The 57,671-nt window shown below is 70.1% G+C and carries 46 protein-coding genes (2 of these 46 only partly in view); 28 read left to right on the top strand and 18 right to left on the bottom strand.

Translation table 11 applies throughout. The annotated features are described in order from the left end of the window. Positions 1–421: the 3' portion of a thiolase family protein gene (locus BLV57_RS25480; RefSeq protein ID WP_091292777.1), read on the top strand. 749 nt of this gene lie to the left of the window's left edge; only the last 421 of its 1,170 coding nucleotides appear in the window; its start codon lies beyond the left edge, outside the window; the stop codon is at positions 419–421. Then, positions 418–1,449 carry a 4Fe-4S binding protein gene (locus BLV57_RS25475; RefSeq protein ID WP_091292775.1) on the top strand — a complete coding sequence of 344 codons (1,032 nt, stop codon included), beginning with the start codon at positions 418–420 and terminating at the stop codon, positions 1,447–1,449. The genes BLV57_RS25480 and BLV57_RS25475 overlap by 4 nt, the downstream gene beginning before the upstream one ends. Before the next feature lie 54 nt (positions 1,450–1,503). Here the strand turns inward: BLV57_RS25475 and BLV57_RS25470 are convergent, their stop codons facing one another. Further along, the gene (locus tag BLV57_RS25470) at positions 1,504–4,101 is read right to left on the bottom strand and encodes a CHAT domain-containing protein (protein ID WP_091292774.1); all 2,598 of its coding nucleotides are present in this window, start codon (positions 4,099–4,101) and stop codon (positions 1,504–1,506) included. A gap of 23 nt (positions 4,102–4,124) precedes the next feature. Here BLV57_RS25470 and BLV57_RS25465 point away from each other — a divergent pair, with 23 nt between their 5' ends. Beyond that, positions 4,125–5,387, top strand: a complete 1,263-nt coding sequence (locus BLV57_RS25465) for a S8 family peptidase (RefSeq protein ID WP_091292772.1) — start codon at positions 4,125–4,127, stop codon at positions 5,385–5,387. A gap of 109 nt (positions 5,388–5,496) precedes the next feature. Here the strand turns inward: BLV57_RS25465 and BLV57_RS25460 are convergent, their stop codons facing one another. Further along, entirely contained in the window at positions 5,497–7,128 is a 1,632-nt protein-coding gene (locus BLV57_RS25460; RefSeq protein WP_425426039.1) for a peptide-N4-asparagine amidase, read from the bottom strand. Between the two features lie 123 nt (positions 7,129–7,251). On the opposite strand from BLV57_RS25460, the gene BLV57_RS25455 reads away from it, so the two are divergent. Then, on the top strand, positions 7,252–10,344 hold the full coding sequence (locus BLV57_RS25455; protein ID WP_091292769.1) for an ATP-binding protein: 3,093 nt from the start codon (positions 7,252–7,254) through the stop codon (positions 10,342–10,344). A gap of 25 nt (positions 10,345–10,369) precedes the next feature. On the opposite strand, the gene BLV57_RS25450 is transcribed toward BLV57_RS25455, so the two are convergent. From BLV57_RS25450 to BLV57_RS25425, 6 genes are all read right to left on the bottom strand, one after another. Next, positions 10,370–11,215, bottom strand: a complete 846-nt coding sequence (locus BLV57_RS25450) for an ABC transporter permease (protein ID WP_091292767.1) — start codon at positions 11,213–11,215, stop codon at positions 10,370–10,372. After that, positions 11,212–12,168 (bottom strand): ATP-binding cassette domain-containing protein, encoded by a 957-nt coding sequence (locus tag BLV57_RS25445; RefSeq protein WP_091292765.1) that lies wholly within the window; start codon positions 12,166–12,168, stop codon positions 11,212–11,214. The genes BLV57_RS25450 and BLV57_RS25445 overlap by 4 nt, the downstream gene beginning before the upstream one ends. An 11-nt stretch (positions 12,169–12,179) precedes the next feature. Continuing rightward, positions 12,180–12,713 (bottom strand): NADPH-dependent FMN reductase, encoded by a 534-nt coding sequence (locus BLV57_RS25440; RefSeq protein WP_218134888.1) that lies wholly within the window; start codon positions 12,711–12,713, stop codon positions 12,180–12,182. 180 nt (positions 12,714–12,893) lie between these two features. Then, positions 12,894–13,790, bottom strand: coding sequence for an ROK family protein (locus BLV57_RS25435; protein WP_091292762.1), 897 nt, complete (start codon positions 13,788–13,790; stop codon positions 12,894–12,896). Beyond that, positions 13,787–16,633 (bottom strand): glycosyl hydrolase 2 galactose-binding domain-containing protein, encoded by a 2,847-nt coding sequence (locus BLV57_RS25430; RefSeq protein WP_091292760.1) that lies wholly within the window; start codon positions 16,631–16,633, stop codon positions 13,787–13,789. The genes BLV57_RS25435 and BLV57_RS25430 overlap by 4 nt, the downstream gene beginning before the upstream one ends. Further along, positions 16,630–18,063, bottom strand: coding sequence for an APC family permease (locus tag BLV57_RS25425; protein ID WP_091292759.1), 1,434 nt, complete (start codon positions 18,061–18,063; stop codon positions 16,630–16,632). Before BLV57_RS25425 ends, BLV57_RS25430 begins: the two co-directional genes overlap by 4 nt. A 108-nt stretch (positions 18,064–18,171) precedes the next feature. Here BLV57_RS25425 and BLV57_RS25420 point away from each other — a divergent pair, with 108 nt between their 5' ends. The 3 genes from BLV57_RS25420 to BLV57_RS25415 all read left to right on the top strand — a co-directional run bounded on the left by BLV57_RS25420 (position 18,172) and on the right by BLV57_RS25415 (position 21,469). Further along, positions 18,172–19,371, top strand: coding sequence for an ROK family transcriptional regulator (locus BLV57_RS25420; protein ID WP_091292757.1), 1,200 nt, complete (start codon positions 18,172–18,174; stop codon positions 19,369–19,371). 112 nt (positions 19,372–19,483) lie between these two features. Then, complete coding sequence (locus BLV57_RS43415) at positions 19,484–19,654, top strand: hypothetical protein (RefSeq protein WP_176968802.1); 171 nt, start codon at positions 19,484–19,486, stop codon at positions 19,652–19,654. 12 nt (positions 19,655–19,666) lie between these two features. Continuing rightward, positions 19,667–21,469 carry an HEXXH motif domain-containing protein gene (locus BLV57_RS25415; protein ID WP_091292755.1) on the top strand — a complete coding sequence of 601 codons (1,803 nt, stop codon included), beginning with the start codon at positions 19,667–19,669 and terminating at the stop codon, positions 21,467–21,469. Between the two features lie 39 nt (positions 21,470–21,508). Here the strand turns inward: BLV57_RS25415 and fxsT are convergent, their stop codons facing one another. From fxsT to BLV57_RS25395, 4 genes are read right to left on the bottom strand one after another with little or no spacing between them, the layout of a single operon-like run. After that, positions 21,509–25,675: an FxSxx-COOH system tetratricopeptide repeat protein gene (gene fxsT, locus BLV57_RS25410; protein ID WP_091292754.1), complete on the bottom strand. Its 4,167-nt coding sequence runs from the start codon at positions 25,673–25,675 to the stop codon at positions 21,509–21,511. A gap of 3 nt (positions 25,676–25,678) precedes the next feature. After that, the gene (locus tag BLV57_RS25405; protein ID WP_091292752.1) at positions 25,679–26,701 is read right to left on the bottom strand and encodes an AAA family ATPase; all 1,023 of its coding nucleotides are present in this window, start codon (positions 26,699–26,701) and stop codon (positions 25,679–25,681) included. Beyond that, complete coding sequence (locus BLV57_RS25400) at positions 26,698–28,176, bottom strand: VMAP-C domain-containing protein (protein WP_143047147.1); 1,479 nt, start codon at positions 28,174–28,176, stop codon at positions 26,698–26,700. Before BLV57_RS25400 ends, BLV57_RS25405 begins: the two co-directional genes overlap by 4 nt. Positions 28,177–28,212: 36 nt before the next feature. Beyond that, the gene (locus BLV57_RS25395; protein WP_091292748.1) at positions 28,213–29,118 is read right to left on the bottom strand and encodes an effector-associated domain 2-containing protein; all 906 of its coding nucleotides are present in this window, start codon (positions 29,116–29,118) and stop codon (positions 28,213–28,215) included. A gap of 87 nt (positions 29,119–29,205) precedes the next feature. Here BLV57_RS25395 and BLV57_RS25390 point away from each other — a divergent pair, with 87 nt between their 5' ends. Next, positions 29,206–29,883 carry a Crp/Fnr family transcriptional regulator gene (locus tag BLV57_RS25390; protein ID WP_091292746.1) on the top strand — a complete coding sequence of 226 codons (678 nt, stop codon included), beginning with the start codon at positions 29,206–29,208 and terminating at the stop codon, positions 29,881–29,883. Positions 29,884–29,955: 72 nt separating this feature from the next. Beyond that, positions 29,956–30,195, top strand: coding sequence for a hypothetical protein (locus BLV57_RS25385; protein ID WP_091292745.1), 240 nt, complete (start codon positions 29,956–29,958; stop codon positions 30,193–30,195). 304 nt (positions 30,196–30,499) lie between these two features. On the opposite strand, the gene BLV57_RS25380 is transcribed toward BLV57_RS25385, so the two are convergent. Further along, the gene (locus BLV57_RS25380) at positions 30,500–32,995 is read right to left on the bottom strand and encodes a M14 family zinc carboxypeptidase (protein WP_245757511.1); all 2,496 of its coding nucleotides are present in this window, start codon (positions 32,993–32,995) and stop codon (positions 30,500–30,502) included. 133 nt (positions 32,996–33,128) lie between these two features. Here BLV57_RS25380 and BLV57_RS25375 point away from each other — a divergent pair, with 133 nt between their 5' ends. From BLV57_RS25375 to BLV57_RS25320, 13 genes are all read left to right on the top strand, one after another. Next, a complete protein-coding gene (locus BLV57_RS25375; protein WP_091292741.1) occupies positions 33,129–33,806 on the top strand; it encodes a DUF998 domain-containing protein in 678 nt (225 codons plus the stop codon). Between the two features lie 59 nt (positions 33,807–33,865). Continuing rightward, positions 33,866–34,627: a 3-oxoacyl-ACP reductase FabG gene (fabG, locus tag BLV57_RS25370; protein WP_091292739.1), complete on the top strand. Its 762-nt coding sequence runs from the start codon at positions 33,866–33,868 to the stop codon at positions 34,625–34,627. 4 nt (positions 34,628–34,631) lie between these two features. Next, on the top strand, positions 34,632–35,084 hold the full coding sequence (locus tag BLV57_RS25365) for a MaoC family dehydratase (RefSeq protein ID WP_091292737.1): 453 nt from the start codon (positions 34,632–34,634) through the stop codon (positions 35,082–35,084). An 89-nt stretch (positions 35,085–35,173) separates the two neighbouring features. Then, complete coding sequence (locus BLV57_RS25360; protein ID WP_091292736.1) at positions 35,174–36,196, top strand: phosphotransferase family protein; 1,023 nt, start codon at positions 35,174–35,176, stop codon at positions 36,194–36,196. Next, a complete protein-coding gene (locus BLV57_RS25355) occupies positions 36,197–37,420 on the top strand; it encodes an acyl-CoA dehydrogenase family protein (RefSeq protein WP_091292734.1) in 1,224 nt (407 codons plus the stop codon). Next, positions 37,417–38,610 carry an acyl-CoA dehydrogenase family protein gene (locus BLV57_RS25350; RefSeq protein ID WP_091292732.1) on the top strand — a complete coding sequence of 398 codons (1,194 nt, stop codon included), beginning with the start codon at positions 37,417–37,419 and terminating at the stop codon, positions 38,608–38,610. The genes BLV57_RS25355 and BLV57_RS25350 overlap by 4 nt, the downstream gene beginning before the upstream one ends. Beyond that, positions 38,607–39,713, top strand: a complete 1,107-nt coding sequence (locus BLV57_RS25345) for an acyl-CoA dehydrogenase family protein (RefSeq protein WP_091292731.1) — start codon at positions 38,607–38,609, stop codon at positions 39,711–39,713. The genes BLV57_RS25350 and BLV57_RS25345 overlap by 4 nt, the downstream gene beginning before the upstream one ends. A gap of 191 nt (positions 39,714–39,904) precedes the next feature. Beyond that, positions 39,905–40,012 carry a keywimysin-related RiPP gene (locus BLV57_RS42965; protein ID WP_143047146.1) on the top strand — a complete coding sequence of 36 codons (108 nt, stop codon included), beginning with the start codon at positions 39,905–39,907 and terminating at the stop codon, positions 40,010–40,012. 21 nt (positions 40,013–40,033) lie between these two features. Further along, entirely contained in the window at positions 40,034–41,878 is a 1,845-nt protein-coding gene (locus BLV57_RS25340; RefSeq protein WP_091292729.1) for a lasso peptide isopeptide bond-forming cyclase, read from the top strand. Next, positions 41,875–42,135 carry a lasso peptide biosynthesis PqqD family chaperone gene (locus BLV57_RS25335; RefSeq protein ID WP_091292727.1) on the top strand — a complete coding sequence of 87 codons (261 nt, stop codon included), beginning with the start codon at positions 41,875–41,877 and terminating at the stop codon, positions 42,133–42,135. Before BLV57_RS25340 ends, BLV57_RS25335 begins: the two co-directional genes overlap by 4 nt. Next, entirely contained in the window at positions 42,132–42,560 is a 429-nt protein-coding gene (locus BLV57_RS25330) for a lasso peptide biosynthesis B2 protein (RefSeq protein WP_091292725.1), read from the top strand. The genes BLV57_RS25335 and BLV57_RS25330 overlap by 4 nt, the downstream gene beginning before the upstream one ends. Further along, positions 42,557–44,323, top strand: a complete 1,767-nt coding sequence (locus BLV57_RS25325; RefSeq protein WP_091292723.1) for an ABC transporter ATP-binding protein — start codon at positions 42,557–42,559, stop codon at positions 44,321–44,323. The genes BLV57_RS25330 and BLV57_RS25325 overlap by 4 nt, the downstream gene beginning before the upstream one ends. 117 nt (positions 44,324–44,440) lie before the next feature. Further along, positions 44,441–45,106, top strand: coding sequence for a helix-turn-helix transcriptional regulator (locus BLV57_RS25320; RefSeq protein WP_176968801.1), 666 nt, complete (start codon positions 44,441–44,443; stop codon positions 45,104–45,106). A 122-nt stretch (positions 45,107–45,228) separates the two neighbouring features. On the opposite strand, the gene BLV57_RS25315 is transcribed toward BLV57_RS25320, so the two are convergent. Next, on the bottom strand, positions 45,229–46,473 hold the full coding sequence (locus BLV57_RS25315; RefSeq protein ID WP_091292719.1) for an SGNH/GDSL hydrolase family protein: 1,245 nt from the start codon (positions 46,471–46,473) through the stop codon (positions 45,229–45,231). A 72-nt stretch (positions 46,474–46,545) separates the two neighbouring features. Here BLV57_RS25315 and BLV57_RS25310 point away from each other — a divergent pair, with 72 nt between their 5' ends. Together BLV57_RS25310 and BLV57_RS25305 are read left to right on the top strand one after the other, a co-directional pair. After that, the gene (locus tag BLV57_RS25310; RefSeq protein ID WP_091292717.1) at positions 46,546–47,523 is read left to right on the top strand and encodes a helix-turn-helix transcriptional regulator; all 978 of its coding nucleotides are present in this window, start codon (positions 46,546–46,548) and stop codon (positions 47,521–47,523) included. Between the two features lie 91 nt (positions 47,524–47,614). Next, on the top strand, positions 47,615–49,192 hold the full coding sequence (locus tag BLV57_RS25305; protein ID WP_091292715.1) for a hypothetical protein: 1,578 nt from the start codon (positions 47,615–47,617) through the stop codon (positions 49,190–49,192). Here BLV57_RS25305 and BLV57_RS25300 read toward each other — a convergent pair. The 3 genes from BLV57_RS25300 to BLV57_RS25290 form a co-directional block, all read right to left on the bottom strand. After that, positions 49,173–51,146 carry an NB-ARC domain-containing protein gene (locus BLV57_RS25300; RefSeq protein WP_091292713.1) on the bottom strand — a complete coding sequence of 658 codons (1,974 nt, stop codon included), beginning with the start codon at positions 51,144–51,146 and terminating at the stop codon, positions 49,173–49,175. The two genes, BLV57_RS25305 and BLV57_RS25300, sit on opposite strands and share 20 nt — an antisense overlap. Positions 51,147–51,256: 110 nt before the next feature. Then, positions 51,257–51,907 carry a C39 family peptidase gene (locus BLV57_RS25295; RefSeq protein WP_091292711.1) on the bottom strand — a complete coding sequence of 217 codons (651 nt, stop codon included), beginning with the start codon at positions 51,905–51,907 and terminating at the stop codon, positions 51,257–51,259. 29 nt (positions 51,908–51,936) lie between these two features. Beyond that, complete coding sequence (locus BLV57_RS25290; RefSeq protein WP_091292709.1) at positions 51,937–52,320, bottom strand: hypothetical protein; 384 nt, start codon at positions 52,318–52,320, stop codon at positions 51,937–51,939. Between the two features lie 184 nt (positions 52,321–52,504). Here BLV57_RS25290 and BLV57_RS25285 point away from each other — a divergent pair, with 184 nt between their 5' ends. Further along, on the top strand, positions 52,505–53,356 hold the full coding sequence (locus BLV57_RS25285) for a class A beta-lactamase-related serine hydrolase (RefSeq protein WP_245757510.1): 852 nt from the start codon (positions 52,505–52,507) through the stop codon (positions 53,354–53,356). On the opposite strand, the gene BLV57_RS25280 is transcribed toward BLV57_RS25285, so the two are convergent. Next, a complete protein-coding gene (locus BLV57_RS25280; RefSeq protein WP_176968800.1) occupies positions 53,338–54,333 on the bottom strand; it encodes an ArsR/SmtB family transcription factor in 996 nt (331 codons plus the stop codon). The two genes, BLV57_RS25285 and BLV57_RS25280, sit on opposite strands and share 19 nt — an antisense overlap. Positions 54,334–54,592: 259 nt before the next feature. Here BLV57_RS25280 and BLV57_RS25275 point away from each other — a divergent pair, with 259 nt between their 5' ends. The 3 genes in view from BLV57_RS25275 to BLV57_RS25265 are tightly spaced (at most 49 nt apart) and all read left to right on the top strand, a layout consistent with a single transcriptional unit that may run on beyond the window. After that, on the top strand, positions 54,593–56,056 hold the full coding sequence (locus BLV57_RS25275; protein WP_091292706.1) for a purine-cytosine permease family protein: 1,464 nt from the start codon (positions 54,593–54,595) through the stop codon (positions 56,054–56,056). 49 nt (positions 56,057–56,105) lie between these two features. Further along, positions 56,106–57,407 carry an MFS transporter gene (locus BLV57_RS25270; protein WP_091292704.1) on the top strand — a complete coding sequence of 434 codons (1,302 nt, stop codon included), beginning with the start codon at positions 56,106–56,108 and terminating at the stop codon, positions 57,405–57,407. Positions 57,408–57,455: 48 nt separating this feature from the next. Further along, a protein-coding gene (locus tag BLV57_RS25265; RefSeq protein WP_091292702.1) for a GNAT family N-acetyltransferase crosses the window boundary here: on the top strand, positions 57,456–57,671 show its beginning. The gene runs 309 nt beyond the window's last position; the window shows 216 of its 525 coding nt (coding positions 1–216); it begins with the start codon at positions 57,456–57,458; its stop codon lies beyond the right edge, outside the window.

Genomic DNA, 57,671 nt, shown 5'->3' with positions numbered 1-57,671 from the left:
GTCGGCCATGCTGATCACGTCCAGCGAGACGGCCGCGAAGCTGGGCCTGCGCCCGCGTGCGAGGCTGCACAGTTTCGCCGTCACCGGCTCGGACCCGCTGCTCATGCTGACCGGCGTCATCCCGGCGACCGAGCGCGTGCTGCGCAACGCGGGCCTCACGCTGGCGGACATCGACCTGTTCGAGGTCAACGAGGCGTTCGCGAGCGTGGTGCTGGCCTGGCTGCAGGAGACCGGCGCCGACCCGGCGAAGGTCAACGTCAACGGCGGCGCCATCGCGCTCGGCCACCCGCTCGGCGCGAGCGGGACCCGCCTGATGGGCACCCTGCTGGCCGCGATGCAGCAGCGCGGCGCGCGCTACGGCCTGCAGACCATGTGCGAAGGCGGCGGCCAGGCCAACGCGACCATCCTGGAACTGCTGTGACCCTGCCCAAGAAGCTCGCCGACCACCCGTCGGTTCGCGCGGTCCAGGCCAAACCGGCCGAGAAGCCGTCTCCGGTGATCGACGCGGCCTGGCTGCGTGAACTCTGCCTGGCGGCGGGCGCTGACGACGCGGCGGCCGTCCCGCTCGACCATCCGGACCTGGCGAGCGAGCGGCCGCACGTACTCGGCGCGCTGCCCGGCACGCGGTCGCTGATCTCGCTCGTGGTCCGGATGAACCGCGACAACGTCCGCACGCCCGCGCGCAGCGTCGCGAACCAGGAGTTCCACCGCAGCGGCGAGATCATCAACGAGGCCGCGCGCACGATCGTGCGCGCGCTGCAGGACGCGGGCTACCGCGCGCTGAACCCGTCGGCCACCTTCCCGATGGAGATGGACCGGTGGCCAGGGCGCATCTGGGTGGTCGCGCACAAACCGGTCGCGGTGGCGGCGGGCCTCGGCGCGATGGGCATCCACCGCAACGTGATCCACCCGAAGTTCGGCAACTTCATCCTGCTGGCGACGCTCCTGGTCGACGCGGAGGTCAGCTCCTACGGGGCCGAGCTGGACTACAACCCGTGCCTGGAATGCAAATTGTGCGTCGCCGCCTGCCCGATCGGCGCGATCTCGAAGGACGGCGCCTTCGACTTCGCCGCCTGCTCGACGCACAACTACCGCGAGTTCATGGGCGGCTTCACCGACTGGGCCCAAACGATCGCGGACAGCTCCGACGCGGCCGAGTTCCGTTCGCGGGTCACGGATTCGGAGAACGCCTCGATGTGGCAGAGCCTGTCGTTCAAGCCGAACTACAAGGCCGCGTACTGCATGGCGGTGTGCCCGGCGGGCGAGGACGTGCTGTCGCCGTATCTGGAGGACCGCAAGGAGTTCATGGCGACCGTGCTGAAACCCTTGCAGGACAAGGTGGAGACGCTCTACGTCACCCCCGGGTCGCCCGCGAAGGAGCACGCCGAACGCAGGTTCCCCCACAAGCCCGTGAAGGTGGTCGACTCCGGCATCAGGCGACCGGGATAAAGCGGGCTTTATCCCGGACGCTTTTCCCGGGATAAAGCCCGCTTTATCCCGGTCTCACCCAGCGCCCAACGCTATGAACGACAAGCCAGTCACCGTCACCAGCTGATCGTCGCGCAGCGCGTGCCGGGCCGCGTTCAGCGCGCCCGCGAGCGAGGCGCCCCGGCGCAGGTGGCGGTGCGTCTCGACCATCAGCGGGACGACGGCGGCGTCGTTGACCGGGACCACGCTCGCGATGATCCCGGCCGTGCCGAGCGGGACCAGGCTGCTGGTCAGCCCGAGCAGCTCGTCGGCGCCGGTGGTGGCGAGCCGCCCGGAATCGCAGCTGGAGAGCACGAGCCGGTGCGGCGCGCGGCGGAGGCGTTCGAAGTCGTGCACGGTCAGCGGGCCGTCGTCCATCCGCAGCGAGGAGAACATCGGGCTGTCCGCGCGGAACGTGCCGTGTGCCGCGATGTGCGCGAGCCAGGCGCCGTCGAGCGCGCCGAGCACCCGGCCGGCGGTGGCCGCGCCCTGCCCGAGTTCGACGACGTGGTCGTACTCCTTGGCGAGCGCGGGCACCTCGGCTCCCCCGGTCTCCAGGCCGGGGCCGCGCACCAGCACGACGTCACGGCGGCGCGGCGCGGCGGCGTTCCTGGCGCGCAGCCAGACGCTCGCGGACGGCGCGACGCTCAGCTCGCGGTGCCGCAGCGCGGGCAGCACCGCCCACGGGATCGCGTGCAGCGCGGCGGGCGGCACCACGATCACCGGGCCGTCGCCGAGGTGGCCTGCCGCGTCGCCGAGCAGCAGCCGTTCGAGGCGCTCGCCGGTGAACTCGACCATGCCGAGCGACGGATCCACGCGCCGCGTCGTGCGGTTGGCGCCCAGTGTTTTCAGGCCGAGGCGGGCGAAATCGGCCTCACGACCGGCTTCGGCGACCGGGCCCGCCGCGAACCGGCGCACCTCGCCCGCGCCGCAGACCAGCACGTGCAGCTCGCCGTCGACGTCGACGATCTCGAGCAGCCGCGCCGGGCCGAGCGCGTCGAGCAGCGCGTGCACGTCGAGGCGGTTCCCGTCGAACTCGCCGCCGCCCTGGGTCCGCAACACCCTCGCGCGGATCGAGTTCTCCAGCCGCCGCTGTTCCCGGCGGGAGGCGGCCGTGGCCAGGCTGCTGACCTCGCGCAACGCGGTCAGCTCGGACTGCAGCGCCGGATCGTCCGGCGGCGCGACCCTCGGCACCGCCAGCGCGGCCGCCCGCCAGCGCTCGCTCCACACGAGCAGGCTGCGCGGCGGATGCGCGCGCAGGACGTACCGCTGCGCCATCGCGGCGAGCTCGGCGCCGTGGGCGGTCGCGTGCGCGCGCAGTTCCGAGGCGCCGAGGGTGAGCCGGTAGCCGTCGACCAGGTCGAGCCCGGTCCGGCAGGCGCTGAGCATCCGGCGGGCGTCGCCCGCGGCCTCCGCGCGCAGTGCCTCGGCGAGCCAACCCTCCACACGCGACAGTGCCGGGCCGCTGCGGCGGGCCGGGGTGACGGCCGCGAAATGCCGCTCGGCCACCGCCCGCTTGTTCCTGGCCAGCGCAATCCGGCCTGCCAGCAGATGCGCGCGCAACGCCTGCTCGGATCCCAGGTCCGCCAACGCCTTCGCGGTCAGTTCGGCCTGGCGCAGCAGGCCGCCGCTCACCTCGCCGCTCTCGAACCGGGCCTGGAGCACCAGTAGCCGAGCGCCCGCCCGCCACCACGGCCGCTGCTGCGCGCCGAACATGCGATAGGCCGTGCGCGCCTGCTCGGCCGCGGCCTCGGGGTCACCGGCGGCGAGCGCGGCCGTCGCGGCGGCGAGCAGCAGTTCGGCCTTCTTGGTGGCCTGGCCGCGGATCTCGTCGATCACCTTGATCGCCGAGACGGCCTCGTCGAGCGCGTCACGCGGCAGCCCGGCGGCGAGCAGCACCGAGCAGCGGTCGAGGCTGAGATCGGGCACGGGCGTTTCGAGCCGCGCGTACTGCCTGGCTGCCTCGTCGAAGAAGGACAACGCGAGCGGCGGGTTGCCCGACCGGGACGCCACCAGCCCGCGATTGTGCTGGGCGAACGCCGATTCCAGCTCCTGGCCCGCCTCCGCGAGCAGCCGGGCGGCGGCGCCGATGTCGGCGTCCGCGCGCTCGGTGGCGCCGAGCGCGAGCTGCGCGAACGCCCGGGTGGTCAGCGCGCGGGCCGCCCAGATCGGGTCGCCGTCGAGCAGCGCGATAGCCGGGCGCAGGTCGTCCATCGCCTCGCGCGGGCGTCCCAGCAGGTGCAGCGCGACACCCCGGCGGACGAGCACCCGCCCGGCCAAACCGGGACCGGCGAGCCGGACGGCCTCGCCGAGCGCGTCGAGCCCCTGCTTGGTGCGCCCGGCGTAGACGAGCGTCGCGCCCAGGGTCGCGAGCACGTCGGCCTCGCGGTCGGGGTCGCCGCGCGCGAGCCGCAACGCGATGCGGAGCTGCCCGATCGACTCGGCGATGTCCCCGAAATCACGCAGGACGATGCCGATCACCTGGCGGCAGACGGAGGCGTCCGCCCGGCCCGGCGAGGCGGCGAGCAGCGCGCGGGCGCGGGTCAGCGCCTCGCGCGGGCGCGACGCGGCGAGGGTCAGCAGCTCGGCTGGTCCGTTCGGCGCAGGCCCGGCGGTTCCGCCTTCCCCCGTCACATCAAGGATGGTAAACCGGGCCGGTGTCTTCCGAGGAGAAACCGCGGCCGCGCCGCACCAGGCTCGAAGCACAGATCGAGCTGATACTGGCGAAACTCAGCGACCCCGAGCGCAATCGGCGGGTCGGCGCGGCGCCGTCGGACTGGCGGGAGAAGGACGAAATCGAGTACCTGTACCACGAAGAGCACTGCCTGGTGCGCGACGAGGATCTGGCCAGGCTGCAGGCGATCGTGGGCGGCGAACCCGTCGACCACATGATGAACGGCGTCACGCTGCTGTGGGTCGAGGGCTCGGATGTGCCCGAAATGATGCGGGAGGTCGACGCGCGGCTCGGCGTCGGCGTCGCGACACCGAATCACGTACTGTCGATCACTCCCGTGCATTGCTGTCCGGCCACGGAGCCGGAAGTCACCGCTGCATGTAAGCCCGATCCCGGTGTCTGCCCCGGCGACGCGGGTGACGGCATCGTCGTGTCCGTTGTGGACACCGGGCTGCTGGCTTCCGCGCCCGCCGAGCATGCTTGGCTTTCCGGTGTCACCGGTGACATCGAGAACCCGTTCGGTCCCGGCAACCTGATCCAGCCGTACGCGGGGCACGGCACGTTCATCGCGGGCGTGGTCCGCTGCATGGCGCCGCGTTCGACGGTGATCGTCGAAGCCGGGCTGCGCAACGCGGGCGCGCAGTTCGAGTCGGAGATCGTCAAGGGACTCGACGCCACCCTGAACGAGATGCCCGACGTCATCAGCCTGTCCGCGGGCGGCCGGACGCGCGACAACCTGCCGCTGCTCGGCTTCGAGGTCTTCTACCAGAACCGGCTGCGGCACTACAAAGGCGTCGTCCTCGTCGCGGCGGCGGGCAACGACGGCGACCGCGGCCCGTTCTGGCCCGCGGCCTTCCCGTGGGCGGTCTCGGTCGGCGCGCTCTCGGCCAACTGGCGCACCCGCGCGTCCTTCAGCGACTTCGGCGGCTGGGTCGACGTCTACGCGCCGGGCGAGCAGCTCGTCAACGCCTACGCCACCGGCACCTTCGTCTGCGAAGAACCCCCGCACGCCGGCGAACGCCGCGAGTTCACCGGCCTGGCCCGCTGGAGCGGCACCTCGTTCTCGACCCCACTGGTCGCCGGCCTGATCGCGGCCCGGATGTCCCGCACCGGTGAGAACGGCCGCCAGGCCGCCGACGCCCTCCTCGCCGCCGCCCGCGCGGCCGCGCTCCCCGGGGTCGGCCCGGTCCTCCTCCCCTGCGCCGACGGCGAACCCCCCGCCCACCCCCACCACTGCTGCCATTAGCCCCGGATGGAGCCGAACCCCGAAAGTGGCTTTCGTCAGGTGTTATCTGACAAAAGTGGCTTTCGGGGCATGGGATCTGACGAAAGCCACTTTCGGGGTATCACGAGCCTCAGAGGTGCCAGTTGGCTGTGATGAGGCCGTGGTTGGAGGCGAGGTAGTGGAACCAGGGGCGGCCCAGGTCGTCGGTGCCCGCGAAGCGGGTGCGCGAGTGCCCGTCCGACGCGGTCTGGACGCCGTTGGTGCGCGCCGACATGCCCCACGAGTTCAACCACTCGTCGGCGTGGCCGACCGTCCGCCAGTGCCGTCCGTCGCCTGCCTCGTCGGTCAGGCGCTGGGTCATGTCGACCGCGCCGGACAGCTCGAAGTTCTGGTCGTCGACGTACTTCGCGGCCGAGGTGTCCACGGTGATCGGGTACGACCAGGAGTGCCGGGAGGCCTGCGTTTTCCCGTTCACGGTGGCCGAGGACGTCTGCCGCCCGGAGTCCGTCTGGACCACGTGCTGGACGAGGCCGTTGCCGGTGACGTCGTCGCTGTTGCGGTAGGACCGGGTCCGCTCGACCCGCGTCCACACCCGGCCGGCCGAGGTGTCGACGTACCCCGCGGTCACGTCGCGCCGGTCCGCGGTCACGGTCGCGTTGACGCCGCCGGAGATGTCCCGCACGACCGTCTTCTGCGCCGCGACCGGCACGACCTCGGACGAGGTCAGCTCACCCTTGGTTTGCGTCAAACCCTTGTCGGTGTACAGGAACAGCGTCGGCACCACGTGCCAGTTCCCGCCGATGTTGGTGACCGAGAACGACAGGTCGTGCGTCTTGCCGTCGACGAGCCGTCCCACGAACGGCGTCACGTCGACGGTCTCTGGCCGCATGCTGAACGTGTCGATGGCGACCAGCGGCCGCCACAGCGTCGGCACGATCCCGCCCGAGTAGATGTGCGGGAACGTGTGCACCCCGGCCACCGGCGTCCCGTCCAGCGCCGCGGTCGCCTCGCGGAACGGGCCATGGCCGCACAGACCGGCCGACGGGTACTTCGCGGAGACTTCGTCGGGCACGTCGTCGAACCACTGCTCGTCGCAGGCGCCGCCTTCGAGGGTGACCTCCAGCGAAGCGCGGACGATGTTGCGCGGCAGGTCCTTCAGCGGGAAGTGCACGGTGCCCTGCGCGGGCGTGGCCTCCTGCGAGGCGAACCCGGCGACGTGGTCCGGCACCTCGGGCGCGGGGTGCTTCCGGTCGGCCTGGTAGTAGGTGAGCGTGACCGTCTGCAGGTAGTTACCGGTGTAGACGTCGGTCTGGTAGTTGATGATCCCGCCGCGGAACGGCTGCGGCGTGCGCAGCAGCGCGCTGTAGTTCGTGAGGTCCTTGTCGAACTTGTAGGTGATCGCGCGCCTGCCCTCGCCGCTGGGCTCCTCGGTGGTGCCCCAGTAGACCTCGGTGTCGCCGATCTTCAGGTCGCCGAACCGGTCGTACTGGCGGCCTTGGACGGTGATCGTCTGATCCAGCACGACTTTCGCCCACGGGCCGGGGCACGCGGGCGGCGGCGTCAGCGTGCCGGAGAACAGCTGGTTCGACCGGTCCGGCGCGTTGGATGGGAACCGATCGGCGAGGGTGACCTTGCAGCTCGGGGTGTCCGGCCGGGAGACCGCGGGTGCCGGTGTCACCGGATCGTCGGTGTCGCCTTCGATGAACCCCGCGAAGGCGGGCGTGACCGCCACGAACAACGCCAGCAAAGCCGTGAGCAACACCGACAGAACCCGCACGAAACGCCCCTTCGTCCTGGGTGATCACCGGTTTTCGAGCCTAGTGCGCGCGGCATGCGACGAACGTCGGTCGTCGGAACTGTCGGTGCGGTCTGGGAGTATTCGGACATGACCGGCGCACTGATCGGACGAGACCACCCCGCGGGCGTGCTCCGCGGGGAGATCGGCCGTGCCGCCGAAAGCCACGGCGGGCTCGTGCTGGTCACCGGCGAGGCGGGCATCGGCAAGACCACGCTCGTCACCGGCGCCGTCGAGGAGGCGCGCAGGCTGGGCGCGCTCGTGCTCGGCGGCACCTGCTGGGATTCCGGCAGCGCGCCGGGGTATTGGCCGTGGGTGCAGGTGATCCGCGCGCTGAAACGGGCCGCGACGCCGGAGGAATGGGCCGCGGTGGACACCGGTCCGCTGGCCGCGCTGCTCGGCGAGGGCGGCGAGGCGGTCGAAGGCTTCGAGCTGTACGACGCGGTGACCACGGCGCTCGTGTCGGTGTCGCAGAGCCGTCCGGTGGTGGTCGTGCTCGACGACCTGCACTGGGCCGACCAGGCCTCGCTCAAGCTCCTGGGGTTCGCCGCGCAGCACACCTGGTTCGAGCGGCTGCTGCTCATCGGCACGTACCGGGACGTCGAGGTCGAGGCGGTGGATCATCCGCTGCGCGAGCTGATGCTGCCGCTGGTGGCCAAGGCGACCACCGTGACGTTGACCGGCCTCGGTGCCGGCGAGGTCGCCGCGCTGATGGAGCGCACGGCGGGCGCGCAGCCGGACGGCGAGCTGGTCGCCGAGGTGCACGCGCGCACCGGCGGCAACCCGTTCTTCGTCGAGCAGACGGCCCGGCTGTGGCACAGCGGCGGGTCGGTCAGCGCGATCGCGCCCGGCGTGCGCGAAGCGTTGCGGCGCCGGCTTTCCCTGCTGCCGGAGCCGGTCGTGCGGCTGCTGGAGAGCGCGGCCGTGCTCGGGCGCGAATTCCACCGGCAGGTGCTGGCGGCCACCGTCGCCGAGCCGGTGCCGCAGGTCGACAGGCTGCTCGACCAGGCGGTCACCGCGCGGCTGGTGACCGTGCGCGGCGCCGGGCTGTTCAGCTTCGCGCACGACCTGGTCCGCGAGTCGCTCTACGGCGAACTGGGCGAAGACCAGCGGCGGCAGCGGCACGCGGCGGTCGTCCGCGCGCTCGATCGCTCCCCCGCGCTGGCCGAGCGGGTCTTCCCCGCGGACAGGGCCCGGCATGGCTTCCTCGCGGGCGCGGAGGTCGACACCACGAGCGCGGTCGATCTGCTCGTCGCGGCCGCCCGTGACTCGGCGGCCAGGCTCGCCACCGAGGAGACGATCGGGCATTTCCGCCGGGCGCTGGAGATCGTGGCCGATCCGGGGCGCCGCGCCAAGCTCGCGCTGGACCTCGGTGGTGAGCTGCTGCGCTCGGGTGAGCAGGTGGAGAGCTGGCAGCGGTTCGACGAGGCGCTCACGCTCGCCCGCGAGCTGGAGGACCCCGACCTGCTGGCGCGTGTCGGCCTCACGCTGACGAAATGGGCGAACCCCGGCGAACGTGAGCAGCTCAAGCTCGACGTGCTGGGTCACGCGCACCGGCTGCTGTGCGGTGGCGGCGAGGGACTGACCGTCGAGCAGATGACGCTGGAACTCACCGCGCGGGTCGCGATGCTCGCGCGGGACGACGCGGACGACAACAAGCTGGCCTTCAGCCTGTGGGCCAGGCACGACGCGATCTGGGCGCCCGGCAACGCGCCCGAGCGCGAGAAGCTCACCGACGAGCTGGTGGTCATCGGCCAGCGCACGGGCGACCTCGAGATGGAGCATTTCGCGGCCTCGCTGAAGTGGGTGGCGCTGCTGGAACAGGGGGATCCCCGGTTCCTCGACCAGTTCCACGTCTTCGTCAGGCTGACCGAGCGCCAGGCCACGCCCGCGTCGGAGTTCGCCGCCAAGGTCGACCAGAGCATCATCGCGACGCTGATGGGCCGCTTCGCCGAAGCCGCGACGCTGCTCGATCAGGTCGTGCGAGCCTACGGCCACCACCATGCCCTTTTCGGGGACATGGTGGCTCACCTCACCTGGACGTCGTTGCTGGCGCAGGGCCGGTTCGAGGAGCTGGCCGAGCTGCATCCCCGGCTGCGCGAGGAGGGATACGCGGCGTCCTGGCTGCTGGAGACCATCACGGCCGCCCAGCGCGGCGACGCCGTCGCGGTGCGGGAGCTGTACGCGCAAGCCGCCGCGAACGAGCCGTACCCACTCGATCTCGGGCAGCTGTGGCTGCGCTGCCAGGCACAGGCGGCGGCACTGTCCGGCGATCTCGCCTGGTGCGCGCGGCTACGCCCGAAGTTCGCCGAATTCAGCGGCGCGTGGCTGGTTTCCCTGTACGGCTGCGACATCAGCGGCCCGATGGACCTGTGGGCCGGCGTGCTCGACCTCGCGCTCGGGCGCTGGGACGACGCCGTCGGGTCGCTCACGGCCGCCTACCGCTCCGCGGACCGGATGCGGATCCGCACCTGGTCGGTCGAAGCACGGGCCTACCTGGGCGAGGCGCTACTCGGCCGGGGCGAGACGGAGGCCGCCACCGCGTTGTTCGACGAGGTCGCCCGCGAGGCGGAGTCGCTCGGCATGCGGCACATCCCGGTTCGCGTCGGGCGGTCACGCACCTTCGTTCCCCCGTCCGCCAACGAATTCCGCCGCGAAGAGGCGGTGTGGCGGCTGGGCTTCGAAGGGGTCACAGCGCATCTGCCGGACGCGAAAGGCTTGCGGGACCTGCATTTCCTGCTCAGCAGCCCAGGTTCGGAGATACCGGCCGTTCGCCTGCTCAACCCGGACGGTGGTGACGTCGTCGTCGCGGCCAAGCGGCTCGGCGGCGACGCGATGCTCGACGACGAGGCCAAAGCCCGGTACAAGCGCAGGCTCGACCAGCTCGACGCCGAGATCGACGAAGCCACCGAGCTGGGCGAAGACGAGCGAGCGTCCAAATTGGACACCGAGCGCGACGCGCTGCTCCACGAGCTGCGCGCGGCCGCCGGGCTCGGCGGCCGCACCCGGCGCCTCGGCGACGAGGCGGAGCGCGCCCGCAAGACCGTCACCGCCCGCATCCGCGACACCCTGCGCAAGATCGGCGAGGTCCACCCGCCGCTGGCCGCGCACCTGCGTGACTCCGTCACCACCGGCTCGACCTGCCGCTACGCCCCCGCCGCGCAGATCCCCTGGCGCCTATGACGGCGCCAGGGGATCCCGGACCAGCTCACTTGCGGTTGTAGAGGCGCATCGTCAGCGTGCCGAAGACCGCGATCAGCAGCGCGCCCGCGATCAGCACCCAGAGAATCTCGCCGCCGTCGGTCTTGCCGTCCATGAGCGAGCGGACCGCGTCGACGATGTGCGTGACCGGGTTGACGTTCACGAAGGCCTGCAGCCAGCCGGGCATGGTGGCCGGGCTGACGTAGACGTTGCTGAGGAACGTCAGCGGGAACAGCACCAGCATGCTCACGCCCATCACCGACTTCTCGGTGCGCAGCAGCAGCCCGAACATCGTCCAGATCCACGAGAACGCGAACGAGAACGCCAGCAGGAGCAGCACGCCCGCCGCCACCCCGGCCACGCCGCCCGCCGGCCGGTAGCCGAGCACCAGGCCGACGCCGAGGATCACCACGGACGCGATGAAGTAGCGCAGCAGGTCGCCGAGCAGATAGCCGACCATCGCGGACGGGCGCCAGATCGGCAGCGTGCGGAACCGGTCGAACACGCCCTTGGCGATGTCGGTGTTCACCGCGATGCCGGTGTACATGGTGATCATCAGGATGCTGCTCGACATGATCCCCGGCAGCAGGTACTGCAAGTACTGCTCGGTCGAGCCCGCCAGCGCGCCGCCGAAAAGGTAGGTGAACATCAGCGTCATCATCAGCGGGAACGCGGTGACGTCGAACAGCTGCTCCGGCACGTGCTTGATCTTCAGCACCGCGCGCCAGCCGAAGGTGGCCGAAGTGGACAGCGCGCCCGGACGCGGCGGCCGCTCCTTGGCGATCAGCAGGGCGGCCAGGTCTTCCGGCTTGGGTGCGGCGAGTGTCTCGTTTTCCTGGACTGCGGTGGTCATGCTGCTGCCTCCACGGGACGGTCGGTGAGGGCCAGGAAGACCTCGTCGAGGCTCGGCTGGCCGAGGGAGAAGGTGTCGACGGTGATGCCGGCGTTCGCCAGTTCGGCGAGCGCGCGTGAGGACTGCTCGGCCGAGTTCAGCCCGCTCGCGAGCCGCGCGGTGAGCGCCAGCGGGTCGGCGTCGAGGATGACCTGGGCGTCGAGTGTCTTGGCCAGCAACACTTCCGCGGCGGGCCGGTGCCCGGGATCGCGCAGTCGCAAGTGGACGGCGCCGACGCCGACCGAGGCCTTGAGCTCGCCCTTGGTGCCCTCGGCGATCACCTTGCCGCGATCGATGACCGCGATCCGCGAGGCGAGCTGGTCGGCCTCGTCGAGGTACTGCGTGGTGAGCAGGACGGTGGTGCCCTGCGCGACGACGGCGCGCACGATGTCCCACACCTGGTTGCGGCTGCGCGGATCGAGGCCGGTGGTCGGCTCGTCGAGGAACAGCAGGTCCGGTGTGTTGAGGATGCTCGCGGCGATGTCGATGCGCCGCCGCATGCCGCCCGAGTAGTTCTTGACCTGCCTGCCCGCGGCCTCGGTCAGCCCGAACGCGTCCAGCAGCTGCGCGGCCCGTTCCCGCGCGGCGGGCTTGCGGTGCCCGAGCAGCCTGGCGAGCAGCACCAGGTTCTCGGTGCCGGTCAGGTCCTCGTCGACCGAGGCGTACTGCCCGGTGAGGCTCACCCTGCCGCGCACGGCGTCGGCCTCGCGGACGACGTCCTTGCCGAACACCAGCGCCTGGCCGCCGTCCGGCCGGAGCAGCGTGGCGAGCATCTTGACCGCGGTCGTCTTGCCCGCGCCGTTGGGCCCGAGCACCCCGTAGACGGTGCCCGCGGGCACCGCGAGATCGACGCCGTCGACCGCCCGGTTGTCGCCGAAGACCTTGACCAGGCCCGACGTTTCGATGGCCAGCATGTGTTTTCCTTTCAAGAGACGTAGGGTCGTGCGATGCGGGCGTCACGCAGCGCGAGACCCCACCAGATGAGCTCGTCGAGCAGCGCGCGGGCCGCTTGGCCGTGCCGCTCGCCGAACTCCGTTTCGAGCAGGCTGAAGCCCACGCCGTCGCGCAGGGTGACCGTGTGCAGCTCGGTGAAGACCGACCTCAGCTGCTCCACCGCGTAGAGCCCCTCGGACCGGTAGCCGTACGACACGAACCCGACCGGCTTCGCCCGCCACTCGTCGTACGCGCAGTCGATCGCCTGCTTCAGCGACGCGGGGAAGCTCCGGTTGTACTCGGGCGTCACGACCACGAACGCGTCCGCCGCGCCGACCCGCTCCGCGAACCGGCTCATCTCCGCGGTCGCCTCGTGCGGGTACCGGCACGGCAGCTCGAATCCCGCCAGATCGACCACGTCGACCTCGAGCTCACCCCGCCGCCCGGCCACCCCGGCGAACCACCGCCCGATGTCCTCCCCCGCCCGGCCTTCCCGCGTGCTCCCGATGATCACCGCCACCCGCAGCTTCACCCTGGGCTCCTCTCGCTTCACCCTCCAGGCGCCAGATCGCCCGCCAGACGGGATCTAGCGGCCCGCGAGAAAGAAAGAAGCCCCGGTCCGCGGGAGGCGCGGGACCGGGGCCGGGGTGATGCGGATGGGAGCCTCCGGGGGCGGGGTGTCAGGGTGCCCCGCCCCCGGGGCGACTCAGGTGCCCTGTGCGAGGGCGATCGCGCCGCGCAGGGCGGCGTCTTGGTCGAACTTCGCCGAGACGAGCTCGGGCGGGAACGGCACCGCGCAGGCGAGACGTTCGCGCAGCGCGGGCAGGATGACGTCCGCCGAGCGGACCAGGCCGCCGCCGACGGCGATGCGCTGGGGATCGATCGCGATCGCCAGGTTCGCCACGTGCATCGACAGCTCGTCCAGCGCCGAGGTGACCAGTTCCTTGGCCTGCGCGTTGTCGCGCGCGAGGCGGAAGAGCTCACCGGCGGTGACCGGACGGCCGAGCATCTCGCTCGCCCGGCCGCCCAGCCCACGCCCACCGACGGCTTCCTCCAGCGGCGCCGCTCCGCTGGTGAAACCCTCGGTGTCCTGCGGTGCGAGAAGGTTGTAGCCGATCTCGCCCGCAGCGCCATTGGCCCCCGGCAGCACGCGGCCGCCCACCAGGACCGCCGCGGCGATCCCAGTCCCGAGGGACAGGAACATCGCCGGATCGGTGCCGGCCAACGCCCCCCATTTCCATTCCGCCAGCGCGGCCGCCTTGGCGTCCGTGCCGGTCGCGATCGGCACCCCGGGGAACTCCGCCGCGACCAGGTCGTGCAGGTGCAGCTTTTCCCAGCCGGGGACGTTCGGCGCCAGCAGGATGCGGTCCGGCAGCACGATCCCCGGGCTGACCACGCCGACGGCGACCGGGCTCGCGCCCGCGCCGTCTTCGGCCAGCAGTGCTCGCGCCGCGGCCAGCGCCCGGGTCACGACCTGGTCCGCACCGCACTCCGCGTCCGTGGAAATCCGGCTTGTGGCCAGCAGGTTCCCGGCGCGGTCGGACAGACCCAGTGCCACCTTGGTGCCGCCGAAGTCGATCCCGAGAATGAGCTCCTGTGTCACGCGCAGACCACCAGCCTGCCGGTGTTGAAGCCGGTCACGCTGACCACCGGAGTCGCCCCGTTCAGCTCGGACACGGGGTAGGTCGACGTCAGGGTCTGCGATTGCCCCGGCCACAACGTGGCGTTGTTGTCGTCCCACGATGCGCTGCGCACCTGGTTGTCGCCCGGCAGTTCCCGGCCGTCCGCGGTGCCCCGGCGGACATCGGCCCGCAGGAAGAACCCGACGGCGGGCTTGCCGGTGGTGTTGGTGATCGTCACGGTCGTCGTCGCCTGGCCGTGCGAGACGGTGGTGGACGCCTTCGCCGAGACCGTGGCCTTGGGCAGGTTCTGCAGATCCTGCAGGTTGGCGTACTGCGACAGCGTCGCCTGCGGCTGGCCGAGCGTCTTCTCCCAGTCGACCACGTCCTGCTGCGTCGACAGCCAGTAGACGTTGCGGTCCACCAGCTTGCCGTTCTTCTTCACCTGCAGCTCGACGAAGAACACCTGCGCCTTGGCGGGCGGGACGGTCGCGGCGGGCACCTTCGGCTTGATGACGTCGTTGCGCACGACCTGGCTGCCCAGCGACAGATCCGAGGCGGTCTGGTCGTCGAGCACCTTGCCGTTGACGTCATAAACCTTGGACTGCACCGAAATCCCGGATTCGGTCGCGCCACCCAGGTTGTCGAGCGTGACGCTGTTGGTGTCGTAGCCGTACAGCGCGTGCAGCGGCCGGTTGGCCTTCTTGGCGCCGTAGAACGCGCCCGCCTGGTCACCGTCGTTGTTGTACAGCGACCACAGCAGCGTCGGCCAGCCCTTGTTCAGCTGCCAGTAGACGATGCCGGTCGACGGGTTGTCCTTGTCCGTCGAGTGGTGCAGGAACGCCTCGAACTGCGAGCGCGTGTTCTCGTAGTTCGCGATCTGCGCCAGCTGCACGTAGGACTCGAGCGAGTTCCACTTGCCGTAGCGGTTGCTGATCGAGTTGTCCAATGTGTACAGCGTGCCGAACGCGTAGCCGCCGTGCCCGGTCTCGAAGTTCGCGTGGTACTGGTTGTAGTCCGGCTCTTTCCACAGCTTTTCCTGCTCCGCCGGGGAAAGGAAACGCTTGATCGAGTCGAGCGTCGGCACCGTGTGCCCCGCGCTGGCCTCGCTCGAGAAGCCCCACGAGCCGCCCGCGTTCGTCCGGCTGCTGTCCTCCGGGTCGAAGTGCGAGGTGTCGTACCAGTAGGACGGCGGGACCCAGTCGTACGGCCCTTCCTTCTCACCGGCCTGGCCCAGCGTCGGGGTGCTCTTGTACTCCGCCGAAGCGACGAGGGAGACGTTGAAGTCCGACTCCTTGAACGCCTTCAGCGTCTCGCTCTCCTGACGCGGGATCGGCTCGTTGTCGCTCCAGCCGTAGTTGAAGACGCTCGGGTGGTTCCGCTCGCGCTGGCCGATGCTGTACGCCGAGTCGTGCATGATCCGGTAGTCGCGCTCGTTCAGCTTCGACGCGTCCTCGGGCTGCCACGCGTCACAGCACAGGAATCCGCCGATGACCAGCAGACCGGCCCGGTCGGCCTGGTCGTAGAAGTCCTGCGGCATGTCGTGGCCTTCGAGCCGCAGCCCGTTGAGGCCCAGGCTCTTGATCAGCGAGAGCTGGTGCGCGACGTCGGCCTTGTCGTACTTCAGGAACAGGTCCGGCGCGTAGCCGCCGCCACGGAAGACGAACTCCTTGCCGTTGACGCCGAACTTCCGCGCGCCTTCCGGTGCGGGCGACGACTTGCCGACCAGCCGCGAGCTGATCGAGCGGATGCCGAAGCTGCTCTTCGACGACGTCGACAGCACGCCGCGCTGTGAGACCGCGGTGGTCAGCCCGTACAGCGGCTGGTCGCCCATCGAGTACGGCCACCACAGCTTCGGCCGCGAGATCCTCAGCGCGCTGAAGCGGTCCGGCCCGAACGTGACCGTCTGCTTCTTGCCGGCCGGGACGGTGACCTGCTGCCGCACGACGATCGGGAGACCGCCCGGCTGGGTGATCACCGCGGTGACGTCGCCGGTCTGCACGGCGGTCGTGTTGTTGGTGACGTCGACCTTCGCGGTCAGCGCCGACTTGCTGCCGTCGGCCGCGGTGTCCTGGTTGACGTGCGCGTTGTCCCCGCTGAGCGCGTTGGAGATCTGCAGCTCCGGCGGGTACTGGATGCCGGTGTTGTTGTCCGGCGGGATCTGGCCCCAGTCGACCTGGTCCAGGGTGTACATCTTCAGCGGGTCGTTCGGGTACACCTTGATCGCCAGCGTGTTCCGGCCCGGCCGGACGAGCGGCGTGATGTCGAAGGTGTGCCCGGCGAACGCGCCGGAGACGAGGTCCTTGGTCGCGATCTGCTTGCCGTTGACCCAGACGTCGCCCTCACCGACGACGCCGGGGATGGTCAGCTTCGCGAACTGGCCCGGCTTGAAGTCGGGGGTGAAGTCCGTGCGGTACCACCACGGGTCCGAGAACGGCTTGGTGACGACCGGGCCCAGCTTGTCGACGTACCCGAAACACTTGCGCATGTTGTCGGAGTAGTAGACGTCCGGGCATTTCCCGTTCTGCACCAGCGCGGTCAGCTCGGTGCCGGGCGCGCCGGCGTCGTCGACCTTGACCGGCAGCCAGCCCTTGGTCGGGTACCCGGGCGCCGAGACCTTCTCGCCGCCGTCGGGCACGGACGCGGTGGTGAGCACGTCCCAGCCCTGGGTCCCGATCTTGGACGAACCTTGGCTTCCCTGCGCGGCGGCGAGCTGGATGGCCTCGTCGTCGGTCTGCGCGGCGGCAGGCTGCACCACCGTGAAAAGCCCCGGCAAGAGGATCAGCGCGGCTCCGGCCGCCAGGCGGGCCATGGACGGTCTCGTCATGCTGCGGCCCCTTCGTTTTCCGTGGTCACGAACGCCTCGCGGATCTCCTTGGGACCGAACGGCCAGACCTTCTCCGTCGCGGCGTAGCCGAGGAAGGCCACGATCCCGAGCGCGATCCAGCCCACCGAGAGCCAGATCGACAGCGTGGTGGCCGAGTAGTAGATGTAGACCCAGCCCGCGAGCGCGATGATGGTCGGGACCGGGTAGAGGAACTGGCGGTACGGCCGCTTCAGGTTCGGCTGGCGCCGCCGCAGCACGATGATGGCGGCGACCTGCGCGACCGACTGGATGATCACCAGCACGGCCAGCGCCGCGTTGATCACGTCGGTCAGCGTGAACAGCGAGCCGATCGCGGTGATCAGGCCCATGGTGATGACGCCGAGCGTCGGCAGCTTCAGCTTCGGGTGCAGCTTGGCGAAGACGGGCAGGAACACCTTGTCGCGCGCGGCTTCGTAGGGCACCCGCGAGCCGCCGAGCAGACCGGCGAAGACCGAGCCGACGGCCGCGATCACGATGCCGACGGTGATCACCTTGGACACCCCGGAGCCCCACGCGTTCTCCATCACGGTCGACGCGACGGACGAGGCGGTCTTGAGCTCCTCCAGCGGGATCGAGCCGAGCACGCCGACCTGCAGCAGGAAGTACAGGCTCATGATGCCGAGGATCGACAGGATGATCGACTTCGGCAGCGTCTTGCCTGGCTCCTTGACCTCGGCGCCGAGGTAGGCCGAGGTGTTGTAGCCGAGGTAGTCGTAGATGGCGATGATCAGGCCTGCGCCGAGACCGGTCCAGAACGCGCCGCCGCCCGCGAACGCGCCGGGAGTGAAGGCGAAGGCCTGCGTGGCGTTGAAGTTCGAGAACGCCGCGACGATGACCGCCAGCGTGGCGAACAGCATGATCGTGAACAGGACCGTGGTCAGCTTGGTGATCTCACCGATCTTGCGGAACAGCGCCAGCACGATCAGCAGGATGACGCCGATGCCGACGGCCTTGCCCAGCCCCGTGGTCTGGCCGTTCTCGGCCAGTCCCGGCACCAGGTAGCCGAGGTACTGGACGAGACCGATGATGCCGGTCGACATGATCAGCGGGATGAAGAGCACCGCGCTCCACGCGAACAGGAACGGCATCAGCCGCCCGGTGCGGTACTGGAACGCCTCGCGCAGGTAGAGGTACGTGCCACCGGCCCCCGGCATGGCCGCGCCGAGCTCGGCCCAGATCAGGCCGTCGGCTAGCGCGATGATCGCACCGATGATCCACCCGAACATCGCCTGCGGCCCGCCCATGGTGGCGACCATGGCCGGGATGGTGACGAAGGGGCCGATCCCGCACATCTGGGTCATGTTGATCGCGGTGGCCTGCAGCGGACCGATCTTCCGTTCCAACCCCGAAGCCGCAGCTCCGGTGTCGCCCGATCGGGTGGGTGAACTCACGAGGTGCCTCCATCCAATAGTTAGTAAAGTTTCTTAACATATTTCTAGCGGCACTGGAAGGGTTACCGCGTAAAGTTGCGGCAACACCGGGCGGAAAAAGGACATTCGATGACATCCAGCAGGACACCGCAGGTGGGCACGCCCGCGAGCATGCGTGAGCTCAATCAGCGGGTCGTGCTCGAGCGGTTACGCGTCGGAGGCGAGGCCACCCGCCCGCAGATCTCGACCGACACCGGGCTGTCCAAGCCCACGGTCGGCCAGGCGCTGCTCGACCTCGAGCAGCGTGGCCTGGTCCGCACCGCGGGCCGCACCTTCTCCGGCCCCGGCCGCTCGGCCGTGGTGTACGAGGTCAACCCGGCGGCCGGGCACGTGCTCGGCATCGACATCGGCCGCCAGGCGATCCGGTTCGCCGTCGCCGACCTCAACGGCACGATCGTCGCCAGGCTCGACGAGCCCAACCGCGCCCGCTCGGCGAACGCGCTGATCAAGAAGGTCCGCCAGAGCGCCGACAAGGCGATCGACCAGGCCGGGCTGCTGCACGCGGACATCGTCGCGACCGTGGTCGGCAGCCCCGGTGTGCCCGACCCGCGCTCGGCGACCCTGCACCGCACCCCCAACCTGCCGGGCTGGGAGCGCAAGGGCCTGCTCAACGAGCTCGAGGTCGCGCTCGGCCCCAACCTGGTGGTCGAGAACGACGCCAACCTCTCCGCCGTCGGCGAGCACTCGGCGGGCGCCGCGCGCGGGCGCGACGTGTTCGTCTGCATCACGGTCGGCACCGGTGTCGGCATGGGCATCCTGGTCGACGGCAAGCTCTTCCGCGGCGCGAAGGGCGCGGCGGGCGAGATCGCGTACCTGCCCTACGGCTGGCCGGACAACCGCACGGTCTCCGAGCACGACGGCGTCCGCCAGGGCCTGCTGGAGTCCGCGGCCGCCGCGCGCCCGTTCGTCGAAGACGCGGTCGCCAAGGGCCTGCCGGTCACCACGGCCAAGGAGGTCTTCGAACTCGCCCGCGACGGCGACCCCGGCGCCATCGCCGCCGTCCGCGACGAGGCGCACCGGCTGGCCTTCGTCGTCTGCTCGGTCGCCGCCGTGCTCGACCCCGAGGTCGTGGTCCTCACCGGTGGCATGGGCGGCAACGCCGATCTGCTCGCCGAGCCGATGCGCGAGGCGCTCACCCACATCACCCCGCTCAATCCGGAGATCATCGCGGGCGAGCTCGGTCCCGACGCGGTGCTCACCGGCGCGATCGCCACCGCGCTCGACACCGCCCGCGATGTGGTCTTCGACCGGCGCGGCCAGGCGGGATAACGATCCGCCGAGCGGCCGGTCACAAAACCGGTCTTCCTGTTGCATGATGGGGTGTTCGCACAAGTGCGCCCCGTTACTTGTGCCCCGGGAAGTTTTCGAGGGAGGAGCGCTCATGCGGCACGCCGAGCTGAAAACGGACGTGGTGGATCTGAGCGGGCTTTCGCTGAAGGAGCTGCGGACCAGCGCGGATCCGGTGCTGCTCGCCTCGGTCGCGCTGCTGGCCGACCGGACAGAGCACAGCCGCCCGGTGGTGCTGCAGAACCAGGCCACCAAGGAGAACTGACCACGGCGCGCGATGCTGCGCAACCATCGTGTGTCGCTGGTCAGCTTCGACGCGCTGGCCGCGGGCGAGGGCAACGCCGCGATCGCCGGGCGGTTGAAGCAAACGCATCGCAGCCGTCAGCTCGCGCTGGTGCGCGCGGTGTTGGACCGTGCGTCGGCACGTGCGCCGGGACTCGGCCCGCTGCCGACGCTGGAAGCCGCGTGGTGGCTGCTTTCCGAAGCGCAGCAAGCCGATCCCGGCGCGGCCGAGGCCGTCATCACCAACCCGCAGCTCGGCCTGTGGGCGGCGAAAGCGTTGCGGCGGCTGGGAAACACGGCCACCAGCGACACCCCGCTGTGGGCGGACCTCGGTTACCTGCACCTCACCGCGACGGCCGCCGCCATCCGCGCCGGGCTCGATTTCCGGGCCAGGGTCCCGGTTTCGCACGGCGTGGTCGTGCTGCCGACACTCGGCATGGCCGAGCTTTCCGGGGCACGGCCATGGGACATCGCGGAGGTGCACAGCGAGCGCGGGCGCGTGCTCGTGCGCGGCGCGGCGGGCAGCGTCCGCCTGCCGCCGGACCCGGCGGGCGACGGCCTCGGCTGGCACGCGCTGCGGCTGCTGCGGGTCGGCGATGACGCCAACCCGCTCGAAGTCTGGCTCGACGACCTCGATCCGTACCGCGGTTTCGACGAACCCCTGGAACCACAACGGGTTTCCGCCGAGGAAAGCAGCGCGTGGCAGTCCGGTCTCGCGGCGGCCTGGCGGCTGCTCACCGAGCACCACCCCACGCTGGCTGGCGAGATCTCGGCGGGCCTCACCACGCTCGTCCCCCGCCCGGCGACCGGCAGGCTCGACTCGTTCAGCGCCTCGCACGGCGACACCTTCGGCTGCATCGTGCTTTCCCTGCCCCCGGACGCGACCGGCTTCGCGGCGACGCTGATCCACGAGTTCCAGCACAGCAAACTGGGGATCCTGCTCGAACTGCTCGACCTCGTCGGCGCCGACACCGGCGGCGACCGGTTCTACGCGCCATGGCGTGACGACCCGAGACCGCTGATCGGGCTCCTGCACGGGGTCTTCTCGTACCTCGGCGTCACCGCGTTCTACCGCACCCACCGCACGGTGGCCACCGGCGCGGACGCGCGGCTCAGCCATTTCGAGTTCGCCTACCGCCGGGAGCAGGCGAGCGAGGCGACCGCCGCGCTGAGCGGCCTGCCCGAACTGACCCCGCTCGGCCGCCGGTTCGTCACCACCGCGGCGGGCAGGCTCGCGCAGTGGCAAGGCGAACCGGTGCCCGAGGACCTGCTGGCCGCCGCCAGGCGCGCCAACCTCGATCACCGGCTCACCTGGCGGCTGCGGCACCTGCTCGCGGACCCCGCGACCGTCGGCGAGCTGGCCCGCGCGTGGCTGGGCAACCGCCGCAGGCCGCATCTGCGTCTCCCGGAGCCGGCCTTGCGCGCCGGCCCCGGACCCGGGCAGGGGCCCGGGCAGGGGCCCGCGATCCGGGCCGAGCTGACGCGCGTGCGGCTCGGCGACCCCGAGCTGTTCGCGGTCTACCGCGACTCCCCCGAGCTCGCGAACTCCGAGCTGCCCGGCACCACCCCGGCCGACCTCGCGCTCGTCGGCGACGCGCACACCACCGCCGCCCGCGAATTCCGGGCCAGAGTCACCGCGGACCCCGCCGAACCCGGGCTGTGGGCCGGGCTGGCGCTCGCCACCGCGAACCCCGCGCTGCTGTCGGCGCCGGAACTGGTCCGCGCGGTGCACCGCGCGATCACGGACCTGTCCGGCGAGGCGCCCGATCCCCTGCGCCTCGCCACTTGGTTGTCGTGAGTGTTCCGGCCGGTTCTAACCGGCCAAAACACTCACGAGTCAGATCTGCATGGGGTCGATGTCGCAGTTGGCGCGGACGTTGACCGTGGCGTCGTTCGTCGCCGGGTGTTCGGCGCCCAGCACGGCGCGCAGCTTGTTCACCGCCTCCGCCTGCAGCTCGTCGGCTTCGGCGCGGCGGCCGAGGCCGCGCATGTCCAGCGCCAGGTTGACCAGCAGCGCGAGGGTCGACGGGTGGTTGGCGCCGAGTGTCCTCGTCGACCGCTCCCTGGTGTCGACGTCCAGCTCGTACGCGGCCTCCAGCTCACCGGCGGCCGCCTTGTCGCTGGCGAGGTTGGTCGCGCAGACCAGGGTGAACGGGTGGTCGTCGCCCAGCACCGTGCGCAGGTCGGTGAGCGCGGACTCGTTGAGCGCGCGCGCCGCGTCGAGTTCGCCGAGCAGGCGCAGGGTGACCGCGAGGTTCGTCGCGCCCGCGAGGCTGAACGGGTGCTTCGGGCCCCAGCTGGCCACGTACAGCTTGTTGATCTCCGTGCCGAGCTTGCGCGCGCCCTGCTTGTCACCGGCCTGGCGCAGGTCGATCGAGTAGTTCATCGCGGCGGACATGGCGTCGGGGTGGGTCACGCCGTACTTACGCCGGAAACCGTCGTAGGCCTCCTTCGACAGCCGCATGCCCTCCGCGTGGTCACCGGCCTTGCGCCGGGCCACCGCGAGGTTCTTGATCGCGCCCAGTGTCATGACGTGCTGCGGGCCGACCCGGGCCCGCAGCCGGTGGACGGTCTCCTCCTGCCGGTTGCGTGCGTCGCCGTACTGGCCGTTCTCCCGGAGATCGACCGACAGATTGTCGAGTGTCAGCAAGGTATTGCGGTGTTCCGGGCCGAGCACGTCACGCTTGCGCTCCCAGGTGTCCATGTCGAGACTCAGCGCCGCGCCGAAGTCGCCGACCAGGCGGAGGCTGAGCGCGTAGTTGTTGGCGGCGGCCAAGGTGTCGGGGTCGTCGTCGCCGAACCGGCTGCGCGCGCTCTCGTACGCGATCTTGTTGAGGTCACGGGCCGCGGCGAAGTCACCCTTCGCGCGCAGGTCCGAGGCGACGGAGTGCGCGGTGAGCAAGGTTTCCTCGTGGGCGGGGCCGAGTGTCTCGCGCATCAGGTCCAGCGTCCGCTCGGCGACCCGGCGCGCCTCGTCGAACCGGCCGACCGCGCGCAGCGAGCGGGCGTACCACCTCGACACCACGAGGGTGTCCTGGTGGGATTCGCCCAGTTTCTCCGTCCAGTACGTGACCATGTCCTCCGACATCGAGAGCGCGGCCTTCGGGTCGCCCGCGGCGAACAGGTAGACCACGACGTTGATCGCCATCCGGCGGACCCACTCGTCACTGCAGTCCATCGCCACGCACGCGCGCACATGCGGGCGGAGCTCGCCGTAGCGCTGCCAGTTCTCGATGTCGTTCGGGTCGTTCGGGTCGCTGTTGCTCAGCAGCAGATGCGCCGAGTGCCGGGTGCGTATCTGCTCGTCAGGGGTGAGCTTGTTGCGGAGCACGGTTTGCACCAGCCGGTGCAGGCCGATGGTGTTGCTGCGGTGGTCGATCTTGGCCAGGCTGTACCGGTTGATCTCGCGGATCGCCCTGCCCACCAGGATCGGGTCGCTCAGTATCTTTTCCAAAGCCTCGGACAGCGGGATGTTGCGCACGCCGTTGAACAGGGCGCGCGAGATCGGCTCCGGCGCGAAGAAAGCGCACACCTGGAGAAGCTCCAGCGCCCCGGGGTTTTCCTTGGCCAGCCTGTCCAGCGAGACGTTCCAAGCCGCTTCGACCGCGAGCGGGTAGTCGACCGGCGGATTCGACTGCAGCAGTTCGGTGCGCTTGTCCTCGAACAAACGCAAGTACTCCTCCGTCGACATCCCCGTTTCCGCGCGCCAGGCCGCGGCCTGCTCGACGGCCAGCGGGAGGTCACCGAGCACTTCGGCGAGCTGGTCGGCCTCGTCGTCGCTGAGGTCCGCGTTGCGGCGTTGCAGCAGTTCCCGGCTCTCCTCGCGCTGGAAAACCTCGACCTCGATCGGGCTCGCCGCCTTCGACCATTGCGCGTTGCGCGAGGTCACCAGGATGTGCCCGAGTCCCGACGGGAAGAAGCCGCGCACGTCCTCGGGCCGGTCGGCGTTGTCGAACACCAGCAGCCAGCGGCCATACGGCTCACCGAGCCGCAACGTCTCGAGCACCGCGGGGACGGCGGTGTCGGCGGACTGTTCCACCGGCAGCTTCAGCTTCTTGGCCAGCTGGACCAGCGAGTTGCGGATGTCCGGCGGGTTCTCGGCCGAAATCCACCAGACCAGGTCGTAGTCGGCGGCGTAGCGGTACACGTACTCGACGGCGATCTGCGTTTTCCCGATTCCGCCCAAACCGTGAAGCGCGCCAGGCAGGACCGCGGTCGGCGTCGAATCGGAAAGTCGATCACGCAAAGAGCGCAGCAGTTCCGCGCGGCCGGTGAAATTGACATTGCGCAGCGGCACGCCGCCCCACACGTTCGGCTGGTCGCTCGACCGGAAATGTGAAACCTGCTCGGAACTCGTCGCCGTCAAAGCCGCGTCCCCTGTCGTTCTGAATCGGTTAAGACCTTCGGTTGGACCGGGCGAAGATACCGCACCGCCTTCGTGCTTTTCATTCGCATCTGCGGCTTCGGCGTTACTTGATTCCCGGTATGCGTCCAAGGCTTCACCCAATCGACTGGCCCTGCGCCCGTATGGCCCGGACAGTGCTGTCAGAACGTCACGTTGAACAGTCAAGAACGGCTCACTATCAGAGGACACCACCGGCTGGGTGGCCTTGTCGGGGTCCTCCACCACGTGCCGCTGATTGCGGACCGATTCGATCTTCGGCCCCAATACATCCCCCACGACCCTCAATACCCGGGCGGTATCGGAACGCGAGGCCGTGGCCAGCAATTGCGGCCGCAGCCCGGGGTGAAAATCGTATTCCACGCTCATACCGCCCGATTTTCGGTTGCTGACCCGAAACAACAACCGGCTCAGCAAGATCTCCGCGAGCTGCGCCTGCCCCGATTCCGGCGCCAGCGTGTCCTGCACCGCTTTCATCACGCCGATCGTCAACGGCGCCGCGGCCAGCAGCCCGGCCAGCCGGAAAGCTCCCGGGGTGGCGGTCGTGCGGAAACGCAGCAACCGCCGCGACGGCGAAAGCTCTTCCGCGCCAAGCGGTTCCTCCGGCTCGGCGGGCGGCGGCGCGAGCACCGGCAGCCGCAGGCGCGCGGACGACTCGCCGGTCATCAGCTCCGCCCAGCGGGTGAACCAGCGTGGCTCGAGCGCCAGCACCGGCACCTGCACAGGGCCTTTGACCGGGCCACGGGACGGCGGCCGCACCAGGCTCGGCAGCACCCGCATCCCCGTCCACGACCACAGTTCCGGCGGCAGCACGTTCACCACCGCGACCGGTGAGGACCGGCGCCACCGCACGAGCAGCTCGCGCACGGCGCCGGTGCGCCAGCACTCGCCGACGCCGTCGGTGAGCACCACGATGATCCGCCGCCCGGTCGGATCGACCAGCTGGCCGGGATCATGCCGGTGCGCGCCGCCGCCGCCGCGAACGGCGAGCCGCCGCGCGTCGGTGTCCATCAGCACCTGGCGCACGTCGCGGAAAGCGCCTTGGCGTTCGAGCAGCGTCCGGAACTCGAACGCCGTCCGCCGCCAGATCCGCATCGACGCGCTGTCGTCGACGACGAGCACCACGTCGTGCGGATGCTCCTGCGCCGGCACGCGCGCGGGCAGCCACAGTCCCGTTTCCGCCGCCCGGATCGCGGTCGCCTCCTCGTCGACGGTCGTCCGGGTCGCCGACGGCTCGGTCCGCATCATCGGCCGCAACGCGCGCGCGATCTTCAGCTCCTGCGGCAAACCCGACCGCTGCGGCCAGCGCGTGCCTTCCCGCACCACGGCGCCCTGGGTGTGAGCAGGCGTTTCGATGGCCACGACGCCATTTCCGCTTGCGGCGGGCTCCTCGGCGTCCCAAGACTCCAGGCGCGGCAGCGATTCCGGCGGCGGCCCCGGCGGCGTGAACTCGGCGGGCGCGGGGAGGTCCGGCAGCGCGCGCGCTTCGGCGGCGTGGCGCGCACGCTCCGCCTCGCCGATCCTGTCCGCCAGCCAGAGCGCGTCGGCGATTTCCGACGGTTCGAGGCGATCGGCGGTCAGGCGCTCATGCCGGTCCGTCATCCGCTAGTCCGTTTCCGCGGCCCCCAGCCGCTGCCACAGCGCATCGCGCAGCAGGTCCCACTTTTCATCTTGCTGGAAGGCGCCCGAAGTGGCGAGGAAAACCGCGTTGAGCAACTGATCCGCCGCCAGGCCGCCTTCCCGCGCGCTGCGGTCGACGAAGGCGCGGACGAGTTCCGTTCCGTGCTGCACCTCGGTGCCGGGAAAATGCGCGGAGACCATGGTGACGAGCTGCTCGATACCCGGCGCGTGCATGTCGAGGCGCAGGCACCGGCGCAGGAACGCAGGCGGGAATTCGCGCTCCCCGTTGCTGGTCACGACGATGATCGGGAACGCGCGGCAGCGGACGCGGCCTTCGCGCACGGTGGCCCGCTCGCCCCGGTCGGCGGTGAAGACGCTGACCTCCGGCTCGGTCGCCGCCACCCGCACCAGCGGCGGCACGTCGTATTCACCGTCCTCGAAAATGTTGAGCAGATCGTTCGGCAAATCGATGTCGGACTTGTCAAGTTCATCGATCAGCAAAACGCGCGGCTGTTCGTAAGGCAGCAACGCCGTGCCCAGCGGGCCCAATTGCACGAAGTCGCCGATGCCCGCCTCGCCGGAACCGCCCGCCGCCGCCTGGACGCGGCCGATCGCGTCGTACTCCCACAGCCCGTCCCGCGCGGCGCTGCGGCTGGTGATCGGCCAGCGCAGCACCGGCCCGAGCCGCAGTTCCCGCGCGATCTTGTACGCCAGGCTGGATTTCCCGGTGCCGGGACGGCCGGTGACGAGCAGCGGCCGCCGCAGGTAAATGGCGGCGTTGACCATGTTCAGCTCGTCCTGCGTCGCCTTGATGCCACTCACCCGCGAGGCGACGCCGAGCCTGCGGTGGAACTCGCCGTCGTGCTCGGCGGGCGCCGGCAGCGCCGGGCCGCCGTCGAAGCTGCGCCAGCCGGGCGGCGCGGGCAGGACGGCCGACAGGTCGCGTTCGGCACGCGGCAGGCCGGTTCCCTCATAGATCCACCACGCCGGCTTCTGATCGCCGCTCACGACGCCGTCCCCTCCTCGTGCGGAGCCTCCGGTGGGTCCAGCGGCTCGACGGTGCGCTCCGGGTCGTCCCACAGCACGGTGACCCGGTTCCCGACATGACTGCGCGGGCGGGCCGACTGGCTCGCCCTGCTGCGCAACCGGCGCGCCTGTTCGGGCAGCGCGCCCAGGTCCTCCTGCATCTCGCGGACGGCGGCCTCGAACGCGGACCTCGGCCCGTCCGCGCGCGACCACACCATCACCGGGATGCCCGTGCGCAGCCCGACGAGCACCTCGCTCAGCTCGGAGTCGGCAGGCCGCGTCCGCAGCACCAGCGAGAGCACGTCACGCTCGATCGCGAGCCTCGCCTCGAGACCGGTCAGCTGACGTGGTTTCGCCGCCTCGCTCCACAGCCAATGGTCGGTCATCTCCGCGCCAGGGCGCATCTCCTTGAGCAGCGACCATCGCCGCCGCCATTCGCGATGCCAGCGCGGTGCGCGCGCCCGGTCGAGACTGCGGACCACCACTTGGTACGAAAGGCCCATCGGGCGCGGCAGCCCGCTGCCGGACTCGAGATCCCATTGGTCCACCGGCAGATTGAGCAGTTCGAACGGCAGCAGGAATTCGACGCGCACATTCGCCGCGTCCTGCGCCCAGCCCGTCTCGGCCTCCGCGATCAGCTCGGCCACGTGGCGCCGGATCGCGTCCATGTCGCCCGCGAAACCGTCACCGCGCAACGGATGCCAGCCGCCGAGATCGACCTGGCGCCAATGGGTGAGCGTGTAACGGTCGGCGTCGAGCAGGTCGCGTTCCATCCTGATCACCAGATAGGCCATCAGGTCGCCGCCGCGCGGCACCGGTTCCGCGTGCTCGATCCGCAGCGCGCGCATCTTCTCGGTGATGCCGATCCGGTTGGCCTGCCGGTCGTTCCATTCGCGCAGCTGCTCGCACCGCTGATCGCCGAGATGCCGCGCGAGGTACTCGACGAACACCAGCAGCGGCGGCACGCCGTCCGGGCGGGCGTTGACCTGTTCGAGGAACGCCAGCGCCTCCTCCGGCCGCTGGTGGTCGATCGCCAGTTCCGCCGCGACCGGGCCGACCGCCGCGTGCACGAAGTCGACCAGCCGGTCCTCGGACATCCCCGAGATCAGGCCGAGCAGTTCGTCGCGCGCGCGTTCGGGCACGAGATCGAGCGCGGACATGTCGTCGAGCGCCTGGCACGCGCGGCGCACCGCGGGCGAGCCGGGTTCGACGTCGTTGAGCACCTTGGCCAGCATCCCGAGCGCGCGGGGATGCTGGCGTTTGCAGGCGACGAGGATGTGGAACAGGTGCAGCCGGGTCGCGTTCGATTCGGGCACCTGCAACGCGAAGCCGAGATGATCGTCGAGCAGGTCGAGGCAGAGCCGCCGCCCGCCGGGATCGCGCAGCACCGGCACCTGCTCGAGGGTGTCGACGAGCACGCGCCAGCCGTGCCGGTCCGGCCCGACTCCCACTGCCACGACCCCTCCAGCTGTTCGGCGGACTCTTGGGATATCTCAGTGGTTCCCGTTGGACAACCGTCTGCGTGCGACATCCACCAGACGGCGTACCGCGGGCGTGTCCCCTTCGAGACCTCGCACCGCCGTCACGAGTTCGGCGAGGCCGTCGTCGTGCCCCTCACAGGTCCGGACCATCGCGATCACGTGCAGCCTGGCGCGCGAGTGATAGGGGACGGTGGCGCGGATGCCGGGCCGCAGCGCGTCGAGCAGCTCGCGGCGTCCCGCTTCGTCCGCGATGAACGGGACGGCGAGAAGTGCTTCCACCACGTCGAAAAGTCCATTGACCGGAAGCGGTTCCGGCTCGTCCTCGTCCGGGACGGTCGTGCCGGGAACGCGAAGCCAGGCACGGACCTCGGTCTGCTTGACCGAAACGTCGATCTCACGATAGGCGTCGGGGTACGCGCCGGGTTCGTGCCGGACGACATCTTCGAAAAAGCCTTCCGAAGCGACGATCGCGAGCATTGCGCCGGTGACGCGCAAAGCCGACTTCGCGCGGGGCGCGTCGACGAGACGGCAGGCGAGATTGAGTGCCGGACTGACAAGCCCGTTCTCGTTTTCGTGAATCTCGCCCGCGTGTAAGGCGACCCTTAGCTGAAAACGCGCTTCCTCGGCGTGTTTCGCATTGTGCCGCCGCAGTCCCGCGTGCAGCCGTTCCGGCAGCCGCTCGGCCAGCAGCAGCTTGGGGTATTCGGGCCTGACCAGTATGATCGCGCCGTCGCCGCGATCTTCGGCGCGTGCCTCCTTCCAATGGACGGCGGCCTCGTCGAACGCCGTGCGGAGAATGTCGTAAAGGCCTTCGTGGATCGCGCGCTGATGGAAACCGGTGCGCGCCGGGTCGGTGAACTTCGCGATGTCGACGACGACAATCGTGCGATACTGGTTATCACTTTCGAAAAGCAACATCCCTCCCCGCCTCAGGGGATAACTCTAGTCTCGCAGGCGGGTGATCACAGTTGTGCGAACCGCACCGGTCTCGCAGTCTTAGTACCCATGGAGGGTGCGGACCGGTTCTGGGCGAGGCTCGGGCCCGCGGAACGAGGCGCGATCGAGCGGATAGCCACCCGCCGCACCTTCGCGACCGGTGAATTCCTGTGCCGGCAGGGCGAGTCGGCGAGCAATGTGGTGATCGTGCTGTCCGGGCACGTCAAAGTGGTCACCTCGAGCGCGGGCGAGGCCGACGGCCGCGAGGTGGTCGTCGCCGTGCGCAGCACCGGCGACGTCATCGGCGAGATGGCCGCGATGGAGAACGGCGTCCGCTCGGCGACCGTCGAGGCGCTCGACACGGTCGAGGTGCTGACCATGTCCGGGCCGCGCTTCGTCACCCTGTGCCAGAAGGAGCCGAAACTCAGCTGGACGTTGTCGGTGGTGCTGGCGGGACGCCTGCGCGACGTGGGCATCAAGTGGGTGGACTACGGCGGGGGCGGCACCACCATGAGCCGGGTGGTCGCGCTGCTGCTGGAGATGGCCGTCCAGCACGGCAGGCACACCGTCCACGGTATCGAGATCGACACCCCGGCCACCCAGCAGGAGCTGGCGTCGACGGCCGCGACCTCGCGCGAGTCGTGGGGCAGGGTTTTGCGTGAGCTCCGGGCAAAAGGCCTGATCAGCACCGGCAGGCGCAAGGTCACCATCCACCGTTTGGCGGAACTTCAGCGCCTCGCGCGCTGAGTGTGTCAGGTGACGCAGACCTGGCCCCCTCCTCGCGGTTTCCTGGAACCCGAAACCTCGAGGAGGGGACCTATGGAACCGTTTCTCCCCGCTCCACAACCGGTCCGCTGGCGCCGGGGCGTCTACGCCGCCAGCCTGGTCATCCCGTTCACCTGCGTGCAGATCTGGGCGGTACTGGTGCTGCTGAGCATGGCGCACCTCGACGGGATGGTCGCCTTCGCGATGCTGCTCACCATCTTCGGCTCGGCCGTCGCCGTCTACTCGGGCTGGCGCTGGGCGGTGCGCCTCGGCAGCGAGCGCGAAGAAAGGTAGCCGGTCAAAAGCCAAGAACGGGCCCGTGTACCCGAGGGGGGTACACGGTCCCGTTCTTTGGTAGCAGGGGTCGTGAGCGTTCCGGCCGGTTCTGGCGGCGCGAGTGGAAGGTTTGCTCCGTTAGATGCAGAAATCCTTCCACTCACTCGGGCTCGTCCACCCTGGGCACGTGACAAGGGCCGCCCTTGCAACGCTCTGGGTGACAAGGGCCACCCTTGTCACCCAGATCTCTGTCCTTTGTGGACCAAGCCGAGATAAAGCGGGCTTTATCCCGCGGAGTAAAGCCCGCTTTATCCCGGTCCGGCTAGCGGATGCCGCGCTCCTTGCTCACGCGGGCCGAGCGGGTGCAGACCTCGCCGACATCGACCGTCTGGCCGCGGTCGACGTAGACGTCGGCGATACCCACGAGCTTGCCGCTGCGCGACGTGCAGGTGAGCTGGTACGCCTCCTTCGGCCCGTAGGTCGGCGGGACCGGTGAGGCGAACGAGACGTCGCCGGTCCAGTCGTCCGTCTTGGCCGGGTCGGCCTGCGCGTAGTTGACCAGCACGGCCTTGTAGTCACCCGCGGGCGGGTCGAACAGGACCGCGTGCTCCGAGGTGGTGCCGCCGTTGGCCGACGAGCTCACCAGGTTGCCCGCCGCGTCGTAGACGTACAGGTCCCAGTCGGTGTCCGGGCTCGCCCAGTTGACGTTGACCGAGAACTTGCCGTTGTCCACCTTGGGCAGCCCGTCCACGTGGAAGTTGAAGCTTTCCACGTTGGGGTCATTCGGGTAGTCCGTGTTGATCGGCGGGACACCGGCCGGGTTGGTGACCGCGAAACCGGTCTGCGCCGGGCCCTGCGGGTCGCGGCCGTAGCGGCCTGCCACGTACGGGCGGGTCGACGGGTTGACGGCCCACGCGAAGCGGCCACCGGTGGAGGTGAACTTCGAGTCGAGCGTGTCCTTGACGTAGATCGGCGGCTTCGTCGAACCGTCCGGCTGGACGATCGGCGAGGTCGGCGTCTGGAACGTCTTGTGCAGCTTGAGCTCGTAGCCCTTCGGCGCCGAACCGATCAGCGTCGAGTGCGCCGACGGGTCGGCCGCGTTGGACAGCATGTCCACGAACGCCTGGCGGTTACCGCCCTTGCCCGCGCCCGCCGCGGGCGCGACACCGGTGTACTCGGCGACGACACCCTGCTGGAACGGCGGGTGGAACTCGACGTTGCCGATCTCGAAGGTGAAGCCGAAACCGCCGGTGGCGAAGTAGGACCAGTCCTCGGTGCTGCCGGTGGTGTCGTACAGCGCCCACGACGGCTGGCTCTTGTACCCGTTGCGCGAGGCCATCTTGTCACCGAGCGCCTTGTACACGGGCTCGTCGAGCGGCGGGCGGACGTCGGCGACGCCCGGCACGCGCAGCACCAGGTTCGAGAAGGTGTGCAGCGTGATCAGGTTGGTCACCTGGCGGCTGGACACGATCGAGCGCACGTTCTGCGTCTCGGGCTCGCTGAACGGGCCCGCGCCGCGGAAGGTGTCACTGCGCCACAGCGTGGAAGCACCCGCGCCGCCCCAGAAGCCCGCGTAGTTGCGGTTCGGGTCGGTGCCGCGCTCACGGCCGCCGGGGTTCGCCTTGCAGACACCGGTCGAGAACTCCTTCGGGGAGTCGGCGACGTTGCAGTTCTTGCGCTTCATCTCGTAGTCGAAGCGGGTGAAGTCACCCTTCGGCTCGGCCTCGCGGGAGATCTCGAAGCCGTCCGGGTTCACGATCGGGACGACGATGTTGCGCGTCTTGCCGACCAGGCCCTTGATCTCGGCGTTGTTGTTCCGGTAGCCGTTGATCAGTTCGTACGCCCACTCCATCGCGTGCTCACCGGCAGGCCACTCACGGGCGTGGTGCACACCCATCAGGAACTCGACCGGCTTGCCGTCGGTGATGTTCGCGACGTCGGTCGCGATCTCGATGCCGACGACGTCCCGGCCTTCCCACGTCGGGTTCGGCAGGGTGAAGGCGTTGACCAGGCCCGGGTTCTTGCGGGCCAGTTCCTTGATCTCGTACTGGTAGTCGTAGAGGTGGCGGTAGCTCGTGCGCCCGGACGGCAGCGTGGAGCCCGCGGACTTCGCGGCGGCCTCACGGTCGGACTGCGCGTTGGCGACGGACTTCGCCGACAGGTCGGGTTCGATCACGGTCGACTTGAAACCGTTGTCCGCCAACGTCTTCCGGTCGGCGTCGTTGGCGAGGATCACGTCGACGCTGGTGGCGTCGGCCTTCTCGGTGACGTCCAGCCCGGTGCGGATCAGCCGGTCTTTGTCCTTTTTGGCCGGTGTCTCGACCCGGACCATCTCGGCGCGCTGTGCCGCGGGCGGGGCGCCGGTCGGCGTGCCCTGCGGGGTGAGCGCGAGGAAGTCGATGCCCAGCACGGCGGTGCGCGCGGTGCCGGAGTACCGGCAAGCCTGCACGACGAGCTGCTGGCCCTTCTTCACGAAACTCTCGGCGAGCTCGTGCGTGCGCAGCGCGGCGGAAGCCGCGACCACCGCACCGGTCGCCTTGTCGAACACGGCGATGTCCCAGTCCCCCTCGGGACCGTTGGACGGCTTCAGCCTGGCCTGGACCAGACCGTCCACGGTGGACGTCACTTCACGCTGGTCGGCCCCGCTGGCGTTCCTGCCCAGCACAGAGCCGAAACACGACCGCGTCACCGAGCGGTCGGCGCGCACCACGTTGTCCGCGGCGTTCGCCGTCGACGACGGCAGCGCGACGACGAGACCCGCCAGGGACACGGCCGCCGCCGTGAACCCCAGCTGCCTGCGTCTTGGTGATTTCCCCACAGCCTGACCTCCTTGAACCTGGCCGACGTGACCTCGCGCACGCCAGCCTGGCGACATTAGCCGGAGAGCGGGTGCGGGACCACCGCCACAAGTCGCAGTCCCTTCCACTCACCGGCGCTACCCTGGAAAACCTATGATTCGTCAAGTCGCGAAACGCGCTTCGGTGTTACCCCTGCTCGGACTTTTCGCGGGCGCGGTAATCGTTCTGCTACTGCAAGTGCTGCCGCCGTCCAACGCGATCAGCCCGATCCGGCGCACCATCAGCGAGTACGCGCTCGGTCCCAACAAATGGCTTTTCGACACCGCGGTCGTCGTGATAGCGCTCGCCTCGGCCGCCGGTTTCGCCGGTTTGATCCGGGCGCGAAGACTGCCTTCGCGTTCGGCCGCCACCGTCTTCAGTGGACTGTGGGTCGGCGCGCTGCTGCTGATCATCATCTTCCCGAAGCACAACTGGGCGGTCGGCCCGAGCGCGGGCGGCACCGTCCACCGCGTTGCGAGCGTCGTCGCCTTCGTGTGCCTGCCGATCGCCGTGCTGCTGGCCGCGCGGACCGTCTTCCCGCGCTCCCCCGGCAGGCGGCGGCTCTCGCAGGCGCTCGCCGTCGGCGCGCTGCTCTGGTTCGCGGTCATCCTCGGCGCCATCGCCTACTCCGCGACCGGCGCCGGGCCGTGGTGGACACTCATCCCGCTCGGCCTGGTCGAACGGCTGATGGCACTGACCGGCCTGCTCGCGATCGGGACCTTGATAGCGCCCATTCGGCTGGATATGACCCACACCACAGTCACGCCAGGCGAGCTGACGGTACCTTCCTAAGCGACCGCTCAGCATGTCTACTGGGTGAACAGATTCTCTCAACGATGAGGAGGTCCGCTGTGACCGAGTCCCCCTCCCGCGTCGCGATCGTCACGGGCGCCGGCCGCGGCATCGGCTCGGCGGTGGCGAAAAAGCTCGCCGCCGACGGATTCGCCGTCGGGCTGCTCGACCTCGACGAGGCCGGGGTCAAGCAGGGCGCCGAGGACATCCAGGCCGCGGGCGGCCGGGCCGCGGCCGCCACGCTGGACGTCAGCGACGCCGAGCAGGTCGAAGCGGCGGTCACCAAGATCGCCGAGGAGCTCGGCGCGCCGACCGTGCTGATCAACAACGCCGGCATCACGCGCGACGCGATGCTGTTCAAGATGACCGATCTCGAGTGGGATTCCGTCATCAACGTGCACCTGCGCGGCTCGTTCCTGATGACCCGCGCGGTCCAGAAGTACATGACCGCCGAGAAGTGGGGCCGGATCGTCAACCTGTCCAGCACCTCGGCGCTGGGCAACCGCGGCCAGGTCAACTACTCCGCCGCCAAGGCCGGTCTGCAGGGCTTCACCAAGACCCTCGCGATCGAGCTGGGCAAGTTCGGCGTCACCGCCAACGCGATCGCGCCGGGGTTCATCGCCACCGACATGACCGCGGCGACCGCCGAGCGCGTCGGCATGACCTTCGAGGACTTCAAGGCCGCCGCCGCGTCGCAGATCCCCGTGCAGCGCGTCGGGACCCCCGACGACATCGCGAACCTCGCGTCGTTCCTGGTCAGCGAGGGCGCCGGGTTCATCTCCGGCCAGGTCATCTATGTCGCCGGCGGACCGAAGGACTGAGCCCATGCGCGTGTTCTCTGACATCGAAGAGTTCTCCTCGATGGTCGGCGAGTCGCTCGGCCACAGCGAATGGCACACGATCACCCAGGAGCGGGTGCAGCTGTTCGCCGACGCGACCGACGACCACCAGTGGATCCACCTGGACCAGGAGAAGGCCGCGGCGGGCCCGTTCGGCGGGACCATCGCGCACGGCTACCTGACCCTGTCGCTGATCCCGATGTTCGCCAAGGACCTCTACTCGGTCGACGGGCTGAAGATGGGCATCAACTACGGGCTCAACAAGGTCCGCTTCCCGCAGCCGGTCCGCGTCGGCTCGAAGGTCCGCGCGGGCGCCGAGCTGATCGAGCTGACCGACGTGCCCGGCGGCAAGCAGGCGGTCGTGCGCTGGACGATCGAGATCGACGGCGAGGCCAAGCCCGCGTGCGTGGCCGAGACCGTCGCCCGCCTGATCGTCTGACCAGCGGAAACCCGAACGATCTAGTGTCGCCCTGTACGACATACCGACCAGTCGGTACCCTACGGTCTGTACCGGCTTAGGAGGGGCAGATGAGCGAAACCGACCCGCCGGGTCTGGATCTGGGCAAGCTGCGCGCGTACCTCGGCGCGCACCGCCCGGGACTCGCCGAGGGTGAGCTCGGCGCGGAGGTCGTGCAGGGCGGCAAGTCCAACCTCACCTACATCGTGACGGACGGGTCGTCGCGCTGGGTGGTGCGCCGCCCGCCGCTCGGGCACGTGCTGCCCACCGCGCACGACATGACGCGCGAGTTCAAGGTGATCTCGGGCCTGCACCCGACGAACGTGCCGGTGCCCGAGGCGTTGCTGCTGTGCGAGGACAAAGACGTGCTGGGCGCGCCGTTCTACGTCATGGAGTTCGTCGAGGGCACGCCGTACCGCACGGCCGCCGAGCTCGAGGCGCTCGGCGCCGGCCGGACGCGGGCGATCGCGGACGCGCTGGTCGACACGCTCGTCGACCTGCACGCCGTCGACCCGGCTTCGGTCGGGCTCGGCGAGTTCGGGCGCCCGGAAGGGTTCCTGGAGCGGCAGCTGCGGCGCTGGAAGAAGCAGCTCGACGGCTCGCGCAGCCGCGACCTGCCCGGCATCGAGCTGCTGCACGAGCGGCTCGCGAAGGCGATCCCGGTCTCGGGGACCCCGTCGATCGTCCACGGCGACTACCGGCTCGACAACGCGCTCGTCGCGGGTGACCGGGTCACCGCGGTGCTGGACTGGGAGATGTCCACGCTCGGCGACCCGCTGACCGACCTCGCGCTGATGGTGGCCTACGCCGAGCGCAGCGCGATCAACCTGGACTTCGTGTCCGACGCGACGTCGGCGCCCGGCTATCCGAGCACCGACGAGGTGGTCGCCCGGTACGCGGCGCGCTCGGGCCGTGACGTCTCCGCGCTCAACTGGTACGTGGGCTTCGCGTTCTTCAAGCTCGCGGTGATCTTGGAAGGCATCTACTTCCGCTTCAGCAAGGGCCAGACCGTCGGTGCCGGGTTCGAAGGCGTCGGAGCCGGCGTCGTCCCGCTGGTGACGCACGGCAACGACATTCTCAAAGAGGAGAAGTAAATGGATTTCGCCTACGACGCCAAGACCGAGGAGCTGCGGGCGCAGCTCCTCGAGTTCATGGATTCCCATGTGTATCCGGCGGAAGCCGTTTTCGAGGAGCAGCTCGCCGCGCGCTCGGACGAGTGGGCCACGGTCCAGATCACCGAGGACCTCAAGGCCGAAGCCCGCAAACGCGGGCTGTGGAACTTCTTCCTCCCGGGTGAGCACGGTGGCGGCCTGACGAACCTGCAGTACGCGCCGCTCGCGGAGATCACCGGCATGAGCCCTCGTCTCGCGCCGACCGCGCTGAACTGCGCCGCGCCGGACACTGGCAACATGGAAGTGCTGTCCATGTTCGGCAACGAGCAGCAGCGCAAGCAGTGGCTGCAACCGTTGCTGGAAGGTGAGATCCGGTCCGCCTTCGCGATGACCGAGCCGGACGTCGCCTCGTCGGACGCGCGCAACATCGCGACCAGCATCCGCAAGGACGGCGACGAGTACGTCATCAACGGCCGCAAGTGGTTCATCTCGGGTGCGATGAACCCGAACTGCCAGATCTTCATCGTGATGGGCAAGACCGACCCGGAAGCCGCGCCGCACAAGCAGCAGAGCATGATCCTGGTCCCCCGCGGCACGCCCGGCATGACCGTCAAGCGCGGCATGCACGTGTTCGGCTACACCGACGGCGACCACGGCGGGCACGCCGAAGTCGTCTTCGAGGACTGCCGCGTCCCGGCGGAGAACCTCATCGCGGGTGAGGGCGACGGGTTCGCCATCGCGCAGGCGCGGCTCGGCCCCGGCCGCATCCACCACTGCATGCGCCTGATCGGCATGGCCGAGCGCGCGCTGGAACTGATGTGCCGCAGGACTTTGTCGCGCGAGACGTTCGGCAAGCCGATCGCCGAGCAGGGCGTGGTGCAGGACTGGATCGCCGAGGCGCGCGTCAAGATCGAGCTGCAGCGCCTGCTGGTGCTCAAGACCGCGTGGCTGATGGACGTCAAGGGCAACCAGGGCGCGCACACCGAGATCCAGGCGATCAAGATCTCGACCCCGGCCACCGTCGAGTGGATCCTCGACAAGGCCATCCAGGCGCACGGCGCCGGCGGCGTCAGCCAGGACTTCCCGCTGGCCGAGCTGTGGTCCGGCGCGCGCATGCTGCGCATCGCCGACGGCCCCGACGAGGTGCACAAGCGCTCGCTGGCGCACCGCGAACTCAAGAAGTACCGCACGGAAGGCAAGCGATGACCGCGACAGCAGTCGACGCCGAGACGGTGCGCGGGCTCGTCCGCGACCTGCTCACGGCACACGACCCGAAGACCACCGAGCGTTCCGCGTTCCTGCACGCGCGGTTCGACGCGGGCCTGGCCTGGGTCCACTTCCCCGTCGGACTCGGCGGGCTCGACGCGCCGCGCGCGTTGCAGTCCATTGTGGACGCCGAGCTGAAAGCGGCAGGCGCGCCGGACAACAACCCGCGCCGCATCGGCATCGGCCTCGGCATGGCCGCGCCGACCGTGCTGCGCTTCGGCACCCAGGAGCAGCGCGAGCGCTTCCTGCGTCCACTGTGGACCGGCGAAGAGGTCTGGTGCCAGCTGTTCTCCGAGCCCGGCGCGGGTTCGGACCTGGCGGCACTGGGCACCCGCGCGGTGCGCGACGGCGACGACTGGGTCGTCACCGGCCAGAAGGTGTGGACCTCGGGCGCGCACGCGGCCCGGTTCGCCATCCTGGTCACCCGCACCGACCCGGACGTGCCGAAGCACCAGGGCATGACGTACTTCATCTGCGACATGCACGCGCCCGGTGTCGAGGTGCGGCCGCTGCGCCAGATCACCGGCGAGGCCGAGTTCAACGAGGTCTACCTGACCGAGGTGCGCATCCCCGACGCGCACCGGCTCGGCGAGGTCGGCGAGGGCTGGAAGGTCGCGCAGACCACGCTCATGAACGAGCGCGTCGCCATCGGCGGCATGGAGATCCCGCGTGAGGGCGGGCTGATCGCGCCGGTCGCGCAGACCTGGCGCGACCGTCCCGAACTGCGCACGCCCGAGCTGCACGACCGGCTTCTCAAGCTGTGGGTCGAGGGTGAAACGCTGCGCCTCGTGGGCACGCGCCTGCGCCAGCAGCTCGCCGCCGGCGCGCCAGGGCCCGAGGGCTCGGTCGCGAAGCTCGCGTTCTCGGAGCTGAACCAGGCCGTCTCCGGGCTGGAAATCGAGCTGATGGGCGAAGAAGGCCTCACCTACGACGACTGGACGATGCGCCGTCCGGAGAAGGTCGACTTCGCGGGCCGCGGCCCCGGCTACCGCTATCTCCGCGCGAAGGGCAACTCCATCGAGGGCGGCACCTCGGAGGTGCTGCGCAACATCATCGCCGAACGCGTGCTGGGCTTGCCGTCGGAACCGCGCGTCGACAAGGACGTGGCCTGGAAGGACCTCCCCCGATGACCGACCTGCTGTATTCCGAAGTCGAAGAGGACCTCCGCGCCTCCGTCCGCGACCTGCTCAAGGCCCAGGCCGAGCCCGCCGCGGTGCTCGCCAGGACCGAGACGGCCGAGCCGTACGACCTGAAGCTGTGGCGCACGCTCGCCGCCGACCTCGGCGTCGCGGGCCTCGCGATCCCCGAGGAGCTCGGCGGGCACGGCGCGTCGGCCCGCGAGGTCGCTGTGGTGCTGGAGGAGCTCGGGCGCAGCGTCGCGCCCGTCCCGTTCCTCGGCAGCGCGGTGCTTGCGACCTCGGCGCTGCTGGGCGCGGATACGTCGTCTTCTGTCGTCGCGGAGTTGTTGGGGCGCTTGGCTTCCGGCGACCTGATCGCCGCGCTGGCCATCCCGCTGACGACGGCGCCGGGCGGGGACTTCCCGTCGACGGTGTCCGTGGCCACCGACGGCACGCTGACCGGCCGCGTCACCACTGTCGCCGACGCCTCGGCGGCCGAGGTCATCCTGGTGCCCGCGGTCGGCGCCGACGGCCCCGCGCTGTACGCCGTCGAGGCTTCGGCCGTGTCCGTCACCCAGCTGACCTCACTGGACCTGACCCGCCGTCTGTCCACTGTGGAGCTTTCGGGCGCCGCAGGGCGGCTGGTGCCTGGTTCCGCCGAGGCGGCCGTGCAGCACGCGCTGACCACAGCGGCCGGGTTGCTGGCCTCCGAGCAGCTCGGCGTGGCCGAGTGGTGTCTGAACGAGACGGTGGCGTACCTCAAGACGCGCTACCAGTTCGGCCGCCCGGTCGGGTCCTTCCAGGCCTTGAAGCACCGCCTGGCGGACCTGTACCTGGCCGTGGTCAACGCCCGCGCCGCCGCCCGCTACGCGGCCGACTCGCTCGCCACGGCGAGCGAGGACGTCCACGTCGCGGTCGCCGTCGCACAGGCACGCTGCTCCCCCATCGCGGTGAAGGCGGCCGAGGAGGCCATCCAGCTGCACGGTGGCATCGGCATGACGTGGGAGCACCCGGCCCACCTCTACCTCAAGCGCGCCAAGAGCGACGAACTCGCGCTCGGCACGGCGGGCCGTCACCGCGCCGCACTGGCCGGGCTGATCAACCTCCCCGCGTAAACAGTCGTGAGTGGTATGGCCGGTTCTAACCGGCCATACCACTCACGACCCGCTCGCAGTTCGGCTGCCGCTTGTGGCAGTTGCCGGTTCCGGAAGCCTCGTTCGCTGGGGATGCGGCACCCCTCTTGTTACGTTCGGTCACGGCGCGTGCACGCCCAGACCGAATGGACATCAAGCGAGAGGTGAGTGCCATGAAGGAATACGAGACCCCCATGCTGATCGAAGCCGGCGAGTTCGACGAGGTCACCGGCCTGCTCGGCTTCTCGGGCAACGACCGGCTGATCCTGAGCAAGAACTGACCGCGCTGACCGTCGACGCGGATGCGTCAAGTCGGTGACACGCTGGGTCACGGCGAGGAGTACTTCGTGGTCTTTCCCGACCACGAAGCCACGCTCGCCGTGGCCCCGCGGTTCTGCGCGCCAGGGTCCCGGACGCTCGCCCACGCGTCGGGACGGCCGTGGCTGACCGGCCGGTGGCGAGACGACGGCATCGTCGTCGCCTCGGCCGGCCGGACCAGGCTGGCGGTGATCGGCTGCTGCCCGGTCACCGAAAAGGAGCTGACCACCGAGGCCGCGCGGCTGCGTGACGTCGCGGGGCTCGACGGGCTGGCGGCGAGATTGCCCGGCAGTTTCCACTTGGTGGCTTCGGTGGACGGGCACTGCCGGGTGCAGGGCACCGCGTCGGGGCTGCGGCTGGTCCACCACACCAGGATCGGCGACGTGGTGGTCGCGGCCGATCGCGCCGACCTCCTCGCCCACGCGGCGGACGCTGAACTCGACGAGCGGATGCTCGCCGTCCGCCTGCTGTTCCCGGTGCCGCATCCGTTGCTGCACAAGCCGATGTGGCGCGGGGTGCACGGAATCGAACCGGGCGGCGCGCTGGTGCTCTCACCGGACGGCCGTACCGCCCGCACGGTGCGGTGGTGGCGGCCCCCGCGCCCGGAACGCTCGCTCGCCGAGGGGGCGCCGCTGGTGCGGGAGGCCCTCACCGCGGCGGTGGACGCGCGCACGGCGTCCGGTGGAGTGGTCGCCTGCGACCTGTCCGGCGGCCTGGACTCGACCTCGGTGACCTTCCTCGCCGCGCGGGGTCCGGCGAAGGTGGTCGCGAGCACCTGGCCGGGGCTCGACCCGGCCGACGACGACCTCGCGTGGGCGGCACGCGCGGCGGCGCACCTGCCCGAGGTCGAGCACGTGGTGTGGGACGTGTCGGCGTCGCCGCTGGTCTACGCGGGCCTGCTCGGCATCGACGATCCGCTCGACGAGCCGACCATCGGCATGATGGACAGGGCCAGGCTGCTGAGCGACTTGGCCCCGCTGGCCGCCAAGGGCAGCCGGGTCCGGCTGACCGGCATCGGCGGCGATCACGTCGCCTGGTGCTCCGAGGCGCACTACCACGCGCTATTGCGGCGCCGTCCGCTGTTCGCGCTCGGCGGGCTGCGCGGCTTCCGCGCGTTGTTCACCTGGCCGCTCGGCGGCATGGCCCGCGCGCTGGCCGATTCCCGGCCGTACCACCGCTGGCTCGCCGACGCCGCGGCCGAGGTCGGCGCGCCGAAAGCAGCGTCGGTCACCACGGCACTGGGCTGGGGTGCTCCGCCCCGGTTGTTCGACTGGGCGACGCGGGAAGCGAAGGAACTCGCGACCGCGGCGCTGCTGGACGCGGCGAGGACGGCGGAGCCGCTCGGCGCGACCAGGGGCGAGCACGCCGATCTGGAGCAGATCCTGTCCTGCACGCGGATCATCCGGCAGTGGGAGCAGATGAGCGCGCGTGCCGGGCTGCCGATCCAGTCGCCCTTCCTCGACGACCGGGTGATCGAGGCGTGCCTGTCGATCAGGCCGGACGAGCGCGTGACGCCGTGGGCGTACAAGCCGGTGCTCACCGAGGCCATGCGCGGCGTGGTGCCTGCCGAGTGCCTGGCCAGGACCAGCAAGGCACAGGCGTCGATGGACGCCGCGGCGGGGCTGCGGGCCGTCCGGGGCGACCTGCGCGAGCTGTGGACCGGCTCGCGGCTGGCCGAGCTCGGCCTCGTCGACCGGAATCGCTTGTGTGCCTTGGCATCGCGGCCCGAAACACCGGAACTGCGCGACGCCATCCTGTATCCCACCATCGGCTGCGAGGTCTGGCTGCGCACGCTCTCGAAGCCATCGCTCTCTCTGGAGGAGAAATGAGCCTCGCGCTCCGCTCCAACGTGTCCATTGTGGACACCGAGTACGGGTCAGTGCTGCTCGACGAGCGCAAGGGCCGCTATTTCCAGCTCAACCCGAGTGGCCGGATCGTGGTGCGGGCACTGCTCGACGGCGGTGACCCCGAGCAGGCGGCCGGCGCGCTGATCGAGGAGTACGACGTATCCCGGGAACGTGCCGAGCAGGACGTGACCGCGCTGCTGGACGGGCTGCGCGCGGCGGGCCTGGTGACGTCGTCATGACCACCCCGAGCGCGCTCAGCAGGCCCCGGTCCGTGCCGTTCGCGCGCCGGGCGGCCGCGCGGCTCGCGGTCGCGCTGGCCAGGCTCGTCGCGCTGCTGCCGCCGCACCGGATCCGGCAGGTCTTCGGCGTGCTCCGCCACGGCGCCAGGCCTGCCACCCACGAGCAGGCGGAGACCGCGCGGGAGGCGGTGCTCGCGGTCAGCCTCGCCTGTCTCGGCCCGAAAGGCTGCCTGCCCAGGTCGCTCGCCGTCGTGCTGCTGTGCAGGCTCCGCGGGACCTGGCCGACCTGGTGCGCCGGTGTCCGGGTGCGGCCGCCGTTCGGCGCGCACGCCTGGGTCGAGGTCGACGGGCAGCCGGTCGGCGAAGGGGTGCCCGCCGGGTATTTCGCCAAGCTCGTCGCCGTCGAGCCTGCCAGGGCCCGATGAGTGATCGGGCGGGTTTCCGGGACCTGCTGCGGCTGACCGCGGGCCATCGCGGGACGCTGACGCTGGCCATCGCGCTCACCGTGTCCGCGTCGGGGCTGGGCATGCTCCAGCCGCTGCTGGTCCGGCACGGGATCGACTCGGTGGGCACGGCGCCGCTCTCCTGGTGGTTCGTCGCGGGGATAGCAGGCCTCTTCCTCGTCCAGGCCGCGGTGGACGGGCTCGGCCTGTTCCTGCTGGAGCGGTCGGGGGAACGCGTGGTGCTGGGTGTGCGCCGTCGGCTGATCGCGCGGCTGCTGCGGCTGCGGCTGCCCGCGTACGAGGACCACCGGCTCGGCGACCTGATCTCCCGGCTCAGCGTCGACACCACCGTGCTGCGTGACGTGGTGTCGACCGCGTCGGTCCAGCTCGTCGCGGGCGGACTGACCGGGCTGGGCACGGCGGTGCTGATGCTGCTGCTCGACCCCGTGCTGTTCGGCATGGTGGCGGCGACCGTGTCGGTCGCCGCCGTCGTGGTGATCGCGCTGCTCGGCAGGCTGCGCACGGCGGGCGAGCTGACCCAGCGCGGCGTCGGCGAGATGACCGCGGACCTCGAGCGCGCGCTGGGCGCGATCCGGATGGTGCGCGCGAACCGGGCCGAGGCACGGGAGGAAAGGCGGATCGGCGAGCGGGCCGAGTCGGCGTTCGCCGCCGGCGTGCGCGCGGCCAGGCTGACCTCGGTGATGACGCCAGCGGTCGAACTGGCCATCCGCGGCTCGCTGCTGCTGGTGCTGCTCGTCGGCGGGGCGCGGGTGGCCGCGGACGCGACCTCGCTGGGCGCGCTGGTGGCGTTCCTGCTGTACGCGACCTACCTGGTGGTGCCGCTCATCTCCCTGCTGCAGGGAATCGGGCTCGTCCAGCGCGGCATGGGCGCGCTGCAGCGGGTGCACGAGGCGTCCCTGCTGCCCGTCGAAAACGAGGCACCGGCCCGCTCACCGGTACTTTCACGGCGCTGCGCGCCGGTGCTGGAATTTCGCGACGTCCGGTTTTCCTATGGGAACAGGCCGGTGCTGGACGGCGTTTCGTTCCGGATCGAACCACGTACGAGCGTGGCACTGGTCGGAAAATCGGGTGCGGGCAAGTCGACAATTTTCTCACTGGCCGAGCACTTTTATCAGCCCCTTTCCGGCACGATCATGCTGAATGGCGTCGACCTGACCGGAATGTCGCTCGCCGACTGCCGTTCCCGGCTGGCACTGGTCGACCAGAACGTGCCGGTGCTGCATGGCACGCTCCGCGAAAACCTCGTCTACGCGGTGCCGGACGCCGGCGCCGAAGAACTCGCGCGCGTGCTGGAGACGGTCAACCTCACCGAACTCGTCAGCGGCCTGCCGGACGGGCTGGCCACCCAGGTCGGCGAACGCGGGAACATGCTGTCCGGAGGCGAACGGCAGCGCGTCGCCATCGCCAGGGCCCTCCTGACCCGGCCTGAGCTGCTACTACTCGACGAGCCGACCGCGCATCTCGACCAGATCAACGAGCACGCGCTGACCACCGCGCTGGAGCGGGCAGGCCGGGAATGCGCGCTGCTGGTCATCGCGCACCGGCTGGCCACCGTACGCCGGGCCGACCGGATACTGGTGCTCGACGAGGGCAGGGTCGCCGCGGAGGGCACCCACGACGAACTCACCGCCACCTGTCCGCTGTACCGGCGGCTGGTCGAGAGCCAGCTGACCGGCGACGGGCTTACCGAGAGTTTGCCGGCCGAAGCCGCCACCGCCGGATAAGCCCCGATTGCGGGCATCCCATCCCCCGGACGGCCCTGGCGCATCCACCGATCGCTATTGAGAATGGATCGCTGAGATGTCAAATAAGCTATTCGAATGGCCGGTGGTGGTTTCGCAATGCTCAACGACCGACTGGCCGATGGCCAATTACCGCGGACCATGGAATTCGTGGAGGTGCTGCCAGGTCGTTCCGAAGTGCTCGGGCGTATCGACCGATTATGTGAAACGGCCAAAGTCGTGTGCGGAATTCTTTCCAACGGCGGCCGGGCGGGCACCCACGATCCGGCGCTGCTGGAGTCGATGTTCCTCGGCTCGGGACGCAGGCGGCTGGTGGTCGACTCGCGGCTCGCGGCCGGGGAACTGGTGCGGCAGCACGAAAAAGGGCGGCAGACCGAGATCAAGGTGTACGACGGAGTGCTGCGGCACATGCTGATCTTCGACGCCCGGCACGCGGTCGTGCCGCTCGACGAGGTGAGCCTGGACGCAGGCGCGCTCGTGCTGCGCCCGCCGGTGGCCGGACCCTGCGGTCAGTTCTTCGAGGTGCTCTGGGCGGAGTCGCGGCCGCTCGGCGACGCTCCCGGACACGGCGTCCACCTCTCGGGACGGCAGTCGCAGGTCGCGGACCTGCTGGTGGCGGGAGCGACGGACCACCAGGTCGCCAACCGGCTGGGGATGAGCAGCAGGACGGTGCGCACGATCGTGTCCGAGCTGCACGACCGGTTCGGCACCACCTCACGGATGGCGCTGGGCTTCCGCCTCGGCCGCGTGGCCGGGCGTGCCTAATCCCGGCTCTTGAGCGCTCCGGCCACCGAAAGCACAGAGGGGTCGTGAGTGTTTTCGCCGGTTAGAACCGGCCGGAACACTCACGACCCCCATGCCCAAGCCGAGCCGGCGAGCACGACCGCTTACAGGCGCCCGAGGTCCACGGCGGCGGCCATGGCCTGGTAGCCCGCGTCGTTGGGATGCAGGGCGTCCCCGCTGTCGTAGACCGGGTTGATCTTGTCGGCATCGGCCGGGTCGGCGGTGGCACGTTCCAGGTCGATGACCGAGTCGTACTCACCGCTGGTGCGGATCCAGGCGTTGACCTCGTCGCGCACCTTCTCCCCCGCCTCTGTGAAGAACATCGAGCCCTTGTACGGCAGGAGCGTCGCGCCGATCATGCGGACACCCGCCCGATGGCCTGCCTTGATCAGCGCGCGGTGGCCGTCGATCAGCTGCCGCGCGGTGATCACCGGATTCGGCAGGAAGCATTCGAAGTCCGCGCCACCGGACTGGATGTCGTTGATCCCCTCCAGCACGATGACCGTCCGCACCCCGGGCTGATCCAGCGCGTCCCGCTGGAACCGCGTGGTCGCCTTCTCCCCGAAGCAGGCCGAGTCGTTCAGCACCCGGTTGCCGCCGATGCCCGCGTTGGCCACCCCGACCGGCCGCCGCGCCGCCGCCAGCCGCTCGGCCAGCTCGTCGGGATACCGGTTGTCCGCGTCCTGGGTCGCGCCGGCGCCGTCGGTGATCGAGTCACCGAACGCCACCACGCTGTGCGGCCGCGCGGCGCCCAGCACGTCCACCCCGGCCAGGTAGTACCAGGACGACGTGGTCTCCCCGAACGCGCCGGCGCCTCGGTCGAACCGGTGATCACCGGCCGCCCGGTAACTCGTCGCCGTCGCGAAGGCATGGAACGTCGCGGGCCCGGTCGGCTCGGCGAAGTAGAACGTCACCGCCAGCCGGTCCAGCGGCCCCACCGGCAGGAGCACCGGATCACTCAGCCATTCCTTCCCCGGCGCGAACACGCCCGAGGCGGCATGCCCGAACGTCACCGGCCGCAGCGTGCCGGGCTGCACCTCGGCACCCGCACCCGCCTTGCCGACCGTGGCCCCGGCCAGCCGCACCGGCGCCTTGTTGTACGCCGTCGACAGCCGCAACCGCACCGCGGCGCCGCCGGTGGACACCCTGACCACCTGCCGCACCGACTGGTCCGCGAAGCCCGCCTCCGACCAGTTGGGCCCGAGCAGCCCCGCCACCGGCGCCTGCACCGACGCCGACCAGCTCGCCGCCCACCCGATCCGGCCATCGGCGCCCGCCGGGCTCGCCACCCCCGCGACGAGCGACGCCGCCGCGGCCAGCACACCTAAAGTCTTCCACCCAGTTCTCATGGCACCGACCCTAGAGAACCCCACCGACACTTTCGCGGGAGTTTCGCGGACCGGCGGTGATATACCCGCACTATGCGCGCGTCCCGGCTGGTCTCACTGCTGCTGCTGCTCCAGGCCCGTGGCCGGATGACCGCGCGTCAGCTGGCCGCCGAGCTCGAGGTGTCGGTCCGCACCATCTACCGCGACGTCGACTCGCTGCACGCCGCCGGGATCCCGCTCTACGGCGACGCCGGGCACGCCGGTGGCTACCAGCTGCTCGACGGCTACCGGACCAGGCTCACCGGCCTCACCGCCGAGGAGGCGGATTCCCTCTTCCTCACCGGGCTGCCCGGCCCCGCCGCCGAGCTCGGACTCGGCAACGCGGTCGCCGCGTCCAGGCTCAAACTCACCGCCGCCCTGCCGCCCGAGCTGCGCGCCCGCGCCGGGCGGCTGCAGGAGCGCTTCCATCTCGACGCACCCAACTGGTACCACGACGGTGACAGCACCCCGCATCTCGAAGCCGCCGCGGGCGCCGTCTGGGACGCGCGGCGCGTGCGCGTGCTCTACCACCGCTGGAAAGCACCGCAAGACGTCGTGCGCGTCCTGGATCCATACGGCCTCGTGCTCAAGGCGGGCCGCTGGTACCTCGTCGCCGCGAGCAAGGGAAGCCCGCGCACGTACCGGGTCTCGCAGATACTCGAACTCGAAGTGCTCGGCGAAACCTTCGAGCGGACCGAAAACTTCGACCTCGCCGCATACTGGCAGTCCTCGCTGGCCGACTTCGACGCGCGACGACTCCAGGCCGAAGCCGTCATCCGGCTCTCGCCGTTCTCGATGGAACGCTTGCCGGACATGATGAACTCGGCGGCCGTGAAGTCCATTGAGGACACCGCGAGCGCGCCGGACGCGGACGGCTGGGTGCGCGCGACCGTGCCGATCGAGTCGGCCGAGCACGCGCTCGCCGACTTCCTCCGCTTCGGCGCGGGACTCGAGGTGCTCGAACCACCCGAGCTCCGCCGGAAACTGGCCGAGACGGCCGCCGCGCTCGCCGCCACCTACCTCGGGTCGTGACCGTTCCCGGCGGCTATCATGATCGCTTGTGTCGACCGCCCCAGCACCACCCCGGACCAGCAGGTGGTCGACCCGTCCGGCAAGCCGGTCGGTGCTCGCGATCGCCCACAACGTGACCGCCGCGACCCGGCTGTTCGACGCGCTGAACCTGCTCGGCGCCGACGACCGGATCGGCATCGACTTCACCAGCACCGGCTCGTCCGCGTTCGACCACGGGACCACCGAGTTCCTCGACGCGCGCGGGGTCAAGCGGATCGCGTGGGACCAGGCTCTCGAGCGCGAGTTCGATCTGTGCGTGTCCGCCAGCCACGGCGGCGACCTGCATCTTCTGCGGTCGCCTTTGTTGATCATTCCCCATGGAATGGGATATAATAAATACCTGGCCCGGAAAACGGAAAACGGAAAACGGAAAACGGTTTTCGGTTTGTCGGCGGAGTGGCTTCTGCACGAAGGCAAGCTCATCCCGTCAACACTGGCGCTCTCCCACACCGAACAACTGCACCGGCTCGAACGCGCCTGCCCCGAGGCGGTTCCCCACGCGCTGATAGCCGGAGACCTCTGCCTCGATCAGCTCACGGCCGCCATGCCGCTGCGCCCGAGCTACCGGCGCGCGCTCGGCGTGCCCGGCTCGGCGAAACTGCTCGTCGTCTCGTCCACCTGGGGCCCGGATTCGTTGCTGGGCCGCCATCTCGAGCTGCCGCGAAGACTCGCCGAGACGCTCCCCGTCGACGAGTACCGGGTCGCGGTCGCACTGCACCCCAACATCTGGTACCGCCACTCGGTCTGGCAAGTACGGCACTGGCTGGCCTCGTGCGCCCGCGCCGGCGTGACCGTCCTGTCCGATGTGGACGATTGGCGGGCGGCTCTCGTCGCGGCCGACCTGATCGTCGGCGATCACGGCTCGGTCCCGTTCTATGGTGCGGCGCTGGGCCTTCCGGTCCTGCTCGCCGCCGCGCCCGAGCACACCGTGGCGCCGGACTCGCCGATCGCACAGCTGCTGTCCGCTGCTCCCCGGCTCACCACGGACGCCGACCTCCCGCAGCGGGTCGCCGCGGCGATCGAGGACCATGATCCGGGGAAGTACCGGACGATCACCGCGCAAGCGACCTCCGTTCCCGGCCGGGCGGCCGCCTTGCTGCGCACCGAGATGTACCGGCTCATGAACCTGCCCGAGCCGTCGTCCGAGGCCGAGATCCCGCCGTTGCCGCTCCCGGCCCGCCCCCTCACCCGGACGGCTTCCCACCTCGTGCTCGCCCGGCTCGACGCCGAACGCACCGCCCGGCTGACCCGTTTTCCCGCGGAACGCCTGCATTCCGGCGACGACGCGCCGCGCGGCTGCCATCTCGCCGTCACCGTGCACGAGCCACGGCACCGCTGGCTGGAACTCGCCGACGTGCTCATCGGCGGCCTGGGCGAGGACACCGTCCACTGGATCGCCGACACGCTGCGCCGCCTGCCGGGGTGCGCGCTCGCCACCGCGCCCGAGTCGCCCGGGAGCTGGCTGCTCGGCGATCAGCACGGCACGATCCTGGAGGTCCAAGGGGACGGCGCGCTCTTCGCGTCGGTCGCCTACCAGGCCATCGCCGAAGGCTCGCCCCTCGCTTCCTTGACCGGCACCTGGCAGCTGCACACCGGCACGGACACGGAAGTCACCGTGGCAAAGCGCTGATCTTGGCTCCGATCCGTTCCGCCAGCGTCGCGAACCCGAGGCGTTCGTAGCAGCTCAATGTCGCTTCGTAGCAAGCGAGCGCGGCCTGCGGTTCGCCGACCTTCGCGGCCAGATCACCGAGCGCGTCTTGGATCTCCGCCTCGTCGAAGTGACGGCCACGCTCGGACATGACGACCAGAGCACGCTCCAAGGCGGGACGAGCTGCCTCGGTGTCGCCCTTGTCCAGCAGCTTCTTTCCCGTCCACAAGTCGACTTTGGCCACGTTCTCCACCTCGTTCCTCTCCCGGAAGGTGGACGCGGCCAGCCGCAGCAAGTCCAGCGCGGTTTCGGGCGACTCCGCTTTCGCGAGGTGGAATCGCGCGAGCGCGAGCCGCCGTTCCTCGGCGATACCCGACGCGATCTCAAGATTGCGCGCCAAGAGCAGCCCCGCCTGCTCGACATTGCCGCGAGCGAGCTCGGCCAGGCCGAGCCCTTCCGCCGCGGTCGCCTCAAGCTCTTCGTCGCGTGCTTCCTTGGCCAGTTCCAGGCCGGTCCGGAAGGCGTCCACCGCTTCGTCGAGGTCTCGCAGCCAGTAGTGGCCGAACGCCAGTTGCGTGTGCAGCAGGCTGCGCACGCCGACCTCGGACGACCGGCATGCCTTCAGCCCGAGCCGATGCACCGCGAACAGGTCGTCGACGTACTGCTTTTCCTTCTCGTAGAAGGGCCACAAGAGCACACACCACTGGGCGACCCGGTCGGCTTCGCCCACCTCGGCGAGGAATTCGATCGCGGCACGCAGGTTCAGCCGCTCGTCACGCAACCATTCCCGCGCCTGAGCTTCATCGTCGAATGTGGAGCGGGGACGTAACTCGGGAAAGAACTTGCGGCGCCACGGCCGCCCAGGCGCGAGCCGGTGATCGGCGTCCACCGACCGCTGGTGATAGAAGTCCAGCAGCCGCCCGACTTCGGCGTCACGATCCTGTTCGGACCGGGTGTCCAGATCTTCGGCGTGCAGCTGGACCGCTTCGCGAACGCGGAACCGGCGCTCCGAAATCGGCTCGACGAGATGAGCTTCCAGCAGTTCATCCATCGCTTCGACGATTTCGTACTCGGGCAGCCGCAGCACCGCCGCGAGCGCGGCCACGCTGATGGCACTCGTCCGAGGCCGCAGCCCGAACGCCCGGTAGACGGTCTGCGCCGCTTCACCGAGTTGACGGTGTGCCGCGGTGAACACCGCACGGACCGAAAGCTCGCCGCCCGAGAGCGTGTCCAGCCGACGGCGTTCGTCCCGCAGCCGCTCGACCATGGTCGCGAACGTCCGCGACCGGTTCCGCCGCATCATCGCGCCGACCACGCACAACGCGATCGGCAGGTACCAGCACAGCCTGACTACCTCGGCCACGGCATCCGGCTCGGCCTCGACCCGCTCCGCCCCGGCCAGCCGGGCCAGCAGGTCCGTCGCCGCTTCGGCCGTGAGCGGGCTCAGCTTCGCGGAGATCGGATCGTGGTCGGTGACCAGCGCGCTGAGCGAACGCCCCTCGGTCACCACGACGAGCGAATCCCCTTCGCCGGGCAGCAGCGTCCGAACCTGGCTCGCGGACGTGGCGCCGTCGAGGATCATCGCCAGCCTGCGCCCCCTGGTCAGCTTCTGGAACAGCACGCGCCGGGCGTCCAGGCGATCGGGGATCTCCCCCGTGGGCACGTCGAGTCCGAGCAGAAAGCCGTACAGCACCTCGGATTCGGCCCCGTCCTGCCCCAGCGCGCCGCTCAAATCCCCGACCAGGCACCCGTCGGGATACCGGTCCCCGACCCGGTAGGTGAACTCGGTGGCCGTCGCCGACTTCCCGACCCCGGCCTGGCCTTCGATGACCACCAGCTGGATCCCGGTGAGACCGTCCAGCTCGGCCGCCCAGCGCGCCATCTCCTCGTCGTGGTTGACGTAGCGCCGATTCCGCCCCGACCGCTGGTCGATCATCCCAACCCCCTCCGGCTAGGGGACGAGGGTACCGGCACCAGCACCCTCCGTCACCAGAGAGCGGGTCGTGCGCGTTGCGGGCGGTTAGAACCGCCCGCAACGCGCACGACTCAGGCCGAGTAACCCTTCGGCGGGATCAGGCTGGCCAGCTGGTCGAAGCTGAGCCAGTAGAGCTGGTTGCCCCCGAAGTTCGCCGGGTCGGCGATCTTGACCGACCAGTTCGAGCTGTCGTAGCCGATCACCGTGAAGTAGTGGTAGATCGTCTCGTTCGGGTAGCCCGGCGGGTGGTTGTTCGGCGGGGCGACGATGTTCGCGACGATCGCGTAGCCGTTGTTGATGTCGAGCACGATGTCGCGCCACAACAGGTCCCGCTGCGCCTGCGTCGGCGGGTCGTTGGGCATCTCCTTCGTCTCGTACCAGCCGACCCGGCCGCTGAGCACCCGGGTGACCTGGCCGATCCAGTCGGTGCCGTTGGTGGTCGTCGGCAGCTCGTTGGCGAGCTGCTGCTGGCTCGGCAGGTCGCCGGTCCGCGCCGAGAGCGCGATCCGGGTCGCGGCCGGGCCGCACCAGTAGCCGGTCTCCTGGACCTGGTACTGGATGTTGAGCTCGGCCGCTTCCTGGACGCCCTCGACCTTGGCGGGCGGGGCCATCGCCTTCACGGACGCGGGCCTCGGGACGACGTATTTGGTCGCCCCGGCCGGGGCGGCGATCAGCGCGGTCATGGCCAGCGCGGCCAGGACGGCGACTTTCAGTCGACGCATGGGTATTCCTCTCCCCAGTTCATGGAAATTCAGCAGCTTCCGGCGACGGCGTCCATGATGGAGCCGAACCGGCCGCGGCCGTAGACCGATTGGTAGTCACCGTCGTTCACCACTCGGGTTTCCTTGCCATTATCCGTGTAGGCGATGAAGCAACCCTTCGCCCTCGACTTGAACGAGTTCACGTTGTCGTGCAGATAGTCAGGCAGGTCTTGGTAGCCGGAGTTCGGGTCGTAGTCCCAGCGCTGGCCGGAGTTGAAGCTTTCGCCACTGTAGAGGCAAATGTAACCGGCCTTGCAGTAGGGGTCCTCCCCCGCCAGGCTCGCCGACGCCGGCGCGGCGAAAGCGATACCGGTCATGCTCAGACCGGTGAGTGTCAGCGCGAACAACGACAGTTTCCGGGAACGAACGGCCATCTTCTTGATTGCACCTTTCTCGCCAGTGATGTTCTCCCGACCGGAGCGACGTTAATGATCCGAGAAAAGTCTGTCAATTATTAACCGGTGAATTCCCATGCTATTCGATCAGGATTGAAAACCTTCTGAACCGGCCCGATCACATGCTAGGCATCTTCGGAAAGCCAACTCTGGGGAGATTAACATGAATATTGTTCGAAGCTTGTCCTTCCTGCTGGCCGGAACCGCGCTGGCCGCCTCGCTCGGCGGCGTCGCCGCGGCCGCGCCGAGTGCCCTTCCGGACGGGATGACCGCCGGCTACCTGGTGTTCGACCGCGTGACGGGCACATCCTCCGGGCGCGACGAGCACAAGAGGTTCCGGTCGGCCTCGGTCGTGAAGCTGCTCATCGCGCTGGACTACCTGGAGTCCCGCGGGCCGGACCAGGCGATCCCCGCCGACGATCGCGCCCTGCTCGAGCCGATGCTGCGGTCCAGCGACAACAACGGGGCCAACGTGTTCTGGGTCCGCGACGGCGGGAACGCGATCATCGACCGCATGGTGGCCAGGCTCGGCCTGCGGGAGACCGCGCCGCCGACCGTCGCGGGCATGTGGGGTTACACGGCGATCAGCGCGGCCGACGTGGTCAAGATCTACCAGTACCTCCTGACCACGGCCCACCCGAAGTACCGCGACTTCATCATGGGCAACCTGCGTCAGACCACCAAGTGCAGCCCGGACGGCTTCGACCAGTCCTTCGGCATCCCGAGCGCGTTGCCGAGGCCATGGGCGGTCAAGCAGGGTTGGTCCAAGTTCGGCGACCGGCCGGGGCCTGGTGAGGAGTGCGAAGGCGCCTACGGGCGGGCCGCCGCGGAACCGGACCTGGCCGACGGCGACGTCGACCTGGACAGCCGGGCCATGCACACCACCGGAACCGTCGGCCAGGACGACCGGACGATCGTGGCCGTGCTGACCCTGGAGCCGACGACCGTGTCATGGCGGGAGTCGGTCACCCGCATCACCGACCTGACCCGGTCCGTCTACGCGGGCGGCTCCTGAGCCGGCTGCGGGCGCCGATGCCGGAGGATGTCGGAGCCCAGCGCGGTGAGCCGGTGCAGCACCGCGACACCGGTCCGCTCGGTCGTGATGAGACCGGCGGCCCGCATGATCGAGGCGTGGTAGCTGGCGGTCGAGTTGGACAGCCCCAGCCGCCTGGCGAGCTCGGTCGTGGTGCACCCGCCGACGATCGCGCGCAGCGCTTCGGCACGGGTGGCGCCGATCAGCTCGGACAGCGGCTCCTCGGCCTTGGGCGGCGCGTCCGGCGCGCCGCCCGCCCGCCGCCGGACGGGGTAGACCAGCACGGGCGGCAGGTCGGGGTCGGCGAGCACGGTCGGGTTGCGGTGGCAGAAGTACGACGGGATGAGGCGCAGCCCGCGCCCGTTCAGCCGCAGCTCGCCGTCCACGTGGTCGCCCTCGACGCTCAGCACCGAGCCGCGCCAGGTGAGTGCCGGGTGCAGGCTGTTGAGCAGGCCCTCGGTGCCGTCGGTGAGCAGGACTTCGGTGCTGGCGGCGATATCGTCGTGCACGCTCCGCTCGACGACCGACCAGTGCGGCCGGAGCGCTTGGCCGTGGTAGCCCGCCAGCGCCGAGGCCAGGTCACGCAGCTCGTGCCGGTCACCGGTGGCGAGCGAGCGTGCCCACGCCGGCCACGCGGCGGCCCCGGACAGCAGGGACAGGTCACGGCGGAGCCGGTCCGGCGGGGTGCCGACCAGCGCGGCCAGCCCCGGCCCGAGCCCGTCCGCGGCCTGGGCGGGGGTGAGGAAGTCCGGCGAATAACCCCGGGGCGGCGCCAGCCGGAACAGGCCACGCACCGACGGCCCGACGGACACCCGGGACCGCCAACCCGTGAACCGGCGATCGGTGTCCGGGCTCTGGAGCACGTGCAGGCTGAGCAACGACTCCCACATCGGGTCCGGCCCACCGGCGAACGTGACCCTGGTCAGATCGGCGACCGAGAACTGGATGCGTAACCCCATGCTGGCTGACTCACCTTCCGGAGGAGACAAGGCCAGCTGGATCATGCCCAGGCCGCAGGCCCCGGGGAAGCACTTCGCTGTTGACAATGCCGGACAACAGCCTGGCAACAGGGCCTGACCAGCGGTTTTCACCCGCGACCAGCCGGGTCATTTCGTCCTCGCCAGCACGACGATTGGGACGGAACATCCCATGCCGGTCAGCGGCATCCCGAAGCTACGGTGACGCGAACCAACCCCCAGCCCGCCCCAGGAGGTACCGGTGAGCGACAAGATCACCGAGGTCGAGCAGCACGGGATCGCGCCGATCCCGCCGCGGGAGCAGACCTCGCGCCCGCGTGACCTGTTCCGGCTGGCCTTCGGCGGCGCGAACACCTTCGCCACCATCATCCTGGGCACGCTGCCGATCGCCTACGGGCTCAGCTTCTGGGCAGCCGTCGCCGCGACCGTCTCCGGGGTCCTGGTCGGCGCGCTCGTGCTCGCGCCGATGGCGTTGTTCGGGCCGCGGACGCGGACCAACAACGCGGTGTCGTCCGGCGCGCACTTCGGCGTCGTCGGCCGCTGCGTCGGTTCGTTCCTTTCGCTGCTGACGGCGATCACCTTCTTCGCGATCTCCGTCTGGGTCAGCGGCGACGCGGTCGCCGGCGCCGCGCAGCGCCTGTTCGGCTTCGACGGCGGCCCCGCGCTGCGCGGCGTCGCGTACGGGCTGATCGCGATCGCCACGCTCGTGGTCTGTATCTACGGCTACCGGTTCATGCTGCTGGTCAACCGGATAGCGGTCGTGCTCGGCACGGCGATCATGCTGCTCGGGATCTTCGCGTACGGCGGCAGGTTCGACCCCGGCTTCGGCGGCACCGGGACGTACGCGCTCGGCACGTTCTGGCCGACGTTCATCCTCGCCGCGCTCACCGTGCTGGCCAACCCGATCTCCTTCGGCGCCTTCCTCGGCGACTGGGCGCGCTACATCCCCGCGCGCTACAGCACCCGCTCCCTGCTGGCCGCCCCGTTCCTCGCCCAGGTGGCCACGCTGCTGCCGTTCGGCTTCGGCATCGCGACCGCGACGCTGGTCGCCGATCCGGCCGACTACATCGCCGGGCTCACCGCGATTTCCCCGCTCTGGTACGCGATCCCGCTGATCGCCGTGTCCCTGATCGGCGGCCTCTCCACCGGCACGACCGCGCTGTACGGCACGGGACTCGACTTCAGCTCGATCTTCCCCCGGCTCTCGCGGGTGCGGGCGACGCTGCTGATCGGCACGCTCAGCGTGGTCTTCATCTTCGTCGGCAACTTCGTGCTCGACATGGTCTCCAGCATCAACGCCTTCGCCACGCTGATCGTGCTCTGCACCTCGCCGTGGATGGTGATCATGATGATCGGTTTCGTGCAGCGGCGCGGTTTCTACGACGTCGAAGACCTCCAGGTGTTCAACGAAGGCCGCAAGGGCGGCCGCTACTGGTTCCACCGCGGCGTCAACTGGCGCGCCATGGCCGCCTGGATCCCCGCCACCGTGCTCGGCCTGCTCTTCGCGAACACGCCGATGATCGCGGGCCCGCTGCGCGGCGTCGCGGGCGGCGTCGACCTCAGCCTGGTCGTCACGCTGGTCACCGCCGCCATCGCCTACCCGGTGCTCACCAAGCTCTTCCCGGAGCCGGCCGAGGTATTCGGAGCCGGGGATACCGTCCAGTCGGTATCGATTCACCCGGATGAGACGTTGACCACATACTAAGCGGTTGCTAACTTCGCGGGACTCTCCGACCCGTTGAAGGGTGATCCCCATGGCAGCCACGCAGACCACCCCGGACCGGCAGCGCCGCCGGGCCGCCACCGCCGCCGCACTCGCCGCCTCGGTCGAGTGGTACGACTACTTCGTCTTCGGTATCGCGGCCGCGCTCGTGTTCGGCAAGACCTTCTTCCCGGCAGGCAATCCCGCGGCCGGGGTGCTGGCCTCGTTCGCCACCTTCGCCGTCGGGTTCCTGGCCAGGCCGCTGGGCGGGATCATCGCGGGCAACCTCGGCGACTCCCGCGGCCGCAAACCCGTGCTGGTCATGGCGATCGCGCTGATGGGCGTGGCGACCACCGCCATCGGCCTGCTGCCGACCTACGCGTCGATCGGCATCGCCGCGCCGCTGATCCTCGTGCTGCTGCGGCTGGTGCAGGGCATCGCGGTCGGCGCGCAGTGGGGCGGCGCGATGCTGCTCGCCACCGAGTACGCCCCGGAGGGCAAGCGCGGTCTCTACGGCAGCCTCGTCCAGCTCGGCGTCCCGATCGGGGTCGTGCTCGCGAACACGGTGTTCCTGGTCGCGTCGAAGGTCGCGCCGCCCGCGGACTTCCTGTCCTGGGCCTGGCGGATCCCGTTCATCGTCGGCGTGCTGGTGCTCGCGCTGGCCTGGTACATCCACAAGCGCGTCGACGAGACGCCGGAGTTCCGCAAGGCGGCCGAGGCCGCGGCCGCGCGCAAAGGGTCACCGCTGCGCGAGATCCTGCGCGAGCACCTCGGCACGGTCCTGCTCGCGGGCGGCTCGTTCGCCGTCAACACCGCGACGTTCTACATCCTGCTCACCGGGACGCTCGACTACGCGACCCGCGAACTCGGCATGTCCCGCACGACCGTGCTCACCGCGACCCTGATCATCAGCTGCAGCCAGCTCGCCATCATCCCGCTGGCGGCGGGCCTGTCCGACCGGATCGGCCGGATCAGGATCTACACCTTCGGCGCGGCCGGCCTGCTGCTCTGGGCGATCCCGATGTTCCTGCTGATCGACACGAAGTCACTGCTGTGGTTCGTGGTCGCCTCGTTCGTCGCCAGCCTGTTCCTCAGCATCATGTACGGCCCGCAGGCGGCGCTGTTCGCGGAGCTGTTCACGCCGGAGATGCGCTACACCGGCGCGTCGCTCGGCTACCAGCTCAGCGCGGTGGTCGGCGGCGGGCTCGCGCCGTTCATCATGGTGCTGCTGCTGGAATCCACCGGCTCGTCGCTGTCGGTCTCCGGCTACATCATCGTGCTCGCGATCGTGGCGCTGCTGTCGATCAGCGTGCTCGCCAAACGGGCGCGCGCGGCGGAGCGCGTCGACGCCTGAGCAACTCAGAAGCCGCCCGCCCGCGGTGCCCGCTCCTATCGTGGCCGGATGGACGATGAGCTGCCGTCGGTCGCCGGCGCGCTGATCCGGAACCCGGTGCCCGGCGACCACCCCCGCGTGCTGGCCGCCATGGACCGCTGGTGGGCCGGCTCCGGCGGGAAGGAACGCGCGCTGGTGCTGCCGCGGTTCTACTTCCAGCATTTCACCGGCGGCAGCGAGCTCGTCGAGCACGACGGGACGGTGATCGCCTTCCTGATCGGGTTC

Source organism: Amycolatopsis xylanica (assembly GCF_900107045.1).
Classification (GTDB): domain Bacteria; phylum Actinomycetota; class Actinomycetes; order Mycobacteriales; family Pseudonocardiaceae; genus Amycolatopsis; species Amycolatopsis xylanica.
The sequence above is the reverse complement of the archived record's forward strand: the minus strand, read 5'-3'. Positions and strand labels throughout refer to the sequence as shown.

Coding starts and splice junctions, on each gene's coding strand:
- BLV57_RS25290 (WP_091292709.1), bottom strand. CDS start 52,320: ATGGCCGTTCGTTCCCGGAAACTGTCGTTGTTCGCGCTGACACTCACC.
- BLV57_RS25455 (WP_091292769.1), top strand. CDS start 7,252: ATGACCGGCGCACTGATCGGACGAGACCACCCCGCGGGCGTGCTCCGC.
- BLV57_RS25375 (WP_091292741.1), top strand. CDS start 33,129: ATGATTCGTCAAGTCGCGAAACGCGCTTCGGTGTTACCCCTGCTCGGA.
- BLV57_RS25280 (WP_176968800.1), bottom strand. CDS start 54,333: ATGGGGTTACGCATCCAGTTCTCGGTCGCCGATCTGACCAGGGTCACG.
- BLV57_RS42965 (WP_143047146.1), top strand. CDS start 39,905: ATGAAGGAATACGAGACCCCCATGCTGATCGAAGCCGGCGAGTTCGAC.
- BLV57_RS25335 (WP_091292727.1), top strand. CDS start 41,875: ATGAGCCTCGCGCTCCGCTCCAACGTGTCCATTGTGGACACCGAGTAC.
- BLV57_RS25325 (WP_091292723.1), top strand. CDS start 42,557: ATGAGTGATCGGGCGGGTTTCCGGGACCTGCTGCGGCTGACCGCGGGC.
- BLV57_RS25450 (WP_091292767.1), bottom strand. CDS start 11,215: ATGACCACCGCAGTCCAGGAAAACGAGACACTCGCCGCACCCAAGCCG.
- BLV57_RS25285 (WP_245757510.1), top strand. CDS start 52,505: ATGAATATTGTTCGAAGCTTGTCCTTCCTGCTGGCCGGAACCGCGCTG.
- BLV57_RS25390 (WP_091292746.1), top strand. CDS start 29,206: ATGGAGGGTGCGGACCGGTTCTGGGCGAGGCTCGGGCCCGCGGAACGA.
- BLV57_RS25340 (WP_091292729.1), top strand. CDS start 40,034: ATGCGTCAAGTCGGTGACACGCTGGGTCACGGCGAGGAGTACTTCGTG.
- fxsT (WP_091292754.1), bottom strand. CDS start 25,675: ATGACGGACCGGCATGAGCGCCTGACCGCCGATCGCCTCGAACCGTCG.
- BLV57_RS43415 (WP_176968802.1), top strand. CDS start 19,484: ATGCGGCACGCCGAGCTGAAAACGGACGTGGTGGATCTGAGCGGGCTT.
- BLV57_RS25345 (WP_091292731.1), top strand. CDS start 38,607: ATGACCGACCTGCTGTATTCCGAAGTCGAAGAGGACCTCCGCGCCTCC.
- BLV57_RS25330 (WP_091292725.1), top strand. CDS start 42,132: ATGACCACCCCGAGCGCGCTCAGCAGGCCCCGGTCCGTGCCGTTCGCG.
- BLV57_RS25360 (WP_091292736.1), top strand. CDS start 35,174: ATGAGCGAAACCGACCCGCCGGGTCTGGATCTGGGCAAGCTGCGCGCG.
- BLV57_RS25355 (WP_091292734.1), top strand. CDS start 36,197: ATGGATTTCGCCTACGACGCCAAGACCGAGGAGCTGCGGGCGCAGCTC.
- BLV57_RS25270 (WP_091292704.1), top strand. CDS start 56,106: ATGGCAGCCACGCAGACCACCCCGGACCGGCAGCGCCGCCGGGCCGCC.
- BLV57_RS25365 (WP_091292737.1), top strand. CDS start 34,632: ATGCGCGTGTTCTCTGACATCGAAGAGTTCTCCTCGATGGTCGGCGAG.
- BLV57_RS25350 (WP_091292732.1), top strand. CDS start 37,417: ATGACCGCGACAGCAGTCGACGCCGAGACGGTGCGCGGGCTCGTCCGC.
- BLV57_RS25420 (WP_091292757.1), top strand. CDS start 18,172: ATGACATCCAGCAGGACACCGCAGGTGGGCACGCCCGCGAGCATGCGT.
- BLV57_RS25320 (WP_176968801.1), top strand. CDS start 44,441: ATGCTCAACGACCGACTGGCCGATGGCCAATTACCGCGGACCATGGAA.
- BLV57_RS25430 (WP_091292760.1), bottom strand. CDS start 16,633: ATGACGAGACCGTCCATGGCCCGCCTGGCGGCCGGAGCCGCGCTGATC.
- BLV57_RS25295 (WP_091292711.1), bottom strand. CDS start 51,907: ATGCGTCGACTGAAAGTCGCCGTCCTGGCCGCGCTGGCCATGACCGCG.
- BLV57_RS25310 (WP_091292717.1), top strand. CDS start 46,546: ATGCGCGCGTCCCGGCTGGTCTCACTGCTGCTGCTGCTCCAGGCCCGT.
- BLV57_RS25395 (WP_091292748.1), bottom strand. CDS start 29,118: ATGTTGCTTTTCGAAAGTGATAACCAGTATCGCACGATTGTCGTCGTC.
- BLV57_RS25300 (WP_091292713.1), bottom strand. CDS start 51,146: ATGATCGACCAGCGGTCGGGGCGGAATCGGCGCTACGTCAACCACGAC.
- BLV57_RS25385 (WP_091292745.1), top strand. CDS start 29,956: ATGGAACCGTTTCTCCCCGCTCCACAACCGGTCCGCTGGCGCCGGGGC.
- BLV57_RS25315 (WP_091292719.1), bottom strand. CDS start 46,473: ATGAGAACTGGGTGGAAGACTTTAGGTGTGCTGGCCGCGGCGGCGTCG.
- BLV57_RS25415 (WP_091292755.1), top strand. CDS start 19,667: ATGCTGCGCAACCATCGTGTGTCGCTGGTCAGCTTCGACGCGCTGGCC.
- BLV57_RS25445 (WP_091292765.1), bottom strand. CDS start 12,168: ATGCTGGCCATCGAAACGTCGGGCCTGGTCAAGGTCTTCGGCGACAAC.